Annotated in this window: 44 protein-coding genes, 1 riboswitch and 1 other annotated feature (1 of these 46 running past the window's edge); of the genes, 9 read left to right on the top strand and 35 right to left on the bottom strand. The window is 45.9% G+C overall.

Annotation, left to right across the window (positions count from 1 at the left end; genetic code table 11):
* From AC58QO_RS06255 to liaF, 5 genes are all read right to left on the bottom strand, one after another.
* On the bottom strand, positions 1–627 hold the start of the coding sequence (locus AC58QO_RS06255; protein WP_497264445.1) for a S1C family serine protease. Its footprint begins 966 nt before the window's first position; the window shows 627 of its 1,593 coding nt (coding positions 1–627); its start codon is at positions 625–627; the stop codon falls past the left edge of the window.
* 139 nt (positions 628–766) lie between these two features.
* Complete coding sequence (locus AC58QO_RS06250; protein WP_497264444.1) at positions 767–1,180, bottom strand: YugN family protein; 414 nt, start codon at positions 1,178–1,180, stop codon at positions 767–769.
* A 102-nt stretch (positions 1,181–1,282) separates the two neighbouring features.
* Positions 1,283–1,936 (bottom strand): response regulator transcription factor, encoded by a 654-nt coding sequence (locus AC58QO_RS06245; protein ID WP_497264443.1) that lies wholly within the window; start codon positions 1,934–1,936, stop codon positions 1,283–1,285.
* Entirely contained in the window at positions 1,933–2,973 is a 1,041-nt protein-coding gene (locus AC58QO_RS06240; RefSeq protein ID WP_497264442.1) for a HAMP domain-containing sensor histidine kinase, read from the bottom strand. Before AC58QO_RS06240 ends, AC58QO_RS06245 begins: the two co-directional genes overlap by 4 nt.
* Before the next feature lie 9 nt (positions 2,974–2,982).
* A complete protein-coding gene (liaF, locus tag AC58QO_RS06235; RefSeq protein WP_497264441.1) occupies positions 2,983–4,116 on the bottom strand; it encodes a cell wall-active antibiotics response protein LiaF in 1,134 nt (377 codons plus the stop codon).
* A gap of 272 nt (positions 4,117–4,388) precedes the next feature.
* Here liaF and AC58QO_RS06230 point away from each other — a divergent pair, with 272 nt between their 5' ends.
* On the top strand, positions 4,389–5,675 hold the full coding sequence (locus AC58QO_RS06230) for an ammonium transporter (RefSeq protein WP_497264440.1): 1,287 nt from the start codon (positions 4,389–4,391) through the stop codon (positions 5,673–5,675).
* A 49-nt stretch (positions 5,676–5,724) separates the two neighbouring features.
* Here the strand turns inward: AC58QO_RS06230 and AC58QO_RS06225 are convergent, their stop codons facing one another.
* From AC58QO_RS06225 to metA, 11 genes are all read right to left on the bottom strand, one after another.
* The gene (locus AC58QO_RS06225; protein ID WP_497264439.1) at positions 5,725–6,108 is read right to left on the bottom strand and encodes a hypothetical protein; all 384 of its coding nucleotides are present in this window, start codon (positions 6,106–6,108) and stop codon (positions 5,725–5,727) included.
* A 78-nt stretch (positions 6,109–6,186) separates the two neighbouring features.
* Positions 6,187–7,710: a methyl-accepting chemotaxis protein gene (locus tag AC58QO_RS06220; protein ID WP_497265431.1), complete on the bottom strand. Its 1,524-nt coding sequence runs from the start codon at positions 7,708–7,710 to the stop codon at positions 6,187–6,189.
* Between the two features lie 317 nt (positions 7,711–8,027).
* On the bottom strand, positions 8,028–8,678 hold the full coding sequence (locus tag AC58QO_RS06215; RefSeq protein WP_497264438.1) for a 3D domain-containing protein: 651 nt from the start codon (positions 8,676–8,678) through the stop codon (positions 8,028–8,030).
* A gap of 186 nt (positions 8,679–8,864) precedes the next feature.
* Positions 8,865–10,799 carry a threonine--tRNA ligase gene (gene thrS / locus AC58QO_RS06210; protein WP_497264437.1) on the bottom strand — a complete coding sequence of 645 codons (1,935 nt, stop codon included), beginning with the start codon at positions 10,797–10,799 and terminating at the stop codon, positions 8,865–8,867.
* A 384-nt stretch (positions 10,800–11,183) separates the two neighbouring features.
* Positions 11,184–12,131, bottom strand: coding sequence for a putative sporulation protein YtxC (locus AC58QO_RS06205; protein WP_497264436.1), 948 nt, complete (start codon positions 12,129–12,131; stop codon positions 11,184–11,186).
* Positions 12,132–12,480: 349 nt separating this feature from the next.
* A complete protein-coding gene (locus tag AC58QO_RS06200) occupies positions 12,481–13,371 on the bottom strand; it encodes a glycoside hydrolase family 18 protein (protein WP_497264435.1) in 891 nt (296 codons plus the stop codon).
* A gap of 26 nt (positions 13,372–13,397) precedes the next feature.
* The gene (locus AC58QO_RS06195) at positions 13,398–15,368 is read right to left on the bottom strand and encodes a fibronectin type III domain-containing protein (protein WP_497264434.1); all 1,971 of its coding nucleotides are present in this window, start codon (positions 15,366–15,368) and stop codon (positions 13,398–13,400) included.
* 293 nt (positions 15,369–15,661) lie between these two features.
* Entirely contained in the window at positions 15,662–16,798 is a 1,137-nt protein-coding gene (mqnC, locus tag AC58QO_RS06190) for a cyclic dehypoxanthinyl futalosine synthase (protein WP_497264433.1), read from the bottom strand.
* A 136-nt stretch (positions 16,799–16,934) separates the two neighbouring features.
* The gene (locus AC58QO_RS06185) at positions 16,935–18,113 is read right to left on the bottom strand and encodes a trans-sulfuration enzyme family protein (RefSeq protein WP_497264432.1); all 1,179 of its coding nucleotides are present in this window, start codon (positions 18,111–18,113) and stop codon (positions 16,935–16,937) included.
* The gene (locus tag AC58QO_RS06180) at positions 18,110–19,279 is read right to left on the bottom strand and encodes an aminotransferase class I/II-fold pyridoxal phosphate-dependent enzyme (RefSeq protein WP_497265430.1); all 1,170 of its coding nucleotides are present in this window, start codon (positions 19,277–19,279) and stop codon (positions 18,110–18,112) included. The genes AC58QO_RS06185 and AC58QO_RS06180 overlap by 4 nt, the downstream gene beginning before the upstream one ends.
* Positions 19,280–19,315: 36 nt before the next feature.
* Positions 19,316–20,260, bottom strand: a complete 945-nt coding sequence (gene metA, locus AC58QO_RS06175) for a homoserine O-acetyltransferase MetA (protein ID WP_497264431.1) — start codon at positions 20,258–20,260, stop codon at positions 19,316–19,318.
* Positions 20,261–20,371: 111 nt separating this feature from the next.
* Positions 20,372–20,501, bottom strand: a riboswitch (SAM riboswitch).
* A gap of 224 nt (positions 20,502–20,725) precedes the next feature.
* Between metA and AC58QO_RS06170 the strand changes: the two genes are divergently transcribed.
* Entirely contained in the window at positions 20,726–20,953 is a 228-nt protein-coding gene (locus AC58QO_RS06170; protein WP_497264430.1) for a hypothetical protein, read from the top strand.
* 304 nt (positions 20,954–21,257) lie between these two features.
* Entirely contained in the window at positions 21,258–22,193 is a 936-nt protein-coding gene (gene corA, locus AC58QO_RS06165) for a magnesium/cobalt transporter CorA (protein ID WP_497264429.1), read from the top strand.
* 72 nt (positions 22,194–22,265) lie between these two features.
* Here corA and tyrS read toward each other — a convergent pair whose 3' ends face one another.
* Positions 22,266–23,525 carry a tyrosine--tRNA ligase gene (gene tyrS, locus AC58QO_RS06160; RefSeq protein ID WP_497264428.1) on the bottom strand — a complete coding sequence of 420 codons (1,260 nt, stop codon included), beginning with the start codon at positions 23,523–23,525 and terminating at the stop codon, positions 22,266–22,268.
* Between the two features lie 58 nt (positions 23,526–23,583).
* Positions 23,584–23,845: a binding site (T-box leader), on the bottom strand.
* Between the two features lie 65 nt (positions 23,846–23,910).
* Positions 23,911–24,924, bottom strand: a complete 1,014-nt coding sequence (locus AC58QO_RS06155; RefSeq protein WP_497264427.1) for an HRDC domain-containing protein — start codon at positions 24,922–24,924, stop codon at positions 23,911–23,913.
* Between the two features lie 204 nt (positions 24,925–25,128).
* Here AC58QO_RS06155 and AC58QO_RS06150 point away from each other — a divergent pair, with 204 nt between their 5' ends.
* Positions 25,129–25,422: a DUF3055 domain-containing protein gene (locus AC58QO_RS06150; RefSeq protein ID WP_497264426.1), complete on the top strand. Its 294-nt coding sequence runs from the start codon at positions 25,129–25,131 to the stop codon at positions 25,420–25,422.
* Positions 25,423–25,474: 52 nt separating this feature from the next.
* Complete coding sequence (locus tag AC58QO_RS06145) at positions 25,475–25,786, top strand: hypothetical protein (protein ID WP_497264425.1); 312 nt, start codon at positions 25,475–25,477, stop codon at positions 25,784–25,786.
* A gap of 64 nt (positions 25,787–25,850) precedes the next feature.
* On the opposite strand, the gene AC58QO_RS06140 is transcribed toward AC58QO_RS06145, so the two are convergent.
* The gene (locus tag AC58QO_RS06140; protein ID WP_497264424.1) at positions 25,851–27,335 is read right to left on the bottom strand and encodes a tagaturonate epimerase family protein; all 1,485 of its coding nucleotides are present in this window, start codon (positions 27,333–27,335) and stop codon (positions 25,851–25,853) included.
* Between the two features lie 173 nt (positions 27,336–27,508).
* Between AC58QO_RS06140 and AC58QO_RS06135 the strand changes: the two genes are divergently transcribed.
* A complete protein-coding gene (locus AC58QO_RS06135) occupies positions 27,509–28,357 on the top strand; it encodes an AraC family transcriptional regulator (RefSeq protein ID WP_497264423.1) in 849 nt (282 codons plus the stop codon).
* Between the two features lie 38 nt (positions 28,358–28,395).
* Here the strand turns inward: AC58QO_RS06135 and AC58QO_RS06130 are convergent, their stop codons facing one another.
* The 9 genes from AC58QO_RS06130 to AC58QO_RS06090 all read right to left on the bottom strand — a co-directional run bounded on the left by AC58QO_RS06130 (position 28,396) and on the right by AC58QO_RS06090 (position 42,992).
* A complete protein-coding gene (locus AC58QO_RS06130) occupies positions 28,396–31,473 on the bottom strand; it encodes a discoidin domain-containing protein (protein WP_497264422.1) in 3,078 nt (1,025 codons plus the stop codon).
* A gap of 153 nt (positions 31,474–31,626) precedes the next feature.
* On the bottom strand, positions 31,627–33,738 hold the full coding sequence (locus AC58QO_RS06125; protein ID WP_497264421.1) for an alpha-galactosidase: 2,112 nt from the start codon (positions 33,736–33,738) through the stop codon (positions 31,627–31,629).
* Between the two features lie 31 nt (positions 33,739–33,769).
* Entirely contained in the window at positions 33,770–34,588 is an 819-nt protein-coding gene (locus tag AC58QO_RS06120) for a carbohydrate ABC transporter permease (RefSeq protein ID WP_497264420.1), read from the bottom strand.
* A complete protein-coding gene (locus tag AC58QO_RS06115) occupies positions 34,588–35,466 on the bottom strand; it encodes a carbohydrate ABC transporter permease (protein ID WP_497264419.1) in 879 nt (292 codons plus the stop codon). The genes AC58QO_RS06120 and AC58QO_RS06115 overlap by 1 nt, the downstream gene beginning before the upstream one ends.
* A gap of 65 nt (positions 35,467–35,531) precedes the next feature.
* Complete coding sequence (locus tag AC58QO_RS06110) at positions 35,532–36,866, bottom strand: ABC transporter substrate-binding protein (protein WP_497264418.1); 1,335 nt, start codon at positions 36,864–36,866, stop codon at positions 35,532–35,534.
* A 127-nt stretch (positions 36,867–36,993) separates the two neighbouring features.
* Entirely contained in the window at positions 36,994–38,601 is a 1,608-nt protein-coding gene (locus AC58QO_RS06105; RefSeq protein ID WP_497264417.1) for a response regulator transcription factor, read from the bottom strand.
* A complete protein-coding gene (locus AC58QO_RS06100) occupies positions 38,576–40,396 on the bottom strand; it encodes a sensor histidine kinase (RefSeq protein ID WP_497264416.1) in 1,821 nt (606 codons plus the stop codon). The genes AC58QO_RS06105 and AC58QO_RS06100 overlap by 26 nt, the downstream gene beginning before the upstream one ends.
* 205 nt (positions 40,397–40,601) lie before the next feature.
* Positions 40,602–41,942 carry an ABC transporter substrate-binding protein gene (locus AC58QO_RS06095; protein ID WP_497264415.1) on the bottom strand — a complete coding sequence of 447 codons (1,341 nt, stop codon included), beginning with the start codon at positions 41,940–41,942 and terminating at the stop codon, positions 40,602–40,604.
* A gap of 174 nt (positions 41,943–42,116) precedes the next feature.
* Entirely contained in the window at positions 42,117–42,992 is an 876-nt protein-coding gene (locus AC58QO_RS06090; protein WP_497264414.1) for a 5'-3' exonuclease, read from the bottom strand.
* A 201-nt stretch (positions 42,993–43,193) separates the two neighbouring features.
* On the opposite strand from AC58QO_RS06090, the gene AC58QO_RS06085 reads away from it, so the two are divergent.
* On the top strand, positions 43,194–43,790 hold the full coding sequence (locus tag AC58QO_RS06085; protein ID WP_497264413.1) for a Uma2 family endonuclease: 597 nt from the start codon (positions 43,194–43,196) through the stop codon (positions 43,788–43,790).
* Positions 43,791–43,810: 20 nt separating this feature from the next.
* On the opposite strand, the gene ssuE is transcribed toward AC58QO_RS06085, so the two are convergent.
* From ssuE to AC58QO_RS06070, 3 genes are all read right to left on the bottom strand, one after another.
* On the bottom strand, positions 43,811–44,353 hold the full coding sequence (gene ssuE, locus AC58QO_RS06080; protein WP_497264412.1) for an NADPH-dependent FMN reductase: 543 nt from the start codon (positions 44,351–44,353) through the stop codon (positions 43,811–43,813).
* A 163-nt stretch (positions 44,354–44,516) separates the two neighbouring features.
* The gene (locus AC58QO_RS06075; protein WP_497264411.1) at positions 44,517–47,762 is read right to left on the bottom strand and encodes a glycosyltransferase family 39 protein; all 3,246 of its coding nucleotides are present in this window, start codon (positions 47,760–47,762) and stop codon (positions 44,517–44,519) included.
* Between the two features lie 81 nt (positions 47,763–47,843).
* On the bottom strand, positions 47,844–48,071 hold the full coding sequence (locus tag AC58QO_RS06070; protein WP_497251909.1) for a DUF7667 family protein: 228 nt from the start codon (positions 48,069–48,071) through the stop codon (positions 47,844–47,846).
* Between the two features lie 347 nt (positions 48,072–48,418).
* On the opposite strand from AC58QO_RS06070, the gene AC58QO_RS06065 reads away from it, so the two are divergent.
* Entirely contained in the window at positions 48,419–50,173 is a 1,755-nt protein-coding gene (locus AC58QO_RS06065; protein WP_497265429.1) for an alpha-glycosidase, read from the top strand.
* 366 nt (positions 50,174–50,539) lie between these two features.
* On the opposite strand, the gene AC58QO_RS06060 is transcribed toward AC58QO_RS06065, so the two are convergent.
* From AC58QO_RS06060 to AC58QO_RS06045, 4 genes are all read right to left on the bottom strand, one after another.
* Positions 50,540–52,111, bottom strand: coding sequence for an alpha-amylase family glycosyl hydrolase (locus tag AC58QO_RS06060; RefSeq protein WP_497264410.1), 1,572 nt, complete (start codon positions 52,109–52,111; stop codon positions 50,540–50,542).
* On the bottom strand, positions 52,108–52,956 hold the full coding sequence (locus AC58QO_RS06055; protein ID WP_497264409.1) for a sugar ABC transporter permease: 849 nt from the start codon (positions 52,954–52,956) through the stop codon (positions 52,108–52,110). The genes AC58QO_RS06060 and AC58QO_RS06055 overlap by 4 nt, the downstream gene beginning before the upstream one ends.
* Positions 52,953–54,266, bottom strand: coding sequence for a carbohydrate ABC transporter permease (locus AC58QO_RS06050; protein ID WP_497264407.1), 1,314 nt, complete (start codon positions 54,264–54,266; stop codon positions 52,953–52,955). The genes AC58QO_RS06055 and AC58QO_RS06050 overlap by 4 nt, the downstream gene beginning before the upstream one ends.
* A 94-nt stretch (positions 54,267–54,360) precedes the next feature.
* The gene (locus AC58QO_RS06045) at positions 54,361–55,680 is read right to left on the bottom strand and encodes a sugar ABC transporter substrate-binding protein (protein ID WP_497264406.1); all 1,320 of its coding nucleotides are present in this window, start codon (positions 55,678–55,680) and stop codon (positions 54,361–54,363) included.
* A 636-nt stretch (positions 55,681–56,316) separates the two neighbouring features.
* Here AC58QO_RS06045 and AC58QO_RS06040 point away from each other — a divergent pair.
* A complete protein-coding gene (locus AC58QO_RS06040; protein WP_497264405.1) occupies positions 56,317–57,342 on the top strand; it encodes a LacI family DNA-binding transcriptional regulator in 1,026 nt (341 codons plus the stop codon).
* Positions 57,343–57,671 lie beyond the last annotated feature (329 nt).

The raw sequence follows: 57,671 nt of genomic DNA, 5'->3' as shown, positions 1-57,671 counted from the left end.
CAGTGAGTTCCCACCACTGCGACTGGATTGCTTCGGTTTAACTAGTGCTTCAACCTTTACAATCGCAGGTCCTGCATTTTGAGCAATCGCCGCGATATTACCAGGGCGAACAACGTCCAGAGCTGCATTTTTCACTTCGCCATTGTTGTTATTCGAACCATTTGCTAAGGTTGTCGCTGAACTTGAACCAGAGGCTAGCGGCTGGTTGCCTGAGAACATATTCGTTTTATCCGCTGTAAACATTAAAGCGCCGACAACTAGTGCACCTGCCATGAAGGCTGCAAAAACACTTTTGACCGAGGAACGCTTCTTCGCATTCGGATCCCAACCTGCTGGACCTTGTGCAGCATTGTCTGGTCCGAAGCTGAAAGGGCGCAGCGTCTTAGGCGGCGTCACTTCAACATTCGATGTGCCATCAGAAGCTGAGGAAGAAGTGGTTAAGGCTTGCCCTTCACTTTCTTCATTAAAAGCGGATTTGTAAGGCCCATAGGAATAGTAGTAGGAAGGTCTTTCTTTATTCGGGTCTTGCCCTTCATTGTTTCGAGCTTGATCCCTCGCAGTATCCTCGTTGTTATCATTATTCTGCGGCTTAAAAAAGTCGCTATAATCTTTTTTGTTATCTTCCATGGGTCTTACCTCCATTGATTAAAGTTATAAGTGCATGTTCTCTTGAAGGATCATGTTGTTCTCTATGTGTCTATCATGCACTCACAACCTTAAACGAATATTAAAAAACAATAAATAGGAGGTAAAAATAGGACATAAATTAATGAATCCAAGCTTGTTCAACTTTTTGGAGGACGTTTGCGGCTTCTTTCACCCATTTATCCTCGATCCCAGCATCAGAATCCAGCGGCGATTGGAACTGGTCAACCAACGCTCCGGCGGTCTCTATCTCAGCCTCAGGATCAAGTCCTTCATTATAGACATGCTTTAGCACAAAAGGGGTTCCTACCTCGACGACGGCATCCGTCGCCTCGACATCACCATCAATTCTGCCGGTGATCACTTGAACAGGAATTCGCAGCCAAACTTTATTCGCTTCATCTAGAGAACGATCAAAGTAGCCATGGTCGTAATCCCAGCCTCCGCCCAAATTAAAATCAAACTGTTCTAGTTGGGCACGCACCTTGTCAAATGATTCTTGAACCTGCTCCAATGAGGAAATTAGTGGTTTCATTGCAATTGGACACTCCTTAAGCGCTCATATTATTTTACTTACGCATAGAATGTGCCAAATTGTCGTTTTTATGTGTAAAAGTCCCTCTAATTGTTCGTTCTGTTAAACCCATCCTTTGCGATGCGCGAAAATAGCTAATTGCGTCCGATCATCAAGCTCACACTTCATTAGCAGATTGCTCACGTGTGTTTTCACCGTTTTGATACTAATAAAGAGTTCCTCCGAAATATCCTTGTTGCTTTTCCCTTCGGCAATTAACAAGAGCACCTCCCGCTCCCGCGCGGTTAATCCCTCTTGCTCAGGCAATTCACTTCGCTGCCGAATGCCTCTCGTTAATGCTTGTGACACTTCTGCATTCATGACAGGCATCCCGCGGTGAGCGCTCTGAATAGCGTGAATCAATTGATCGGATGAAACTGTCTTCAGCATATAACTGATGGCTCCCGATTCAACAGCTTCCAGAACTTTGGCTTCTTCCAGAAACGAAGTCAACATAATCACTTTAACCTGTGGAAACTTGTCACAAATCAGCTTCGTTGCGCCAATCCCATCCAACACGGGCATCGTCAAATCCATCAGAACAACATCAGGTAATGAGGTCTCTAAGTGTCCTTCATTTAACTGGTCGTAGGCATCTCTACCATTCGACGCCTCACCCACAACTTCTAACCCAGGCTCCAACGAAATGTAAGTACGCAGACCCACTCGCACCATATCGTGATCATCAACAATCATGACTTTAATGTTCGGATTCATTCTTGTTTTCCCCCTGAATGCCCAGTAAATCGCGGAATACGTACACGTACGCGAGTTCCAGAGCCTAATTTGCTATCAATCTCCACTTCCCCGCCTAGCTTCTGAGCTCGTTCTCTCATCGTTGACAAGCCATGGGAAGCAGAAGGAATATCACTTCGTTCAAAGCCTTGGCCATCATCCTGCAATTGCAGCACATATTGATGCTCTCTTTCGTAGATCGACAATCGAACTTGTTTGGCCGAGGCATGTTTGATGACATTCGCAAGTCCTTCTTGAATAATGAGAAAAAATTGATGCTCAATCGCCTCCGAAATGTTCTCGGGCAGTGAAACATCAAGTTGACCCTGAAGTTCATGGGTCCGGCAATATTCCGGAAACCATTTCTCCAGGGCTTCTTGTAAGCTCATATCTTTGAGTTCGATCGGTCTTAGCTGTGAAATGAGACCCCGCATCTGCTTCTGGGCATGATGGGACATCTCGATGAGCTGATTCATCAACGCAGGCGCAGCCGTTGGGTTTCTTTCTAATATTTTGGGAAGCGAGGAAGCTGACATATGGATAGCGAAAAGCTCCTGACTCACCGTATCATGGAGATCTCTCGCAAGTCGGCGTCTTTCCTCCATCACGGCATTTTCGGTCAGCTCCTGATCCCGGATAGCTTCTGCTTCTCCTAACTTTTGCGTAAGCTGCACACGTTCTTCAATCGATGTCGCCATGCTATTGAAAGCATCGTACAAATACAGGAAAGGCTCGACGGGCTCCATCTCGATACGAACTGAGAAATTCCCTTTCGACAATTCCAGCATCGCCACATGCAATTCATCTACTTTGCGCTGCCACCTTCTAGTTGCAATGTAACCTACAGTCAGGCACACCACTAGAATGGCAAGAGCAAACCACATCCGGAACTCCCATGAACCAAGTGCTTCCTCGTAATATTCAATGACGATATATATACCTGAAACCGTCAATACACTAGAAATCAGAAAGTAATTCAGCAGCTGCCACTTCATATTGAACATTCGCAATTTGTACATGCTCCATCCTTAACCTATCTTTTTAATCGTGATATCACCGATAAACATACTTGTCGTTACGACGATTTTATGTTCAGCTTCTTCATAGTGTGAGGTTTGTGTGCGAATATTGCGTAAAAACCCACTCTCAAAACGATCAAGAACCTTCATATCGCCAATAAAAGAGCTTGCCATAACACGAACCTCGACGTCCATGTCATTCGGAATGAAAATCTTCACATCGCCAATGAAAGCCGTAACATGAATCGTTGTCTCACCACGTGGAATTGAGGCACGCGTTAGATCGATAACGGAGTCGCCGATAAAATGAGAGATTTGTACCGGCTTTAATTCCCAAGCCTCTTGACCTAGATGCACATCCCCAATAAATCCATGACGGTGCAAAACATTACCTGAATCGAAATTCCGAACAAAACCATCATACTTGTTATGGTGGTGATCTTGATCCATGTTACTTGTCTTCGGCTGACTAGTCCGATTGGCACGCGCAGAAGCCTCTCTGCCTGCCTTTTCCTTATCGGCAAGTTCGTCCGAAACCTTCCATTGATCAAGCTGATCTTCCGCTGGATATACACCGTGAATATCCTTCAGTACTTCCTTCTCTTCGTCGGTTAGTCCAAATTTCACATCGTTCATTGGCGAGTGATTCGTGTGTTCATTGGATTTGCTTGTCGGTTCCCAATTCCCGGATTCCCATTGCTTCTTATACTGTTCATGGCGCAATCGATTCGCTTCTCGCCGAGCTCTTCTTTCTTCTTCTTTTGCTTGCTTAATTGAAGGCCAATCGGGTGATTCTTTTCGGCTCGGTTTAAATATCACATGTAATCCGAAAAATATTAAAGCTACTGGAATCAGAAACTTAAACATTTCACCTAGTGATAGATCGGTAAGATTTAAATTTTTCAATAGAAAAATGGTTCCGACACCGCACATCATCAAGCTTCCGATGGATCCACCCCAATGATACTTACGCTGCGAAACGAAACCAATGAGTCCATAAAAAATGAGTATGACAGGCCAATACGTGGAAAACATATAGGCGACATCCACTTGAATGATTCCCAATTGATTTAGTAAAAAGAGAGTGCCCGCGGATACGAGGACAAGCCCCCAGATCATTCTTTGAAACATATGCGGATTCATACGTTCTTCCTCCATTTGTGAGAAGCGTTGTTAAGATAACTCTAGTTTATAAGATACGAGATAGAATGAAAAGAGACGTTGGATTGAAGGCGTCCTCGGTCTCCAGACCGATATTTCAAAGGCTTCCACACTCAAACCTCACATGACTGTCGTATAAGACGAACATTTCGATGTTCATGTTATGTATTCTTACGTATTCCGTTGACATGCTTATCATCAGAACCGTATAATTGGTGCTGAGAATGCATGTTTTATAAGGGGAGATTACGGGAATGGATCAAATCCAACAGCTAACATCTGGCTTAGACACAATTTGGGTTGTTTTGACTGCTGCCATGATTTTATTAATGGAAGGCGGCTTCGCCTTACTTGAGGCAGGGTTTGTCAGACAAAAGAATGCCGTAAGCATTATCATGAAAGTATTTGTAGATATCTCATTTGGCGCGCTTATCTTTTACTTTTTTGGATTTGCACTGATGTACGGCAAGGACGTTGGGGGTGTCATAGGAACATCTGGTTTTTTCATTGGAGGAGATTTATCACACATCGCCTTAACCATCACACATGATACCTATTGGTTATTCCAGTGCGCCTTCGTTATCGCTGTTATCTCAATTGTATCCGGAGCTGTAGCAGAACGCATCAATTTTCGCGCTTATATTCTTTATACGATAGCCATGACCGGTTTAATCTATCCCATTGCTGGCCACTGGGTATGGGGCGTCAACGGATGGCTTGGCAAGCTTGGCATGGTTGACTTCGCTGGATCAGCCGTTATCCACGGACTTGGCGGTTTCTCCGCACTTGCCGCAGCGATGATCATTGGTCCGCGGATTGGCAAGTTTTCTGAAGACGGAACAGCGAATATCGTCCCTCCTTCTAACCTGCCACTTGCCTCAGTAGGCGCATTTATCCTTTGGTTTGGATGGTTTGGTTTCAATTCCGGGAGTACGTTAAGCGCTACCAATACGTCTATCGGGCACATCGCGGTCACCACAATGCTCTCCGCTGCAGCCGGCTGTGCGGCATGCATTCTGTTCACGATGATGCGCTATCGCAAGGCGGATCCACCTATGGTTATCAATGGTGCGCTTGCTGGTCTCGTCGGCATTACCGCAGGTTGTGCCTTCGTCAGTGACGCTGCAGCGATCTGCATTGGTGCGATCTGCGGGATCGCCGTGGTATATGCGACGGAAATATTAGAAGCCAAACAGATTGATGATCCCGTTGGCGCCTTCCCGGTGCACGGTATCAGCGGAAGCATCGGCACGCTCGCTGTCGGCTTATGTGCGAAGCCTGACGCGATTCGCGAAGGCACGGCTGGATTATTCTATGGCGGAGGCTTTCAACTTCTAGGTGTTCAAGCACTGGGTCTCGTAACCGTCTGTGCGTGGGGCTTCTTCATCACATTGGTTTTCTTAAAGTTGATTAAGCTAATCGTTCCGTTACGCGTAAGCCGCGATGAAGAATTAGTCGGACTCGACGTCGGTTCTCATGGGGTTCCTGCCTACAGTCAGGAATCAGGTTTCTTGGACTTACAGCAATTAAAGAATAAATAGATACATTAATGAAGAAGAGGACACTGCAAACGCAGTGTCCTCTTCTTCATTAGGTTGAAAATATATCTTCGAATTCTTCCGGGAACGTAATATCGTCACCAGGCTTAGAATCATTCATGATTTGTCTAGCTTGCTCAATTTCGGCACGAAGCTTTCTTACTTGCTCCATAGGTTTCTTCACATAATGGATATACTCAACAGCAAGATGATGATCAGGCTTCTTACCAGAGAGCATGCGCCGAAATGATGACATTGTTTGATAAGCCCGTTCTTCTTTCATTCTCTTGACTTCATAACGCTCAACAACCTGCTCAATTTCCCGAGCCTGCTGCTCCTTGCGTGTAATGAAAGCTTCCAAGAAGGGAAGTACCTCTGCAGCTTTCCTAGTTGTTGCTCTTAAGGGCTTTCCATCCGATCGTAATGCTTGTAGCATGATCCATCACCTATCTCTCCGTGTCAAGATTTATAACAGTAATCTTATTTTACACTAAAAAGAGCGGTTTGAGAACCATTAATTTAACACAAGGTCGATTCCAACGACACCAATTGGCGTTCCCATGTCATCTATTACCGATTTCGACAACGTGATGCATGGTTTTTTCGTAATAGCTGACACGTACTCTTCCGAAATGAAGAGCTCCCCCGCCATCGCACGCTTCCACCACTCTCTTCCTTTGGCATTGACCAAGCCTGCTTCAGGCTGCGAGAAGATAAAGGTTCCATCCCCGCGATTGGACCAAATTGCTTCAATTCCAGCTGTTTTCTTCAAAATTCCATTTAAATGCGAGGCATGCTTATCTTCCACCAAAGATTTGATGTCAGGTACTCGAACAAGCGCGTTCAACAATTGCTTCATTTCTTCAATATTCACATGAACAGTTCCACTTTTGCTCTTCATGCCTACCGCTTGAATAGCCTCGATGAGCTCTGCCGAAGAGCGATCTAAATTTTGATTAATATGCTGAAGTCGTGAAACCTCGTGCCGCTGCTTTTTCATTTGATCCAGGGTATGCTCAACACTCGACATCGTCTCATTCATTAGCTCCACAACTTCTCCTAGAGAAGTCCTTGTTCCCGTAACTAAGGAGGATTGATGTTTCGTTGAACTCGTAGTACTTGCCACTAGGCTGTTCACATGAAGGATCAAAGAGAAGATCGTATCAATCTTCCCTTTCATCACCTTCATCTCATCAATACCGTGCGTGACAGAAGCTTTCTCTTCTGCAACTGCCGCAACAACCTGCGATACGCCGCTCTCAATATCAGCTAGGAGCTCAGACGATTTCTGTACGGCTTCATGACTTTGCGCAGCTAGCTTCTTAATTTCCTGCGCAACGACGGAGAAGCCTCTTCCGTGCTCACCAGCTCGAGCTGCTTCAATCGATGCGTTCAAAGCAAGCAAAGACGTTTGTGCAACGACTTCGGTAATAAACATGTTGATTTCTTCAATTTTCGAGGTATGCTCTGTTAAATCTTGAATTTTCCTCTGCATCGTATCGTTGTTCACGTGTAAATCATTCATAACCTCATCTGTTGCATTCAAGGAGCGGCAGACATCAACTACAGTATCTTTGGTTTGTTCACTTTCGCGATGCATATGTAACGACGAATCCAATATCTGATCAGCTGCAGCAGCCACCTGTTGAATCGCAGCAAAAGCTTCCTGTAGCTGTCCTGCGGCATGCTGGCTTCGCCCCTTCAACTCTTCTTCCCCTTGAATAGAAGCATCAGCAATCTGGAGTAGATGCCCGATCGAGCGATTGACCTCTTCAACCGCCGCCGCTAGTCGATCCGCAACAACTTGTGATTCTTGTATAAATGTACGGAATTGTTCTTCTTGATCAAGTGATCCTTGCTCACGCGCATTAACGGATGCTCTTGAACTCAGTATTGCGCTTACACCCATAATGAGGAAAACTGCGACACTAACTACGGTAACCCATTTTGAAGCAGCAAATAAAGCGAATACATTTACACCCATACCAATAAGTACAAGACCAATGAACCAAGCACTCTGCTTTGAACCCGTCGACATCGACAACCGAAACTCCTCCCAAAAGGAACATATTGTTAGTTTTTGTTACATTATATCGCAGGAGGGCTTGAAAAGAAATGAGAAAAACGGAGATCCTCTCGGATCTCCGTCTTCTCATATTGACTATGTTTTATTTATTTTGGTTTTGTGTGTTGTTTTGTTGCTGCTTGTTAGGTACCGCTACTTCTGTAGCAAATTCCGTGTCTTGCGCTGCTTTCTTATTGTTCTTGTTCTTTGCCATGTCAATCACCTCCTGTAAGAGTATGATTTCCCAAAAAGAATTTTTTATGAATTTTCTTTTTATACAAAATTGAACATTACAATGCTTTGGCTGGAGCAAGTATTTCGTCCTTCAACTGCTTCCAGATCACTTCCGTCACTTTGCCATTTCCTTTTTTCACAACAAAGACTTTGACGGTTTTTTTACCCCATTCTTTATACACCTGATCCTTCGTGTCAAAATACAGGTCGATTTTCTTCCCTTTAATCGCACTTCCTGTATCTGCAACAACCCCGTAGCCGTAACCGGGAATGAACAACACTGTACCTAACGGGAACACCTTAGTATCTGCGGCGATCGTTGATAAAGCTTTATCATCACGCTTGACTTTGATACCTGAATACGTAATCCCATAGGTCGGATGGTCCGGATTCTTCCCTGTCGATTCCTTACCTGCAAAATACCCAGTCGCTGTCACTTCAACTGCCGTGTATTTAGATAAATCGGCATCTAAGTTCGGAACAAAGCGGTAACTAGCTTGCTGTTGATGCTCTTGCGCAACAGGCCATGCAGCAGGAATCACTGTTCCTGGCTGTTTGCCCCGCTGATCTCGTATATGGGTATCGGTGATTGCCGCCCTATTGTTACCTTGATTACTAGCCTCTGCTCCGAAAAACACGACCAAAACGGTGAGCACCATCCATGCTACTATCCATTTGGATTGCACCTGCGCATCGGTTATTCTCATTGTGTTAAGCCTCCCCCTACTAAAGTAGGCTGTCCATTTCCTTTCATCAATAAACCTCCACATACAGACTCACTGTATAACATGTCCTCCTTTATACTGCTTATGCACTGACATACCTATAATTTTGAACGCAAAAAAGCCGAGGAGTGACAGTCACTTCTCGGCTTTTTTCTTATTATGTGAGAGTTACAATTTTTTTCTGATCTCTTCGTTAATCATGCTGATAACTTGATCAATCGGCTGGGTACCAAGATCTCCTTGACCCCGCTTACGAATGGACAAGCTGTCATTCTTCACTTCGTTCTCGCCAACGACGAGCATGAAAGGTATTTTCTCCAGCTGTGCTTCTCTGATTTTGTAACCAAGTTTCTCATTGCGATTGTCTGCTTCTACACGAATACCAGCTTCTCTCAATCTCTCTGTTACTTGATTGGAGAACTCTTCAAACGCAGGTGATACTGGAATGACTTTGGCTTGTGTTGGCATTAACCAAGTTGGCAATGCGCCAGCGAAATTCTCAAGCAAGAAGGCCGTCATACGCTCCATAGTGGAGATAATCCCTCTATGAATGACGACTGGGCGGTGCTTCTGCCCGTCTTCCCCTGTGTATTCTAGCTGGAAGCGCTCAGGCAGCAAGAAATCGATTTGCGCAGTTGAAAGTGTTTCTTCCTTCTTCAACGCTGTCTTAATTTGAACATCCAATTTAGGACCATAGAATGCCGCTTCACCTTCGGCTTCATAGAACGGTAAGCCAAGCTCTTCTACAACCTCACGAAGCATGCGTTGGGAAGTTTCCCACATTTGATCATCCTGGAAGTACTTTTCAGCATCCTTCGGATCGCGGTAGGATAGACGGAAGCGATAGTCAGTAATGCCGAAATCAGCGTACACTTGACGAATCAAGTTCACAACGCGGGAGAATTCTTCTTTGATTTGATCCAAACGGCAGAAAATATGCGCGTCATTCAAAGTCATTGCACGCACACGGTGTAAGCCTGTCAAAGCGCCTGACATTTCATAACGGTGCATCGTTCCTAGCTCAGCGATACGAACCGGCAAATCACGGTAGCTGCGCATATCACTCTTATATACCATCATGTGGTGAGGACAATTCATTGGGCGCAGGACAAGCTCTTCATTATCCATGATCATCTTCGGGAACATATCTTCCTGGTAGTGCTCCCAGTGTCCTGAAGTTTTGTACAACTCTACGTTGGCAAGTACAGGTGTGTACACGTGTTGGTAGCCTAGACGCTCTTCCAAATCAACGATGTAACGCTCCATTGTACGTCTAAGCTTCGCGCCATTTGGCAGCCAAAGCGGCAAGCCTTGACCCACCTCGCGTGAAAAACCAAACATTTTAAGCTCGCGGCCTAATTTCCGGTGATCACGTTTCTTCGCTTCTTCCAATAGGTGCAAATGCTCATCCAATTGCGCTTTCTTAGGGAAAGCAGTTCCGTAAATGCGTTGCAGCATTTTGTTTTTGGCATCGCCGCGCCAGTAAGCACCAGCAACGCTCAATAATTTGAAAGCTTTGATACGGCCAGTTGAAGGCAAATGCGGTCCGCGGCACAGGTCGAAGAATTCACCTTGATCATAGATCGTGAGAACAGAATCCTCAGGCAGATCACGGATAAGCTCCAGCTTGAACGGATCTTCCATCTCTGTGAAAATACGAATCGCTTCATCACGGGAAACAACGCGGCGCGTAATCGCCAAATTTTCGTTAGAGATGCGCTCCATTTCCTTCTCGATTTTGACCAAATCTTCAGGGTTTAACGGAGTCTCCAAATCGATATCGTAGTAGAATCCGTCCTCAATCACAGGACCGATTCCTAGCTTAACCGCTTTGTTGCCATAAATGCGCTTGATCGCTTGTGCCATCAAATGCGCTGTGCTATGACGGTACATTTCTAGACCTGCTTCGCTATCCAGCGTTAAGATTTCAACATCAGCATCATTGTCCAAAGCAAAAGATAAATCAACGGATTTCCCGTTTACTTTACCGCCAACAGCATTTTTCTTTAGACCGGATGAAATGGATTCCGCCACTTGCTCAATGGTCGTCCCTACTGCATACTCTCTCACTGCGCCATCTGGTAATTTCACTTGTACAACCATCTTCAAGCCTCCTAGTAAGTTAATTTGAACGCAAAAAAGCACACTGCATCCCATAAAGGGACGAGTGCGCTCAGCTCGTGGTTCCACCCTAGTTCGATTCGCTCATACCTGAATCTGAGAGACTTTTAGTTCCGCTAAAAGATCCCTATATTAGGTAAGTCGAATCCTCATCAGCATTCGTTAACGGGAATGATTCCGGTACTGTATAGTATCGCGCCTGCAAGTCAGGACGAATTCCACAATACGGCTACAAAGGGGTAAACAATCCGATTCGCTGAAGGAGATTGCAGCCTGGTCTCCTCTCTCTGAGCAGTTCATACAGAAAGTTCTTGTCTTTGATACTAACGCCTTCGATCACTATTATAAATGCCGAGGAGTGCAAGGTCAAGGGGATAGTTGATCCTGCTTTTTGGCATCCCCCAGATAAAGATCACAAGTACGGCAATAACTGCATACGGATGTGCGGTCCTCGAAGATCTGCCCTATCGTTTTTATGATCGTCAATTCAGGATCCCGGGTATGAATGTAAATGTTGGCTGGCGAGACCGTAATCAGTGTACTCACGATCATATCCTCGAAATTGATATCCTTCTCCAGCATTTCCATTCGAAAACTTGCATCGAATTCATTTGCATCAATCGGTTCCATCCTGTCATTCAGAATGACAAACTCATGTCCGCCTTTGTGAATAAGATGTGCTGCGGGTATTTTGGCCTCTTGAATATAGACAAAATATTGCAGAAGCGAAATAAATTCCTGATACTGGCGGTCCATCATGAACTCGTCAATCGCATATTCAGCAATTTCTCTTAGTTCTTCCTTATACTCCTGAATTCGGAACTTGAGAAAACCATTCAAGCTGAACTGCGCATTCTCTTCAAGCAATGTTAGTATTTGTTCCTTCAGCATCTGAATCCGACGAAGCCGGCTTGGGCTGCTGTTCACTAGCGGCAAGCCTTCCAGCCCACTCTCTTGGACCAAAGATTGCTTACAATAGCCTTCAATGGCTTCTATGTCTGTCTGCTTCTCATATTTAAAATCCTTCGTGATCAGGTTACGCAAGATGCTGGATTCCTTGTCCGCTACAATGTGGCTCGCCAACACTTCTGCTAAGCAGCCTCTTACCTGAGCTTCATGAACCTGCGGATCGTGGTGTACACTCCCCGCTTCCGCTTCCACATAAATAAAAGCACGTGACTCACTCCAAGTGTAAGTAGCCGTTAAACCATTTTCTACGATATGTAAATGCTGCAGCGCTTGCTTCACCTGTGCGCTCAGCGAACGTACATAGGATTCCTCCACATCGATTAGGGCAATTGCAAACAGTTCCATGTGCTCACTCCTTCCATGTATGCATCCTCCTCTTAAGAGTATATGGTCGATAGCAAGGAGATATACAACGAACAATTTGCCATTTGCGGAAGAGTTGTGCATGCAAAAAAGGAGCAGCAAGTAGCTGCTCCTCATGAAAGTAACAGGGCTAGTTACAGTTGTTCAAGCAGAATTTTCACGAGTAAGAACGGGAGAGCACCAATGGAGACGAAAGCATAAAGGAATCCTTGCACAAAACTTTTGAGCAGTTTCACAAAAATCACTCCGATCTTCAATCTCAAATTTGTGGTGTTCCCCCATTGTACTCTTATTAACCAAGGGTTACCTGAAGATTAGATTAAAATTACGCTTATTGGGATAACGCATTGGAAAAAGCAGTTAATAATGTTTTGTTCTTATCGCCCGAGAATTCCCAGAACATACCGCCTCCAAGCCCCATGGACTTGATGTAGTCTGTTTTGTATTGGAACGATTGTAAATCATCATAAGTAATAAAAGTCCCCGTACTTGGATTAAACAACCATGGCGTCTTGGTTACATCATTCCAATAACGTGTATATCCGTTCTTGTTGATATAGTTGGCCTCCAGATCCCAGAAGTCAAAAGAGCCAGCTTCAACAGTTCCTTTGGCGGAGGCTTTCGCACATGGTTGGTATAGCCCATTATTCACATTGGCACAGCCGTCCCAGCCGCGTCCATAGAATGGAAGTCCCATGATAATTTTGTTAGTGGGGACGCCATGATTAATAAAGCCTTGAATCGAATTCGCAACGTTAAATCCTTGCGGGTCAACGCCGTTGTCAGCTGGATCGAAGTACAAGCGTGCGTTCTGTCCGGACTTAGCATCCCAGCCGCCATGGAAGTCATAGGTCATAATGTTGATCCAATCGCAGTATTGCGCGATTTTATCAAGCTCTGTGTTGTTTTGAAAAGCTGGCGATGCACCCGCTGCAATCGTCAATGTGTACTCTTTGCCATCTGCAATTTCAGCTGCATCCAGCTTGGTGCGAATTTCTTGCAGAAGAAGGGAGTAATTTTGCTTGTCAGATGGACGGTAGCTGTTACTAACAAGACCGCCGCCAACTGGGTATTCCCAATCAAGGTCTACGCCATCAAAGCTGTATTTGCGTAGGAAATTCACTGCAGAGTTACCGAAAGTTGAGCGCGTTGTTGGATCTGCCGCGACATCCGAGAAACGATTGGACCACGTCCAGCCACCAACGGAAATAATTGTTTTCACATGCGGATTGGCAGCTTTCAGTCTTTTTAATTCGCCAAAGCTCCCTTAATTGGTGTTTCCCACGTATCACCCGGGTAGGAAATGCCTGTATCTGCCCAAGGGTCGCCTTGCACAATGGTACCGTTAGGAGCGTTAATGGCTCCAGTCTCATCTTGGCAGCTCCAAGTTTGCATATTGGGACTATCTGAACCTGGATTACCGTGAATACCATTCCAGCAAATATCTGCGAAAGCATAGTTGATATGTGTAATTTTAGATGCATCAATATCTTTTACCTTGAAATTCCTACCGCTATAAACGCCCCAGGATGCGAAATAGAACACTTTTTTATAGCTAGTCGTCGTCTCATTAGTTGTCGTAATTGATATCGCGCTGCTTGCGGCAGATAGATTTCCTACAGCATCTTTGGCCTTAACTGTAAAACTGTAGGCTGTATTAGGTGTCAAACCAATCACATTCATCATCGTACCGGATGATGAGCCTTTCAGTGTGCCATTAGCATAAACATTGTAACCAGTAACCCCCACGTTATCTGTTGAAGCGGCCCAGGATAATGTCGTGGAAGTTGCTGATGTGCCTGCAGCTGCCAAGTTTGTTGGAGACGTTGGTGCTTGGTTATCAGGAGCAAGTGTTGTTGCATTTGCCGAATTGCTTACTGAGGATACATTGTTAGCTGCGTCTTTCGCTTTAACCGTGAATATGTACGAAGTAGACGCTGACAGACCTGTCACGTTAAAAGTGGTTGCTGTTAAGGAACCAATAAGTGAAGTACCTTGATACACATCGTAACCCGCTACACCGATATTGTCTGTGGATGCAACCCACATCAATGTTAAAGCATTCGTTGTGATGTTCGAAGCGGACAAACCCGTTGGTGCGGTTGGCGCTGTAGTGTCGGGTCCAGATGTGTCAACTTGCCACAAAGTAGGTGTATTGGATGGCTCCCAGCCTACTAAAGACGTATGTGCTTGAAGACATTTATAGATAGATCCACCATAGGAGACTCGCGCATTCACAGCATAAGCTGTGTTCAGAGCCCAAGGTGCTACAGACGATTGAGCGTCTGTTGTTACAGACACGGCGTTACTTGCTGCTGATTTATTACCCGCTGCATCTACGGCTTTTACAGTAAATGCATATACCGTACTCGCGGAAAGACCTGTTACGTTATGGGAGGTTCCCGTTACCGTTGTAAGCAATGTGCTTCCGTTGTACACCTCGTACCCGGTTACACCTATATTGTCAGTCGCAGCACTCCAAGATAGTGCTACAGAAGAGGACGTTTTTCCTGTAGAAGTCAAGTTCGTTGGTGCTGTTGGGGCTTCTGTGTCTATAGGAGCTTGGCTTGTTGTAACCGCTACAGCATTGCTATCTGCAGATTTGTTACCAGCAGCGTCTTTCGCTTTTACTGTAAAAGTATAGGCCGTGTTGGCAGTAAGTCCAGTAACATTATGGGAGGTTCCCGTTACCGTTGTAAGCAATGTGCTGCCACTATAAATCTCGTAGCCGCTAACGCCTACATTGTCTGTCGATGCAGTCCAAGAAAGTGCGACGGATGTTGCCGTTTTCCCAGAAGAAGTCAAATTAGCAGGGATGGAAGGAGCTTGCGTGTCACCGCCACCGCCGTTTATTACCGTGAAGGTTAGATTATTAGATGTTGTCGTTCCGAAAGAGTTGATCAGATCAACCTTGTAAACATATGTACCCGATGGCTTATTCGTAAAAGAAAATGAAGATGATTGCGCATTCGGAGAATTATCGGTTAATGCAGCTGTGTGAATGACAGTACCATTCTCGTATAGCTTCCAAGATGAACCATTATTTCCCCACCACATATCGAAACCAATCGTGTAGTTTGGACTGTTGTCCCATTTGTTCTGATTCAAGTTCGGGGTTCCAGGCGCTCCTGTCGCTGCTGCAAATAACACACTTGGCAGAATGGTAAACATAAGCGTCAGCAAAAGAACGATGTTGGTAATCATCTTTGTCATTTTCATTCTAATTTCCCTCCCAAATGGTTGAATGCGTATACTCTTCCTCCTTATTCAGTCTGTGAGTGAATCGAAGCATATCCAAGAATGTAAGCGCATTCCATAATTTGCTCCTACTTTGATTTTATTGCCCATTGGATAATTTTGATAGGAATCATTCCTCTATTTGAGGGATAAATTTGCGTAATTCTTGCATTTTAACGAAAGGTAAATGCGTATTTACGCAATGATATTTGTGTGAATATGCAAATTGCCGTAAAAAAAGAAGCAGCCGCAGCTGCTCCTTCAAAAATTCATATTTAGTTCTGCATCACAAAATCACGATCAATCTTCGCATTCACGTCATCAAACACACGCAGAATTTGATACTTCGTGTTCCGCTGCGCAGGGATTTTGCCTGCTTGACGGATGATGTCTAGTGTCGAGGACACGTTGACTTTGTGCGTAGTGCCCGCCGCTGATACGACGTTCTCTTCGATCATCGTGCTGCCGAAGTCGTTACAGCCGTAGCTAAGCGTCTGCTTGCCAACCTCTGGTCCCATTGTGACCCAGGAGGATTGGAAGTTCGGTACGTTGTCCAGCATAATGCGGCTGATCGCCAACGTTTTCAAGTATTCTTCAGGCGTCACTTTCTCCGCCTTCATATTCGTGTTGTCCGGTTGGAACGTCCACGGAATGAATGCCAGGAAGCCTGGTGTGTTCAGCTTCTGCAGCAGCACATCGTCTTGCGCATCACGGATACGCAACATATGCAGAGCACGCTCTTCCATGGATTCGCCGAAGCCGATAACCATCGTTCCAGTGGTGTGCATGCCGAGCTTGTGCGCCGTCTGCATGACATCCATCCAATCGCGCCATGAGCCTTTCAGCTTGGAGATCTTGCGACGCGTACGGTCATCAAGAATTTCCGCCCCGCCGCCTGGCAGGGAATCAAGGCCCGCTTCGTGCAATTGGCGAACGATTTCCTCTAGCGATAAGCCGCCGGAAACGTCCTTCATTTTCATAATTTCAGCAGGTGAAAAGGAATGCATCGTGATATTGAAGCGCTTCTTAATCTCACGCAAAATATTCGTATAGTAACTGAATGGCAGATTCGGGTTCGTACCGCCTTGCATCAGAATCTCGGTACCATCCACATCCAAGGTCTCTTGAATCTTCTGGAAGATCGTTTCATCCGGCAGCACATAGCCTTCCGCTGATCCCGGTGGACGGTAGAACGCACAGAAACGGCAATATACATCACAGATGTTCGTATAGTTGATATTGCGCCCAATGACGAAGGTCGTAATGGGATCCGGGTGCCACTTCTTCATAATCTGATTGGCGGTGTCGCCAATTTTCTCTATTTGATCGGACTCGAACAGCGTAATACATTCTTCTACATCAATTCGTCCGCCTGCTTGTGCTTTATTTAAAATGCGATCGATCGTTTTCATAACAACTCACTCCTTTACTTTCTGAAGGCTCGTATCCATCAATCGTACCATACTCATGCCAAAAAAGCAGCAAATCGCTGCTTTTTCCAAGTGTTATTGCTTTGTAAATATGGATAATTTCTGAATAACGTGGCACTTATCCTCGCAGGGCTTGTTCCAAATCTTCAATGATATCTTCAATATCTTCAAGCCCGACTGAATATCTCACGAGACCGTCCGTGATACCGCGCTGTAGGCGAACTTCCTTCGGCATCGCCGCGTGTGACATCATGGCCGGATACGACAAGATACTCTCTACCGCACCCAAGCTCACAGCTACAAGAGGAATCTTAACTTTGCTCAACAATTTCTTCGCTTTCTCACCTGAGCCAACATCAAATGAGACAACAGCTCCATAGCCTAGGGATTGCTTCTCGTGAATTTCTCTTCCTGGGTGATTAGGCAGCCCTGGATAGTAAACCACGTCAATATCTGGCTGCTCAGTCAGCCATTGTGCTAGTCTGCGAGCGCCCTTCTCGGACATTTCCATTCGTGCCTGCAGCGTCTTCATGCCGCGAATGAGCAGCCATGAATCTTGAATGCCGAGCACGTTCCCCATGCCATTCTGAATTTGCTTCATCCGACGGCCCAGGGTATCGTTCGCTACAACAGCTAAGCCGGCTAGCACATCGCTATGCCCGCCAAGGAATTTCGTCGCGCTGTGCAGCACGATGTCAATGCCAAGCTCAATCGGACGCTGATGATATGGCGTCATGAACGTATTATCCAGCATCGTGAGCAGATCATGCTCCTTCGCAAAAGCGGCAATCTCACCGATGTCCGTAATGCGCAGCGTAGGATTGGAAGGCGTCTCAATGAAGACAGCTCTTGTATTCGAACGAAGGGCCGCTCTCACCTGAGCGATATCGGTCATATCTACAAATGTGGATTCCACACCCATGCGATTCATAATTGTTGTAAGCAAGCGATACGTACCGCCGTAGACGTCTTCCGTACAGATCACATGATCTCCTTGCGACAAAAGCATTAACGCAGATGAAATAGCTGCCATCCCAGAAGCGAACGCAAATCCCCGCGTTCCGCCTTCTAGCAAAGCAATGTAATCTTCCAACGCCTGACGCGTCGGGTTACCAGATCGCGTGTAGTCGTACTCTTGGTTAGCTTCCAAATCAGCTTGATGAAAGGTTGAAGCCTGATACAACGGCACACTGGATGCCCCTGTCGCTTCATCGATTTCTGCGCCAAAATGAATCAGTCTTGTAGCAAATTTGCCATGTGCTTTGCGTTTCTCTTTGTCTGATGAGGAATGGCTCATGATTGTGGAGCTCCTTCCAACTCGGCTTGCGCGGACTCCAGGGCATTCGACAAATCTGCAATCAAATCATCGATATGCTCAATGCCAACGGAGAAGCGAAGCAGACGGTCATCGACACCAATTTGCTGTCTAATTTCAAGCGGGATGTCCGCATGCGTTTGTACAGCTGGGTACGTCATTAAGGATTCAACTCCGCCTAAGCTTTCCGCGAACGCAATCAGCTTGATATGACGAAGAATCGGTTCAACTAATCTTGCATCCTTTACCTTGAAGGAGAAAATCCCTGTGTTTCCACTGGATTGTTTGTTTTGAATCTCATGGCCTGGATGAGACTCCAATGCTGGATAGTACACGTCTGAAATCAGACGGTGCTCAAGCAAGAAGTTCGCGATGGCTGTTGCATTCTGCTCATGACGCTCCATGCGAAGCGCAAGAGTTTTCATCCCTCTCATGAGAAGCCAGCTATCCTGTGGTCCAAGCACAGCGCCAATGGAGTTGTGGAGGATGGCCATTTGCTCCGAGAGCTCTTTCCCTTTTGTCACAATCAAACCTGCTAGTACATCATTATGTCCACCCAAGTATTTCGTCGCGCTATGGATGACAATATCGGCTCCAAGCTCAATCGGGCGCTGAAGATACGGTGTAAGCAGCGTGTTATCGACAATAGATACGATGCCCTTTTTACGGGCCCATGTACATACGAGTTCAAGATCTGTAATCATCATTAACGGATTCGTCGGCGTTTCAATAACGAGACCCTTCGTATTCGATTGATATGCGCCTTCAAGAGCATCCAAATCATTCGTATCCACATACGTAGCGGTTACACCGAAACGGGACATGATTCTCTCTAGCAGACGGTATGTACCGCCATATAAATCCAAGGAAACAATCAAATGATCACCTTGGCTGAAATATGCGAAAATCGTTTGCAATGCCGCCATACCTGAAGAGCATGCAAAGCCTGCATCTCCGGATTCGAGTTGGGCAATAGCGTCTTCTAGCACTTTACGTGTTGGACTCTTCGTACGGGCATAATCAAATCCTGTGCTTTGCCCAAGCTTAGGATGGCGAAACGCAGTTGCTTGATAAACTGGAAAGCTAACAGCACCTGTAACAGGTTCTTCAATAGAGCCAATTTGAGCGAGACGACTTTCGATTTTCAACAAGGGAATTCCTCCTCAGGATGTGGGTTCGTTATTTTACAATTGCGAGCTTGCCCAGCTTTCATTAACGTTTACCGTCAACTCAAAAGGTGTTTCTTGATATACATAATAGTTCAGCCAGTTCGAGAACAGCAAGTTCGCATGTGCTCTCCAAGTGTTGTAAGGCTGTCTGCTTGGATCGTTATTCGGGTAGTAATTGTTCGGGATATCGATTGGCAGCCCTTTGGCCACATCGCGGTCATACTCCCATTTCAAAGAGCAAGCGTCATATTCCGAATGTCCTGTTACGAAAATATGCTTACCATCACGCGTTGCGACGATATAGACCCCTGATTCATCGGATTCCGAAAGAATTTCCAAATCCGGACATCGTTCAATATCTTCACGAATTATATCGGTGTGACGTGATTGCGGAACATTGAACACTTCATCGAAACCGCGCAGCAGCTTCGTGTTCGGAACACTCACCGTATGAGGGAATACACCGAACGTTTTCTTCTCCAGACCATATTTCCGTACGCCGAAATGATGGAATAAGCCTGCTTGAGCCGCCCAGCAAATGTGCAAAGTGGAAGTGACATTACGCTTGCTCCATTCGAGAATTTGCGTCAGCTCTTCCCAATAATTCACGTCTTCGAACTCCATTTGTTCAACTGGCGCTCCGGTAATAATCATACCATCTAGCTTGTCGTCTTTGATATCATCAAACGTTTTGTAAAACATATCTAAATGTTCGAGCGACGTATTTTTGGAAGTGTGGGTTTTGGGATGCAGCAGCACGAACTCCACTTGCAGCGGCGTGTTTCCGATCAGACGCAACAGCTGTGTCTCTGTCGTTTCTTTGGTCGGCATTAAGTTAAGCAAGGCAATCCGAAGTGGACGAATATCCTGATGATACGCGACAGATTCGTCCATGGTGAAGATGTTCTCTTGGTTTAAAATTTCTTTGGCAGGCAGGTTGTCAGGAATCTTGATCGGCATCCTGTTCACTCCTCTTCTTTAGTTTAAGTTAGGTACAAACGTGTATTAAAAGCAAAAATGACCTTCTCTGGAATCAGAGAAAGGCCATGGAAAGTCAAAGTCAATGTCCTTCTCTTATCTCCCAGATTCGCTGTAAACAGCGTTTCCGCAAGAATTAGCACCGTGCTCCCCTTTGGATTACAAAGGTTTGTCGGTTGCCGGGTGTCATAGGGCTAGTCCCTCCACCTACTCTTGATAAGAAAACGTAACGTATGCGATTAGCATTATCATACTATAAATTAATCGAAAGTCAAGATGGTTCGGCTTGTACCGTGGTCAGATATCGTAAGGTTTTGTAAAAGTAGCCATCCGTCTATTCCTTTGATACAATTCGTATCAGGTAGAACTGTTTAAGCATGGGTACTTCAGGTTAAACAAGTAGGACAAGCTTACGCTGTTAATGTGGACAAAGAAATGAGGGCTACTATGTCAACTCAAACATCGGATAATTTCTCAGTATTCGCCTCCCTTCATCGTTATTTCGCCTTAACTGAAAACATCAAACCCACGCTGGAGCAAGCACAAATGGCTGCCGCTCAGCTTCCTCACATCTATGGAGCTGAAAGTGAGGCCGATCTAATGAAGCGTGGTACCCCAGAGTTAATTCAGATGTACACGGACATCAAAAATAAGATTCTAAGTGCCGCCAAGTAAGTTTTGGCGGTTTATTTTTTTATCACAGACCTAGCCTTGCTGCCATACCTTATCTAAACGAGATTTCCCTTATTTCATCAAACTTTTTGGCTTGAAACGTGATATATGAACGGGTATACTAGACAAGTATTCGACACGGACGGAAAAGGAGGGCATACGCTTGGACGGAGAACCGAGGAGTAGTACCTGCAAGGTCATCAGTAAACAATTTCAAAGTGTAGGAATGAAGTCGGTTATTCCATCATCCTGAGCTATGCTCTTCTAGATGAACTAACCGGCTGATTCCATTCAAAGGGGTGGGCAGATGAAAACACGGTTGGTTCAAAATGGTATTTTCACGTTAATTGAAGATGTCACCGCTGCGCTTACACCTCCTAGTCAAGGCTTCTATTGGATTGATGCGGGGATCGAGGATCTGGAATTACTTCAGCCTCTGTTCCATTTGCATGATTTGGCCGTTGAAGATTGTCTTAGCGAGGAAGAACAGCGTCCTAAGATTGAATTTTATGATTCTCATTATTTTATTGTTATTAATAGCATTCGTTTTGATGATGAAGAAATTTTTCTACGCGCACTTAATTTATTTCTAAGTAAGCATGTGATAATTACCGTAACACGACAAAAAATTAATGAACTGCGCGCTTTAAAGCCCTTCCTTTGGGAAGAAGAAGTGAATAGCGCGGATCGTTTCTTATATCATTTGGTCGATCTTGTTGTCGATAACTATGTGGCGGTCGGTGACCGAATTGAAGCGAAGATTGAGAAGCTGGAAGAAGATATTCTCATGTCGACGAAGAAGTCGCATTTGAATGAGATTATCGGTCTTCGTTCTGAAATTTTATGGCTTAAAAAGGTGCTAGTCCCTCAGCGTGACGTCATCGGAACGCTTGGCAAGAAAGAACTGAGACTGATCGATCATCAGTTGCAAAAATATTTCGGCGACATTTATGAGAATGCCGTCAAAATTGTAGATACGTTCGATACGCTCCGCGATCTCATGGGGAACTTACGAGAAGCTTATCAATCCAGCGTTGCGAACCGAGCGAATGAAATCATGCGTGTTTTCACCGCACTTACGACGATATTCATGCCTCTGACATTCATTACAGGCGTGTTCGGAATGAATTTTGATAATGTTCTTGGGATGCAGGTTGCTCACGGCGATACCATTGTATTAGCTTTTATGGGTGCTCTAGGCATCGGTATGTATGTCTTATTTCGCAAAAAAGATTGGCTATGAGCCGATCAGATGGTATATGTTGAGGGTGACTCCAAGCAGAACGATGCTGAAGTCACCCTTTTTGCATGTATCCTACGATAGCTTAATTTTGACAAATTTCCGTTTACCCACTTGAAGGATATCGCCATCCTCCGGGGTGATTTGCGCATGAATATCGGTTAGCTTCTGTTCGTTGAGTTTCACTGCCCCTTGCTCTATGCTCCGCCTTGCCTCTCCATTCGACGCTTGCAGGGATAAATTGACCAATAGCTTGATGATCGAAATCCTTCCCTCATCCAATTGATTGCGGCTCAAACTAACTTCCTCAATCTCATCCGGTAACGAGCGCTTTTGAAAAACAGTAACAAAATGCTGTTCCGCGTCCTCGGCCGCTTGAACGCCGTGGTACATCTCCACATACCATTTGGCCAGCCTCAGCTTGGCGTCTCTAGGATGGATTGTCCCCGCTTCGAGTCCTTGCCGCAGCTCCTCGATTTCCGCATTCGACAGCGCTGTCGTCAGCTCGAAATATTTGAGCATGAGCGAATCCGGAATGGACATTGTTTTGCCGAATATGTCGTTCGGTTGCTCATCAATCCCGATGTAGTTGCGCAAGCTTTTACTCATCTTCTGAACGCCATCCAGCCCTTCAAGCAACGGCATGAGGATCGCCACTTGACCCTCTTTGATCTCGTAGGCACCTTGGAGCGTGCGCCCCATTAGGATATTAAAGGTCTGATCGGTTCCACCCAGCTCGATATCGCTTTCTAAGGAAACGGAGTCGTAGCCCTGCATAAGCGGGTAGAAAAACTCGTGCACATGAATCGGCTGGTTCGCCGCATACCGCTTGGCAAAGTCATCTCTTTCGAGCATGCGCGCGACAGTCACTTTACCAGCAAGTCTTAGGACATCATCAAAGCGCAGCTCACCTAGCCAAGAGGAGTTGTAGTAGAACGACGTCTTGTTCAGATCCAACACTTTGGCTAGCTGCGTCTGATAAGTTTGCGCGTTGCGATTCACATCCTCTTCCGACAGCTGTTTGCGCGTCTCGGATTTCCCTGTCGGATCGCCGATGCGGCCCGTGAAGTCACCAATAATGAGCTGAACCTCATGTCCCAAATCTTGGAATTGACGCAGCTTCTGCAGCACGACGGTATGACCGATGTGAATATCGGGTGCAGATGGATCTAAGCCTAGCTTTACTTTAAGCGGTGTCACTGTTACAACGGCTTTCATAATCTTCTGTTTAAGCGCTTCTTCCGGCACGATTTCTGCTGCCCCGCGCTTAAGGATACTCAGTTGATGCTCTACTTGTTGTTGCTGCTCTTCCGTAAGCTTATCCCATGAAAACATTTGCAATCCCTCCGTTCTACTGGTTAAAAGAAAACAAAAAAGACAACCTCAACGTCCACAAAGGGACGAGAGATTGTCTCGCGGTACCACCCTAATTAAAGAGATTGGTTACATGCCTGAAGACACGCAGCTTCTCTTTCACTTAGAAAATTAACGACAAATGAATTGCCGGGTGCAAGCTACTGATGCTCGAATGAGCACGTTCCCTCCACCAACTCAGAACTGTAATTCGGAAAACATGCTTGCATCGGTTTGCACCTTCCACCGACTCTCTGCAGCAGCGGCATTTTTCCTACTCTGGGCTTCGCCCATGTTCGTCATCGCATTGACGGTTATTAGATTATTGAACATTTAAACATATCCGTTCAACCTTTGTCAATACGCATTAACTTGCTGCTTGGATCGTATTTCTTTCCTTCTCCCTGCGAAAACGCAACCGAAGCAGGCGCAGCCACTCATACGCTCTGTCCAGCTCCTTGCCTTTCAGCTCCTCGATCCCTGTTAGGCTCTTGAGGACAGGCTTTAAGTAGCGGTCCCCTTCCGATTCGTACGCATTCCATGCCTTGATCTGCTCTTCCTCAGGTATCGAAGTAAGCTCCGCTTCCACAAGAGGATCCATATCGTAGCCTTCACGATCCAAATCCTCCACCCACAGCAGCAATTCTCTCCGCGGCATCGTCAGATTTGCTTGCAGATCGGCCAAGCTGCCACCGCCAGCAACGATTTCAAGCAGCTTGCGCTTGCTAACTTCACGATCAAGCTCAATCCGCAGCTTCTGCTCTTTCTGTGCAAGGAGCCAACCCTCGAATTTCGTCATATCGACGTAGTTAGCAACCCAGTCTAAGGGAAAACCATTCGTACGTGTGGACTGGCCGATCAGTCCAAGCAATTGCTCAGCGTACATCGCGGTTTTTTGTTCGCCAAAGCCAGGGATTTGCTGAAGCTCTTCCTTACTCTGAGGCAAGAAGACAGAAATCATCCGCAGGACACGGTTCGTAGCGAGGATATAAGGTGCCTTCTTCTCACGAGCAGCCTGCTCGCGGCGCCATGTGCGAAGAGACTCGTACATCTCTTCATTCGGATTTTCCTCACAGTAGTAGGTTAGCATCTGTGTCATTTTGGCTTTACCCGTCAAGCCTTGTGTAAGATCTAATTCCGTGTGTACCAATGGTCGGAAGCCGATTCGAATTTTCTCACGCAAGCCTTGACGGAAGGCATAGAGCATCTCATCCCAGCTTATGCCCTGGTACCATTCAGCTTGTCCAAGCTTCCCCTCGGAGTCGGGCTCACTCCAATAAACGCTCCAAATCCCCTGTTCTTCAGCAATAGAAACCTGCGCAGAGAGCACTTGCTGGTCCCCCGAATTTTTCTCCAACGTGTTCAGAAATACAATGTTCATCTCTTCAATTCCTCCAGACTTTTCATGAATTTTGTTTCAGAAAAACGAAAAAGCACCTCTTCCGCCCGTTAGGACAGAAAAGGTGCTTCCTTTTTCTAATATCCAAATCATACCATGTTTGGCAGTTAGGCGCAACAACTGTTTTGTTGACGAGCCCTTATCGGTTATAATAGATTCATACTAGAAAGAGAATGGAGGGCCCTTATGTCTGATTATGACTTTTTATATGATCATCAGGAAGAAACGACAACACGTTTTGTTTGTTTCGTAGGTAATGCATTACATCGATTTGACCTCGCAATCATGACCACTACCCGTTATTATGGCAAGAAACTGGTTATCGATTTGCAATCAGGACGCAGCGCAGTCATTGGGCCAGATGATTTGGACGAAGAAGGCTATCTGGAGCACGTGTTTAAGCTTAACGAAGAACAAGCCCAAGAGCTAACCGAATTTTTATCTCAAATTATCGGTTCGATACATTTTACGGATATTTAAGGGATTGTCGGGGGACACTGGAAAAAGCATAACCTGAAAAGGAGGCTTATCCATGCGTAAGAAGTCACCACATACTAACAATGTAGAGGGATTAGGCTTCCTCTCAGAAGACCGCCTTGCTGCGTACACGGACCTCAAGTCGGTAGAGTCCCAGCGTAATGACATGATCCCCGAGGAGTTTCCTGAAGGACCCTATGGCACATCGATGATGTCAGAGTCACTTGGAAAGAGCTCGCCTTGGCGAGAGGATCAACGCCCGACCAACCGATTTGCTTATGAGAACCGTGAGCTGCACGAAGGCATTTCTAGAGACTATCCTGGCGCAGATGATGAACTAGGAGAGTCTACTGAGGGCTTGTCCTAGGTAATTGAGAAACGCCACGAACACCCGTCAATTGGGATGCTCGTGGCGTTTTTTGTTCGATTGCTTATTTGCCCAGCAGCTCCAAGTGTCTGCCAATATGATGACGGAGTCCTTCTGCAAAAGTATCCTCTTGCTCAGCTAACGTTTGGAAAAACTCGTCTGCAAAGGTACGGCTACCATCCTCATTTTTCGCTTGAAGGAGCAAGCCATACGTGATGTGCAGCAGCTGACGCGCATTATTCTCTTCCATGTAATCAGGCAGTTGTGCATCTGATACATCGTTAAGCGGGACGATCGCGTTAATATCTGTCGTCACGTGGTAGTAAGCTGTTGCTTCAACGAAGTGATCAAGCGCATATTGGTGCATACGGCGATAAAGCGTAGGATTTACTTTCGCTACAACACGAACGGCTTCCAGCCAGTTTGTACCTGCTGTTTTGATATGGAACAAGCCGTTCGTATATTGCCCGATCAACGGGAACACACTGAATTTATCACTGCCGGAATGGATACTAAGCTTATATTCAAAATGTACAGCAATCGCAGCATGACTCGCTAACTCTCGCTCGAATTGCGCGATATCGCCAATGTAGTCGATTCCTTTTTGGAACTCGCCGCAGAAGCGTGGCGCCATGCTGAAAATCTTAACGCCGCGATCACGAAGCTCATTTGCAACTAAATAATGTGCCTCAGGGGAAGTCGGAGTTGCTGTTTCATCAATGGAAATTTCGAAATCAACCGCACGATCAAGTGTAACGATATACTTGCGGTAGATGGCTTCCATAAAATTAATCGCAGCATCATATATCAAGACATCTTTCTTCAAAGCTTCCGCTGTATAGGCAAGTGTTGCACCCGGTACATTCGGAGCTGTCTGCAGGTAGCGCTCTTCATAACGGTTGCGTAGGCTAGCAGGCAGCTGCTCGTATTTCGCAGCAATTTCCGCTTCGGACATGGACTCAATCGTATTGTCGATATTCTCGGAGCAATCGAGCGTCAGCATTGTAAAGCCAAGGCGCAGCGCGTACTCGATGTCTTCTTCTTTCTTCAAGTGGTCGCCGTCTGCGCCATACCCGTCCTTGTAGCCCTCTTGCAGAACCGCATAAGCCGCTGCATCCAAAACATCTTCATACGTGCGACCTGTCAATGCCAACTCACGAATACTTTGCTGTGCCAAAACAGGACGAATATCTTTGCCGCGGATCGTTTGAATATGGCCAGGACTTGCAATGCCAAGTCGATCGCCTAAACCCATTGTCGCTACTTGTGTACCGAAGGCTTGTGGAGCTGTGTATGGCAAAAATTGATTGATAATCAAACGATTTGCATGCGTTAACGGAGCCACTTTCCCGCCTTCTACAACATCACCTTGCAGCGCATCATACAATTCACCACTGCCTACAACTAATAGACGTTTACCTTCTGTAGTGCGTACCACTAAAAGCGTAGTGTCTCCCACTTGCGTTTGGGATGATGCATATACCTTTACCACTTCGGATGAGAACTCGCTTACTTTTCCTGCGCGTACTGCTTCTATAAGTGCGTTCATGTTAAATTTCCTCCTATTTTTGCAAACGTTTGCTAGGTTCTATACCTTCATTTTAGCGCAAGCAACGAGCGTTTTCTCTTCATCAATTCCTATTTTAAGTAAAAACTATTCATATTTTTCACTATGTTCATGATATACTTCAGATACATCATTTCAAATAAGGAGTCTCCCCTATGTCGCGTACCGTCACCTTCGGCAATGAAGATGAAGGCCCTTTCTACATCCAGCATATTCATCGCTCTGGCCCCTTCGAGAGGACTCAGCACATGCATGATATGTATGAGCTCTACTATTTGTACGAAGGAGAACGTATGTATTTTATTCGTGATCGATCGTATCTCATACTTCCAGGTGATTTGGTCCTCATCAATCGCCGCGAGCTTCATGCTACGTCCGATTCAGATAAATTAGGACATGCACGAGTCGTCATTAATTTCAGTGACAGCTTATTAGAAAGCATGAAGAACGAAGCTCCATACCTTCTCGACGCCTTCACGCATGCAACGCCCGTACTACGGCTGGATCTGCCTACTCGGAGACTCGTCGAAGACATTCTTGGCAAAATGATTCAAGAAGCGAAAGAGCATCATCTGGGACAAACCTTCGCCATAACGCATTTTCTAGTGGAACTGTTATTGTTCACGGCACGATTCGTACGTGTACATCCCGTCACTTCGCCAGAACATGTCTCTCCTCTGCACCGGAAAATATCTACCATCGTGCGATTTATCAACACCCATTACGCTGAGCCGATGCGACTGGAAGAGCTAGCTGAGCAGTTTGAAATCAGCCCGGCTTATTTAAGCCGAATGTTCAAGGAAATTACCGGTTTTTCGCTGGTTGAATATGTGAATCTCGTTCGTGTGCAAGAAGCTCAGCGACTGCTGGCAACGACGAGGCTAAAAGTCATCGTGATCGCCGAGCAGGTAGGCTTCGGCTCATTAGTCCAATTCGGCCGTGTTTTTCGGCAGATGACGAAAATGACGCCGTTGCGGTATCGGCAATCGGTGATTGTGAGATGAGAAAAAGAGGGAGAAAACTCCCTCTTTTTTCCGTTCTATTACTTATAGATGGTAAAAATCAAATCCCGATTACCACTGTTTTCCGTACTCCAGGTTGCTCCGCCATCTGTTGAAATACGTTCAAGTCCGCCTGCATATGAATTGCTGTCATTGTAAGCATATCCATATTTATTGTTCGTTGATCCATCATCTAGCGAGGCAGGTGAGCGTAAAATAATGCCATACTTCTGCGTCGTATCGAGGCCCGTCAATTTCGGATAAATCGCGTAAGGCGTCGCCACTCCAGGAATATTGTTCGACGGCAGCGATGCCGTGAACAACTTCTGCACCGGATAGTTATTCACATCCAACTTCACGATATCGATGTATACATTGTCCTCAGGCACTTTGTTAACGTAGCTCTCGTACAGATACATATCGATTCTCGGCAAGCTCGTGGACGTTAAGGAGAACGTCTGCATGCGTTGCAGATTAGCGCGAATATCCGAATAGGAGCTGTACGATGTGGCACTGTTGTCCTGCTCGATGATACTGCCCGTATTCCCCGTTATGTTATAAGCCTCAATCTCATTAATGGATGCTAAAAAGTTGGCTTTACCGATATAAACCCGAATCTTCGACGTCGAAACGGTCGGGAAATCAAAAACGCGGTTATCCCCGATCGTAAAGCCATTCTTGAGATTAACGAAGCTCGTTCCGTTCCAGTATTGCAAATTGTACGTATTGATTTGGAAATTCTGGTTGCCATAGCCGTATTCTTTGACGGCAATGCGGTTCACATTGGTTGCAGCGCCGAAATCAATCTGCACCCACTGATTATTATACTGACTATCTGCTGCGCTCCAACGCGTTGAGATATCTCCATCTGTGACTTTGGAAGCTTCGTAACCCGCCGAATAGAAGCTGGAAGCTGTTGCTGTTTTGCCAGCTGCCAGATTGGCTGAGGCAAGTGGCAGAGCTGAGCTGGTCGGGGAAATTCGCAAAATGACTGATTCTCCTGGCTGCTGGAGTCGCGTATAGCTCCCAGTGAAAGTGCCGACTTTCGTACTGCTGTAAAGCTCTGTGATTGTGTATGTCGTGCTAGCGCTAAGCCCTAAATCAGCGAAAGTTACTGTCGTTGAAGCTGTGCTGTTCATGTTCCAATTGGACAGACCGACAATCTTGTCACCATTCGTATCGGTAGAGTAAATGGCTGTCGGCGAATGTTCAAGCTTGTGATAAAAGTTCGTCATCTTAATCGGCTTAGCCGCTTTGCCTTGACCCGATAAAGCAATTAAAGACGGGTTCGTTAGAGTACTCATTCGATCCTCTGAAATAAACGGAACATTATCACCGATGATATTATGACCACCCTCAAGCATCGTTACCGTTGCGTACAGCTTGCTTTGATTCAACGTATTTTTGTAGAATCCATTGGCAATATTTTCGGGCAGTGCCATATCGGGGTCATTGTACGTATAAAGTGTGCCGTTCGTCCACCATGAGGCAGCGGAGTTGAAGGCTTGACGCTCGATGCCCGAATATAGGTTGCCTTGAAGTGGAATCGTCGTGTCGATGCCCGATCTTCTGCCGTGCGCATAGCCCGACGGGAGCAGCGGAGCGATCGATTCGTTAATATAAATAGGCTGAGCAGCAGTTAACAGCTCGTCACGCATGATTTGCATACCGATGCGATAGGCCTGCATCCCATTTTTGGAAGCATCATAATGATTGCCTTCATACATCCCCAGATCAAGGAAATCTAGCTTTGCATAGTCCATGCCCACATTGACAAAATCGACGTCCATTAGATTTCTCAAATAAGCCTGCGCTCCCGGATGCGTTGCGTCAATAATGTACGTACTTGCCCCGAGATATGTTGAAATTGGCGTACCGCTGCTATCTTTAAGCGCGATATCTTGGAAAGTGTACGTTGGAGCACCAGGAACGGTATCGGTGAGTTGCTGGTAAATAAAGAAAGGCGCTGTGTAATTGCCTGCTTTCAATCCCTTGCTGTGCACATAATCCGCATATGCTTGAAAATCAGTCGGGTACGCTTGACCTGACGTTCCTTTGTAGCAGCAGTCCAGGTTCATATAGGTGTAGCCCAACGGTTTCAGATTAGCAGCAAAATAATCAATCATGCCGTGCATCGCGTCTACTGTCGGCAGGCCGTAGAAGCTGTAATAGCTGTTATAGCCCATCGGCACGCCACCGGTCCATGCGAGTTTCGGCTCTCCCACTGCATATGTTTGGCCGAACTGCTCCAAGCCATCTTGGTAATTGCTGTAGTAGCCTAGGAAAAACTTATCCGATGATATCGAGGTTCCGCTTTGGGATCCGCCGGCGTTATATACGGAAAATCCCGTTAATGGACCATTAGCCGTTGCGGCTTGATGTAGGTACTGCATGCTTTTCCATTTAGGTGTCGTGGCAGCACCAGCAATAAATCCTTTCTTATTGGTATTGTCAAACATCGCAGCCACCCAATAACTCGTTCCGTCAAAAGCGCCCCATGTCGTCGTAGATGTGGCCGTACGATCAATTTGATTCTCGCCGTTACCAAAATCGTTCACAGGTGCGACACCATAATCGTAGTTGTTATTGTATGGCGTTGTGTAAATCCGTTTATCTGTGCCCGTGCCGATATCCAAATTGTTTGCAGCAATCGGCTCCATGAAGTTAATGCTTTGCGAAGTACTTTTATTCACCGTCATGCTTACTAAGGCAAAAGGTTTATTCTCATACAGGGTTACGTAGAGAATAATTGTCGAGCCCGATGTCAACGTATTGGTGATTGTCAGTTTTTTACCGTTAATGCCGTAGCTATCCGTGCCAATCGTCGTCCAGCTAGCTGATCTTGTTCCCGCATCGTACGAGCTAATCCGCGTTGAACTTCCCGTTACGCCGTAATCGGAATAAAAATTGCTGATGATGCTCGTAGAACCGGCATTGAAGTTACCTCTACCTGTCGACAAATTGTAGGTGATCGTCAGCGTTCCATTCGTTGCTGTTACGACATTACCAGCCTGTGAGATGGTAACCGTGGCAGCCAAGGCCGTTGTTGCGCCTGCTTGCAGCAATCCGGTCAGCATCACAGCGAAAAGCGCGATGAATACAAGCGATTTTTTAATCATGAATTCCCTCCTCATTTAGTTTATGATAGCGCTTACAATATTGATTATATCGTTCGTTTCCTATTGAATTGAATCCAATTTTTTGTGGATTCGATGTCTTAATTTTTGCAAACAAAAAAACGCAAGTCACCTTGCGTTTCATCCAAACGATCTCTATTTCATTCTCTTCACTCGAATCATCATACTTTTATAATCCCCTCGCAGCGTCAACGGAACGCCGAGGTTCAGAAGTGTCGAACCATGACGAACGAGAGCATCTCCATCGTCAATTTGTACCTCATAGGACGCCTGGGGCTCAAGCCCTTGCAGCCGCAAATTCCGGACTTCAGAGCCAAAATGCTGCGATTGCAAAAACGCAAACACGACAGCCTCACGTTCATCCGTACTTAGATATTGATATGCTGCCAAATTCGCATCCCTCAACGAGGAAAGCCGATAAAGGCTGCCGTTCATTATTATCGGCCTGATCTCTTTGTACAGCTCCACGTAACGCTTCGCTTCATCCAATTCCTCTACCGACCATTTGCTGATGTTCGCCCCTATACCCAAACCACCCATCATCGCGCTATGGAATCGGTACGATAGCGGGAGACTTCTGCCGTTAAAACCATGCGGAGATTCCGTTACCCAACACATCATGACAGCCGGACTGTAGGCGTAGGAAAACCCCTCTTGAATCGCTAAACGGTCACGTGCATCGGTATTATCACTAATCCAAGCTTGATCGGCATAGCGCAAAATGCCAAGATCGATCCGCGCGCCTCCGCCCGCGCATGTCTCAAACTCCACATGGGGGAATCGCTCCCTTAACTCGGACCAAATGGCGTACAAGTGATCGACATGTTTGATCCACAGGGAGTCACCAGCATCCTGCCCCGAGTTGATCGTACCGGGCTCTGTCACGGTTCGATTCATATCCCATTTGATAAATCGGATATCATACTTCGAAAGCAAGGTCGTCATGAAGTCGAGGACGAATTGCTTCACTTCAGGCAGCCCCACATTCAACAACAATTGATTGCGCAGCTGTGTGCCTACGCGCGTCGGGAATTGATACACCCATTCCGGATGCGCTCGGTACAAGTCACTGTCGGGGTTGACCGATTCTGGCTCTACCCATAGTCCGAATTCCATCCCTAGTCCCTTAACGTGATCGATTAGTTCCTCGAGACCTTTCGGGAATTTCTCCGGGTTGACATACCAGTCCCCAAGGCCCGCTCGATCGCTATGACGCTGGCCGAACCAACCGTCGTCAACAACGAAGCGCTCCACTCCAAGGCGAGCAGCTTGCCCAGCAAGCTCCTTCTGCCCTTCCACGGTTACGACGAATTCAGTCGCCTCCCAAGAATTGTACAGCACTTTGCGCAGCACACTTGTCGGCAATACGTAATCCCTCTGGTACTTGTGCAGATTGCGGCTCATCTGACCGAAACCATCCGATGTAAATCCGCCGACGAATACAGGCGAAGTATACACTTCACTAGGTGCGAGCACAAAGGCGCTGTCAAAATCATTCACTCCACCTACGATACGTACATGCCCGAACGTCGATTTCTCCGCAACGATTTTCCAGTTGCCGCTCCAGCCAAGTGCGCCAAACCACACATTCCCCGAGGTTTCGTCGGCTTTTCCATTTTCGATAGCGAACCATGGATTAGCGTGCGGACCCGTAAAACCTCTGCGTGATTCCAGCACCTTTTTCCCTTCAGACAAGACCGTTGATCTTAATTGATACTCGCCTGCCCAACGGCCTGTCACATGCGTCATTCGGTAATCAGGCAGACCCTGCACCGACCAAACTGCTGCCATAACCTGCTCAATACGAACGGACTCGTTCAACCCATTGTGCACCTGCACATATCGTTCAATCAGATCGTACTCAGGGATCGTTTTATAGTGAACTTCAATATTTAACGGGTAGCAAGCGTCCACCATCCGCAGTACGATTTTATTTTCGCCAACAACTCGATATCCTTCATACCTCAGCTTCAAGTCACGTACACCGTCTGCAAACGAGGCTTTCAGCGCTGGTTCGGCATAATTACAGCCCCCCCAGCCACCATACTCTTCTGTCTCCCGATCGATTTCCGCATCGAAGGAGCTATGCAGCCTGCTTTTCAATAAATACCCACAATCCGCAGCTTCAACGTGTGCGCCCCAATATAAGTGCTGAATGGTGCCTTTCTCATTGATCCCGAACACATATGAAGATTTATCAGTGCGAATTTCGAAGATGTTCGCTTGTTCCAAAACCGATATTGACACCTGTACAGTCCCCCTATATGTCTCCATGAATCTATCCCTTGATCGCTCCGGCGGCAATCCCTTTGATGATGAATCTCTGCATGAACAAGAAAAAGATGATAATCGGAATCATGCCCATAACCGCATAGGCGAAAGCAAGATTCAAGTCACTGCTGTATTGACCGAAGAAGAAGTACTGCTGCAGCGGGATCGTACGGTAATTTTTGTCCTGCAGGTAGAGCAGTGGAAGTAAGAAGTCGTTCCAAATGTACAACGCATTCAGTACGAGTACCGTCGCCGTAACCGGCTTAAGCAGAGGCATAACAACTCGGATAAAAATACCCGGTGTCGAACAGCCATCAATCCTAGCGGCTTCTTCAATTTCACGTGAAATGCCTTTCACGAAACCTGTGTAAAACAATACGCCCATCTGGACACCGAAACCGCCATAGATTAGCGCTAGTCCCCAATGTGAATTCACGAGATGGAACGATTTGCCGATCTGATACAAAGGCAGCATAATGACTTGAAAAGGGACCATCATACCCGAGAGGAACAAGATAAAAATGAAGTTGTAAAATGGCTTACTTCTGCGCGCAATTGCATACCCAGCCAGTGCAGAAGCGAAGATAATCAAAGCAACAGAGATGCCAGTTACAATCAAGCTGTTTATAAATGCTGCAGGATATTTGGACGTACTCCACGCATGCGTGTAATTCGTAAAATTTAAGCTCGTCGGCAGCGAATAGAAGGAATCGAAGGTTTGCTTCGCTGTTTTGAGTGACATCAGTAACGCGACATACATCGGAAACACAAACAGAATAGCTAGAATTGCAACCGCAGCGAACGTGCTGTATCGTGTAATTTTCATTACATTTCCACTTCCCGTCTTCTGAAAATGGATAATTGCACAATCGTCACGATGACCAGAATGACGAAGAAAATCATCGATAACGCCATGCCGTAACCTGCTTTGAAGGAATTGAAGGCTGTCTTGTAGATGAATGTTGTAATAACCTCTGTAGCGAAGCCCGGTCCTCCCTGCGTGGTTACCCAAACGAGATCAAACACTTTGAGCGAGCCCGTCAACACGAGCAAAAGGTTTATCGTAATGGAGGGTGCAAGCAATGGTAATGTCACATGCCAGAACGCTCGACCTGCTCCAGCTCCGTCCATTTTGGCACTCTCAACGAGCTCACTAGGAATCCCTTGTAAACCTGCGATATAGATAATCATAGGTGCACCTACGCCTTGCCACAGGGCAACTACAATCAATCCGAACAAAGCATAATCGGGATTACCAAGTGGACTTGTTACATCCAGACCGAATATTGTCAGCAGCTTGGGAAAGCCTGTGCTGAAATTATATTTCCAAATAAACCCAGATAATACAATGGAGAGAATGCTCGGCAGGAAGAAAATTGTCCGAAACAAGTTCTTAAACTTCAAATATGAATCCAGAAGCAAAGCCAGTAGAAGAGATAGCACATTCACAAGCACCATTAGAATAAAGGCATATTTAAACGTATTTCCAAGCGCGGCCCATACGTCCGAGTCTTGAAAAGCATGCACGTAGTTTTCCCACCCAATATACGTCAGCTTGCGTGATACACCATCCCAACTTGTGAAGGAATATCGGGTTCCTATCACAAATGGAATAAGGACTGCTAACGTAAATAACAGAATACCCGGAATAAGGAACAGCACATACCAGAACTCACTACGGATCATTCGTTTTATATTTCCCATAGGTTAAATTCCCCTTCTGATCAATAACGGCATAGGCAATAGCCTATGCCGTTATAAAGCTGTCGTTATTTGTGGTTTTTGGCAACCCAGTCATCGAGATCCTTAATGATTTGATCAGGTGTTGCTTTCTTGAAAAATACCTTTTGAACATATTGGGTAAATTGTGAGTTCCAATCAATTGTCGTGGTAATAAAGGATTGAGAATCATACGTTAGCCCTTTATCGAAATATGGCTTAAGATCATTGACCGCTGGCGCGATGTCTGTTGAGGCGCCTTTGACAAAGCTAAGCGAGTTAATATTTTTCACCCAAGCATCTCCGCCCTCTTTGCTGGCCATGAATGCAAGGAATTTCAACGCTGCAGCTTTATTCGCTGATTTGCTGTTCACGGCAAGAGAGGCATCAGGGTTGAATTCAAGCTTATTCAAGCTTTCATCATTGCTGAACGGATACGGGAAGTAGCCCATGCCTGTTTTGTACAATTCTGGATTTTTCTTCTGAATATCCGCCAAAGGCCAAGTTCCCATGTACATCATACCTACATCGCCTTTGGAGAAAAGGTCTACGACGCCATTGTAATCGACGCCAAGCTGATCCTTGTTACCGAGGTCAAACAAATCCTGTGCATGAGCGATAACCGTTTTGGAGGCAGGGTTGTCAGCAAATTTCGCTGTTCCCTTTTCAACTTTGGTGAAAAAGTCCGCTTGTTTCTCCACAAGTGCTGTGTTACTTGGCAGGTCTCGGCTTAACCACATGCCTAATGTCCAGTTGTCTTTCCAACCAAGGGCGAAAGGTGTTTTGCCCGCTTCTTTTATTTTTTTGGCAGCAGCAATCATCGCATCGTACGTTCTAGGAACCTGAAGGCCGAGATCGCTGAATATTTTTTTGTTATAAAATACGGCAATTGGTGTAGCATTAACTGGCATGATATAGTTCTTGCCGTCTGTTGCTTGCGCTTTCAGTACGCTTGGATCGAAGTTGGACATGAAATCTTTCCCCGTCAAATCTTCGAGATACCCGCCGTCATGCAGCAGCTTCGTATTACTGCCCGCATTTAACGTAAACACGTCCACGATGTCGCCGCTGGCCATTTTCGTTTTCAATAGGGTGTAATAATCATCATATTTAACAGGCTGTACCTCGACCTTGATGTTAGGGTTTTGCTTTTCGAACTGCTCGACGATTTTGGCTACGCCGTCCGTGACATCACTTTTGAAATGCATGAAGGAAATCGTTACTGGCTTCTCTACTTTTGCCGTTGCAGCCGCAGTAGCTGCTGGCTTACTCTCGCTGCTTGCAGCTGGTGCTGCCGTGCTTGCCGTATTGCTGTTGCTGCCGCACGCTGACAATAATAGAGCCACCATTGTTGCCGAAACACTTACACTTGCAAACTTGTTCATATCTATTACCCCTCTTCCTCGTTCTCGGTTTAGAACAGTGTACGCTCGTTCTGAATCCTATCTTACGCTCAGAAAGAAGGAATCGTAATAAAATAAATTGTCGTTCTGATGTTCAAAATTTTGGTATTTACGTCTTAGCCGCATACTTCTCTCGGTATTCCGAAGGCGTTTGTCCCGTGAACTTTTTGAACACTTGGCTAAAGTAACGTTGATTCTCATAACCTACAAGCTCGGATATCTCGCTAATTCTATATTCGGACATGTTCAGCAGCTCGCATGATTTTTCCATCCGTTTACGCGTCACATACTCGATAAAGTTCTCAGAGGTCACGGATTTAAACTGCTTGCTTAAGTAACTTGGGTCGAGATGAAAACGTGTGGCAATGTCGATCAGGCTGATGTCTTCAAAATAGTGTGCATCCAAGTAGGAAGCAATCTCATGCATGGAATGAACGGATTGGGATGTCCCCTTACTCGCATGATATTCCTCTATGGCTTCGGTGAACTGTTCGATGAAGTGGTTGAACAGACTGTAATCCACGATGCCTGAGATCGAACGTGCATCAAAAAGCTGCGGATAAGCAATCACCATGTCTGACAGCTCAGCGGCGGCCATTTCTGTTAGCTTTTTCAGCGTTCGCTGCCCCTCACGGATGGTCAGTCCACTCATTTTGTCCGCTTTGTGCAGGAAATTCCGCAGCAGCTCGCGGCTCTCGGCCCCATTCCCTGCGGCAAATGCTTGCTGCAAGGTTTTCAGCTCAAACACCGTTAACAACTCCCACGCGGCAGGAGCCGCTCCTGTGAATTGTTCCGGGGTGCTTAGCGAAAAATGGGTCGCATGCAGTACGTTATTTCTCAACTGGTCATTGGCAATGTCATAAGCCTCTGGCAGCCGTTCCAATGTTTTGAACACACTGCTTAAACCAGCTACCACATCAAGCTGAAGCATCTGGTTTATCACGTTGTGAAAGGACGTGAGTAACTGTCGGATACGTGTCTCATCGTAGGCGGACTCTGGTGCATATAGACAGAGACTCATCCTGTCGTCCGACTTATAAATAAGCGGTGCAACATCCTGTACGTCAGAGGAGAGCACCTCAGCCAAAATATTTTCGATACTATACATTAATAAATCTGCATTTCCATGGAATTTCTTGATGGATATGTCATGAAAGTTGCGGAACATACAGACAGCTAGCCGAAAGCTGCCTCTAGCGTTAGAGATTGCAAGTTCTTCCGCTTGCGTTTGAATATCTATGACATTCGTAATACGGCGGCTAGTGACATGCCCAAGAAACACCTCTCTGCGGAGCTGCCACATGTCTTGGCTGAATTTCTTTTGCTGTTGCAGCGTCAAATGGTTGTGACTTGCCTCCATAGCCTTCACTAACGCGCTTTTCAAATCCAGCAGAGAAATTGGCTTCAGCACGTACTCACAAGCCTGAAAAGTCACTGCTGCTTTCATATATTCAAATTGCGAGTAGCCGCTAATGACAATTACTTTGATCTCGGCATAATTGGTGTATAAGGCTTCTAGAAACTGTTGACCGTTCATGACCGGCATGTTCATGTCCGTCACAATAATATGAGGCTTGCTAATACGTATAAGCTCCAACGCTTCCTCACCATGTCGCGCTTCGGCAATAACTTCCACGTCCAGAGCAAGCTCACTAATCATTTTGCAGACGGATTTCCTTCCCAATGATTCGTCATCCACGACCATTACTTTGTACAAAGCTGTCACCCCCATTATAATTGTACGGAATGCGTATGCGAATCGTCGTTCCGATCCCTATCTCACTCTCCACATCTAGGCCATATGGCGCTCCATAAACCAGTCTTAATCGTTCATGCACATTTTTGAGCCCGATGGATACACCATAGAAGACGTCGGATGATTTGTTCTCGAACGATGCGCGCAGCGCAGCAAGCTTTTCTGTTTCGATACCAGGTCCATTATCATTCACCATCAGTACAACGGTATCCGATTCCCGCAGTACGCTCACGCCAATTCGAAGCGACTGCTCCTCTTCCCGCATGCTGAACGCGTGCACAATGACGTTCTCAATAATCGGCTGCATGACGAATCGAATGATCGCACAGTCCATCAGATCCGTAGCGACGTCGAACTCAATCTGCAACGTCTCCTCAAAACGGAGCTGTTGGATGTACAAGTAGTTATTCACGTGCGCAAGCTCCTGACCAATCGTCGAAGCGACATTGCCTTCATAGAAGCTGTATCGGAACATATCGCCTAAAGCACGGCACATCTCGTGAATTTCATAATCCCCGATTAGCACAGCTTTGCCGCCGATCGTCTGCAGCGTATTGTACAGAAAATGCGGATTGATCTGCATTTGCAGTGCAAGGATTTGCGCTTCTTTATTGAGAAGCTGCATTTCGTATTTGGATTCAATTAGCTCACGAATTTTATCTGTCATGAAATTAAAATTGCCCGTCAGCTCCGAGATATCATCACGATAATTGGTATTCTGCGGCAGACTAACATGAAAATTGCCTTTGCGAACAGTTTTCATCGCTTTTCCGAGCAGCTTGATGGGTCGGGTAATATAATGCTGCGCGAAAATCGAGAGCAGTGAAATGCTCAGCATCACGAAAATAAACGCCCCAACCGTCGTATGCAAAATATTCCTGCGGTTCTGTTCCAGTTCAGGGTTCGGATATACAATTGAAAGCGAAATATTACCATAATTGAGACGCGAGGTAGCGACAAATAAATCCTTCTTATTCAAAAATTGAATGTCCTTAGGATTATTTTGCGAGCTAATCTCTGGCTTTTCATATTTCGGTACGATATCCGCATATTTGCCATTCGTCTGATAAAAGGGCTCGCCGCTGGCGTTCTGCAATACGATTACGTTCGGCGAATGATTATTCGCTTCAATCATTTTCGATAATTCCTTGCTCTGGATGTAAAAAACGAGCGTACCGAACTTCGTTCTATAGAACGGATCATAAATCGGAATCGAATAAACAAAAAAGTCCTGTTGTAATGTGATGTCTTTATACGTAAACATAAGCGCTTGCTGAAATGGCAAATCGAGCATCTCCTTGTAATGAGGAATGCTCTCCTGATCCATTTTAACGGATTCGTAGCTAGCCGCTCTGGACCATGAATCTTCCAGCTTATTTTCTTTGCCGAAGATCATGATCTTAATAATGTCTTTGTTTTTATTCTGAATCAGCAAATCATAGTTTTTAATCGATTCCCTGAGCAAAATAATATCGGCATCATTATAATTAGCCCCATGCTCCATGAGATTCAGGATGCGTTCGAAACCATATATTTGCAGGGCAGACGAAGAAATATTGCTGAAATATTGATCTAAATACCCAGATAAATACTCGGCATTCTGATCCGAACTTCGGAACATCGAATTTTCCAAAGAGCGGGTACTCGACTTATAAAAAATCATGGAGAGTACAAGCATGGGGATCAAGGAGATCAGGACACTGCTCCAAACTATTTTTGTACGGATGCTCCTATTAATAAATAGCCACCTGATCATGCCATCCCAACTTCCCCTGTTGTTCAAATTAAAATTGGATCGATTATACCACATTGTAACATCTATCCTGCTGCTTACAAATTCAACTTTTTGTTAAGTTTATGTTCAAATTTTTGGCTCACGAATAACGCTAAACAGGTACCCACCGTCTAAACACTTGTTCAAAGTGTCCAACAATGGGTACCTGTTTTTTTAAAATCTCATGTTACTTTTTGTTTTTGTCCAAAATTGCTGTTGCATCCTTACGGAAGGAGACAGCCGCTTCTTGAACCGTTATTTTCTTGTACATTATTTTCTCAGCTGTATCTTTTAGCAGCTTCTCGATTTCGATGGAACCAACTGGGTTCGGAGGATCCATTGGCGCACTGTTTTTCTCAGCCCATGCGACATAGTCAAATACTTTTACTTCATTCGGGCTTAACAGCGGTTTCAAAGCTTCTTTCACTTTGGATGCTACTGGTACTCCGCGCTCGCCTTTAATGATTTTATTCGCTTCAATATCATTGATCCAGAAATCAATAAATTTAGCCGCTTCTTCTTGTACTTTGGAACTGCTTGATACGGACCAGTACATACTTGGTTTCAGGAATAACCCTTTGTTTGCATCAGGACCTGGCATTGGCTGCAGGACAAGCTCACGTTTCGATGCTGTAGCTAGACCAATAAATTGATTGGACCAACCATTGGAGGAAATGGAATTACCTAATGTCAACTCGTCATCTTCTGGTGTGCCTTTCTTTTGGGCAGCCTTATCAAGCGCTAGCACACTTCCAGCATCATAATACTTCTGGGAGCGAGTGAAATAATCAATAAACAGCTTATCGTCGGTATAACCAAGGGCTGTGCCTTCCGCGTTATACATTTTTTGACCAAGTGTACGCAGGTAATAAGGGAAGAAAACGTCATCTCGGAAACCGCCCGTGATTTTGCCCGCAGCTTTCGCTTTTGCAGTAATCGCATCCATATCATTCCATGTCCAGTTCTTTTCAGGAGGCGTTATATTGGCTTTTTTCAACATCTCGAAGTCCATGATGCTGGTCAAAGCATTAACCCCTAAGTTCATAGCTACGAGCTTCCCGCCTACTTGACCACCCGAAACAGCATTTGGACTTACGTCGTCTACGTTAAGAACTTTACTCTTCGTAAAAGGTGTCAAATCCGCCAATTGGTTTCTTCCACCGTATTGTGTTAAATACGAGATATCCATTTGTATAATATCTGGCAGTTGGTTAGCAGCAGCCTGAGGCGCAAGCTTTTTCCAATAATCATCAAAAGCGGCATATTCAGCTTCAATTTTAACGTTCGGATGTGATTTCTCATACATTTCGATAACTTTGAGCGTATAATCGTGGCGCGCTTGACCTCCCCACCAAGCCATACGAAGCTTAACTGGGTCCTTACTTGCACTAACTGTTGCACTAGGAGTCGTTGCTGTTGTTGGCGCTGTTGTGGCTCCACCACTTTGGTTACTAGAAGTACCTGAAGAACAAGCGGTTGCAGTGAAAATCATGGACAATGACATTAATGTGAATACTGCCTTTTTCATGTTTTTTCTCCCCTTTGTACGTACATTTCAGAAACCGTAATCGCTTACATTCCTATTATCTTCTATAAATTAACATTTGGTAATTTAAAATTCCGTCCTCTTTGTTCAAATTTCAGTCTTGTAAAAAGAAAAAAGACAATACCTCTGCGTAGGTATTGTCCCTTATTCGACGTACTATCCGATCAGTCTCATTAACCCTTTGTACGCTAGTTCCTCGAATTTACTAACGACCTTATCCCGCTCCATCGCCCACTCGCAATCCTCAAGTGCGCAAGCAACCGGTGCATCTAAGCGAATCGTCGCCAGATCAAGCGATAGATGAAGCATATCCAGCTCAGCCTCAATCTTCGTCCGCACACCCTTCGGAAGTGCAGCTAAGTTTTCTAAGATACCCGCGATATTCTGGTACTCATTCAGCAGCTTCGTTGCTGTTTTCTCGCCGATCCCTTTGACCCCAGGATAATTATCTGCCGTGTCTCCCGTTAATCCTTTCAGATCAATGATTTGAGCTGGAGTCAGGCTCTTCTCCTCCATAAGTGTATCTAGGGTATACACCATGTAGTTGGATTGCCCTTTTTTCATAATAATGACTTCCGTGTTCTCATTAACAAGCTGCAGCATATCATGATCCCCTGTAAGAATCTGCACTTTCGTATGTGGGCTGTATGTACGAGCCAAAGTGCCGATACAATCGTCGGCTTCATAACCAACTACGCCTACATTTGGAATGTTAAAGCTAGCTGTCACGTCTTTGACCAAATCAAATTGGGGGATTAACTCCTCGGGAGCAGGTCCGCGATTCGCCTTGTAGGCTTCAAATTTCTCTGTGCGGAAAGTCTTGCTTCCCATATCCCAACAACATACAACATGCGTAGGTTTGAAGGTTTCGATCGCATCTAGCAAATATTTCAGAAATCCGTACACGCCGTTAATCGGCACGCCATGGTCTGTTCTCATAATATAACCACTAGATGAAGTAGCGTAAAAACCGCGAAATAATAAGGCCATGCCGTCAACTAACAGCACGGATTCAGATGAATTGTGTGACATCAATAATCGCTCCCATTCGTATAATGCCTATGAAAAAATATGAACTTGTTACGAGTAGTATAGCACGGGACCTGTGTTCCCGACACGCAAAAACCCGCCATCAGCAAAAGTTACCAACGTCACCAACGATGATGATTGCAGACCAACAATGGGTCGGGTACAATGAAATTAATGCATATGCCATACTAGGAGCTGATGAATATGGTATCAATCAAATCCACAAAATCCGTAGACCATATCAAAGAACAGCAAGAATCTTATTCGGAGACAGCTCCAGAGTTCCTGGACATAGAGTACGAGCGTTATGAGATCATTGAAGGCATTCGTTATGATCTTTCCCCTTCGCCCACAGTAACCCATCAACGAATCTCTGCTGCCCTTCACATCATGTTACACCAAACCTGCCACCCAAATGCTACCATTCTTTACTCTCCTATCGTTGTGTATCTAGATGAGGAAAACCTGTTTCAACCTGATCTTGTCGTCATCCGGCACGAAAACGAATCGATCATTAAGGAGAAGCGCATCGAAGGAGCACCTGATTTTGTGTTGGAAATCCTTTCACCGAGAACGAGTCAGAATGACAAGATCCGCAAGAAACGCCAATATGAACGATTTGGTATAAGGGAGTACTGGATTGCAGACCCTGTGCACCGCACAATCGATCAATTCATTTTGACTAACGGGAAATTCCTGCTACAGGAAACCTACGGAATTGAGGATATGCTGACATCCCCTCTGATGACCTGTATCCAAATCGACGTCAGTCGTGTGTTCCCAGCCATAGTTGAAGCGTAGTTTTTTATCTAAATTCGCAACTAGCGGCTCGTATGCCAGTTAATTTCCTGAATGAATTCCGTTATTGATTCGTTCAAGCGTGTGGAGATTTCATCATCCAGAATCGCTTGCCCTTGGTCGCCCCATGTTACTTGTTTATCGAGGACATACACACCTTGCAGAATGTTCTGTGCGCCTAGAACGGATAATACTGGCTTAAGAGCATAATCGATCGCCAGCAAGTGGGCATAGGTTCCCCCAACCGCTAGTGGAAGTACGATTTTGCGCTCGAGTCCTTTTTGCGGCAAAAGATCCAGATATGCTTTCAACACGCCTGTGTAGGAAGCCTTGTAGACGGGTGTAGCTACGAAGACAGCGTCAGCCTCAGCTACCCGCTTATTCGCATTGATAATCGCCTCGCTGTCAAACTTAGCATACAACAAATCCTCTGCAGGAATGTCGCGAACCTTAATCCAGTCTACTTCAAGACCTGCTTGCTGAAGTGCGCTTTTGGCGACTTCAATCACACCATGTAAGCGGGAGGTTGGGGTTGGACTTCCTGAAATAATCACTACTTTAGCCATTCGATACACTCTCCATTTGCAATGTGATGAGAAAAAGAGACTCCGCTACCTTGTGTTCGATACAAAGTGGGAGTCTCCTGCTGTGAGGTCGACTTATTTAATTCACAGTATTTCACTTGGAATTATATTATCATGGCTTACTAGGGACGTCAATGCGTTCGGCTCAAAAGAAATTCCAGCCCGGCATCCACCGTAAAAAGAACGAGTATTTAGACGGTATGATCATACCCGATAGAATGGGGTAGAACAGTGCGAATAGCACGAATACGGCGGCCAGGTAACCGTACACCCATCTTCTTTTGTGCAAAGGACCCTGCTCCAGATAGTCTTTGATGTAATAAGTTAAGATCAGCACTAGGAACGGCACCATAGCAAAATAGTGGTAAATGAACGTCAATCTGGGTACCAGCATCCACGGCAAATACTGTGAGCAGTAGCCAATTAGCAGCATTCGCAGCAATTTATCTTTACGTACGATCGCGATATAGAAGGACATCAGCACCGCAATAAAGCCTGGCCACCAAACAAGCGGGTTACCGAATGAAACGATGCTCGAGAGCATGCCCGGCGGCATAAGCTTCGCTTGATAATACCAGATCGGACGCAGCATCATCGGCCATTCCCACCAAGGTGAGGAGAACGGATGCGTTGCGACTAAATCCTTGTGGTATTTGTACATATGAACCTGGTAGGTTACAACATCCTTCAAATTATGTCCTGGACCCGGAACCATCATGAAAGGGATATAAGATAGCGTATAGACACCCAGCGGCACGATGACAAACGTGAGTACACACCAGAGTAAGGTAAGCAGCGTATTTCGGACGAAAAGCTTTTGCACACGTTGGAGCTGTGTTGATTCGGCTTCGGTGAGATTAATACGTCCCTCTTCCTCGTCAACTACTCCTTCGCTTTCTGGCTCATCTCGCCTATTCAACAGTAATCGCTTGGCAAATTGGTACTCTCTGTATCTCTCCCATAACGAGATGAATAATAGCACCGCTAAACCAGCACCGCCATAAATCACAATCCATTTGGACGCAGCACCGATACCGAAGAACAAACCGGACAGCCCAAGCGGAATAAGTGTTGCCCAAAGCTTCCCTCGGTAGAAGCTCAACGTTGTGTAGCGATACATAAAATAGAACATCAGCATGATGAAAAACACGCCATACACATCAATCGTGGAAATTCTCGTCTGCGCAAAATGCATGAAATCAAAGCTAAGTAAGAAGGCAGCAATGAGTGCATATTCAGAACGCCCAAACATCCGCTTGGCGAACACATACATAATAGGAATCATACCGACGCCGAATAACGTACCGATAATTCGCCATCCAAATGGATTTAAACCGAACACATAAATCCCGATAGAAATCAGTATTTTGCCCAGTGGGGGATGCGTGCTTTCATACGGCTCTATCTTGTGTAGATGCTCATAAGCCGTTCTTGCATGATAAATCTCATCAAAATACGTACCATTCATATACGTAGGCGTATATGGAACGACACTTGCTTCATCAAATAAATGAGCGGTTTTCCCCTCATCGGAAGCATTGACGTCTTGTTCCTTCACACTGGCGATCGGTAATGGGGTCGTACCTCCATCTCCGAATATCCCGATCTCATGAAGATGCAGCTTGGCACTCTCTTGCGCGTCGATCACAATCTTCACATACCGTGCTTCTTTATTCGCTTCAACGGTGTGCCAAGTGAACACCTTCGTATGGTCAGATTTTACCGCCATGGCATCCTGCCACTGCTCACCATCTTTGGAAAACCAATACGAATAAGCACCTTCCCCAACACCAGCAAAGCTATTGATACGAGAAATCTGATGAGTGCCACCGAGATCAGCAATAACAGTCTCTCCTGCACCCGTTGGCTGCCAGAAAGTCGTCGGATCCTTATGCCCGCCTAAATGAAACAGTGCAATAATCGCATAGACTACCACGAGAGCGCCTAAGTACAAGACATCCTTTCGCGAGAAGAAGCGTCCGCGCTTACTTCGCTCTATATGATCCTCCGCAGGCAGGATAACCGCCTTCCACAGAGAGGTCTCTCTTACATCCGTTGTTTTCTCTTGAGGCTCCTCTTGCACTGGAAGCACTTCAACCTTGTCATTAACTGGAGGTATTGTCTCCTCCACAGTCCCATCTTGATCTGATTTCACGAAAAGCCTCCATCCCAATATACACGCATAGACAAACATCATAACATTGATCCCCGAAACCGTCAGCATCAATGGATTATATCGCGGAATGTGATAGTCTTGATGAAAGCTGCGCAAGAGCACATCGCCGATATTGATAAAATGCGTGATGCTGAAGCCTATAAAAAGCCATAAAATCCGGCGATCCTTCATATAAATGAAGCTCGTTAAAGCTAGCAATAAGCCATAGTGTAAATAGCGCTCGTGCATTTTGGTCATACATATAAATACGGCTGTGATAAATAAGAAGGAAATGTACAAGACAGCACCGCGTCGATGCCTCCCCATCACATACAGGAAGATGACATAGAGAATGGATAGCGCCATTAAGACAAGTCCCATCCATTTATAGGACAAGTGCCCAAAACCACTGTTCATATCCACGAAGTTTCCGCCGAGAAGTGAAAACAGATTAAACGCATTGAGTGACGCATACGGATAGGAAGCTAACGTGCCCGAATACAACTCGATCATCCATCCATAACCTCTACCCACTGAAAAAGGCAGTGAAAGAACAGCCATCGTAGCTATGCCAGTCAAAACACTCAACAGCCAAACCATCACGTTGCGTGCCCGTATGACATCGATTAATAGAAATACGCCAAACAGCAGCGCTTGAGGCTTAAGCAAGAGAGCAAGAGCAATAAAGAAGGCCGCTTGAGGCAGTTTGCCCTTCATTTGCATCAACAATGTGGCAACAACACAGAGCATGAAAAAAGAATCCACCTGTCCCCATACCGCTGAATTCGCCCAAATGGCGGGGTTAAAGGCAAATAAGGCCGCAATCCAGAGCGCCTGCTTCCAGGTACGTGCCCCCTCTTGCTTACTAATCGCTAGACGGAAAAGCAGATAGACAGTCCCTAGATCCGCAAGAATTGCGGGCAGCTTAAGGATGATTAAGGAGCTCCCACTCTCCCAAGGGATAGAGAACTTATGATGAAAGAAACCGACAACGTATAAGACGTACATGTAACCAGGGGGATAATCTAGGAAATAATCTTTGGCATTCGAGTATAAATCCTTTAAACCAACCGTATAGGCGCGATCCGCCCATGCCATGAACGTTCGCACGTCCGTATCATAACCTACCCACGTGGGGGCCAAAACTAGTCTAAGTATGAGGGCAATCAGAAGCATGAGTCCTAAGAGTAAGAATGAGTTGGGAGCGAATCCCCGTTGTTTGAACCAACTTACCATGCGACATCTCCTTAGCATTAAACTCTCCCTATTATACCTGTCCACACGCATCCAGAAAAGGAAAAAAGCACCGACGCTAAGTCAGTGCTTGGGTTCAATCTTTTCTATGCGCTCACAAATGTCATGCAACCAGTCATAGTCCCCTGTCATGGAGGCGCATAGCGATAAATTTTCTAGTTTTAATCGGTTCCATACATAAGTCGCGTTCGCTTCCATGCACAGCATTAATTCCTCTTGTTCGCCTCGAGTTAACTCTCGGGCTCTGCGTAGTGTCCATAATTCCGCCATACGTTGATGAACGGCTAACATGGTTCTTAGCCCCCTGCTCCGTGGAGTCGCTTTCATTATGTAGTATGGACAAAGTGAAGAGAGTCGAAACAACGAAAAAGTTCTAGACCCCGTGCGTTTATTTTCTTATAATTAAACTAATATAAAGGCAATGCTACCTAACAGGTACAACCTCGGATTCGAAACTTTCGAATGCAGGTTAGTACCTGTTTTTTGCGTTTTACCACATAAGAAAGAATAAGTTTTCGGTTCCCGAAAACGTCTTTCTTATTGGCGATAAAACCTACATCTAAACGCGGTCGCTCATCATTGAATGGCCTCGATAGAGGTTTTCTCACAATTACCCAGAGGGGGCTTATTGGATGTCGATGGTCATTGAAGCGGTCTATCACCGCCCTAAATTAAACTGGTCTTATGCCTATGATGAAAAAACCGTACATATCCGAATTCGCACGAAGCGCGATGATGTGAAAAAGGTTTATGTGTACGCCGGGGATAAATATGCTTGGGAACGTACCTCCGATTATATCGAAATGCGTATTTTAACAAGTGATGCGTTATTTGACTATTGGGAAGCTGCGATTCAGCCGCCTTATCGGCGCTTGCGATATGGTTTTAAATTGCAAAATGGGAAAGAAAAGCTCTGGTTAACGGAGCAAGGCTTTTTCCCTAAGGAACCGAAGGATTCCAACGGCATGTTTGAGTATCCTTTCCTTAACCCTGCAGACATCCTCAAGCCCCCAGCTTGGGTGAAGGATGCTGTGTTTTATCAGATTTTCCCTGAACGTTTTGCAAATGGTGATCCCAGCCTAGATCCTTCCGATGTTGAGCCTTGGGGCGGCAAGCCCACCCCTACGAATTTTTTTGGCGGGGATTTGTTAGGTGTACAGCAGCACCTAGATCACTTATCTGAGCTGGGTATTACTGCGATTTATTTCACACCCGTGTTCGAAGCGACCACCAATCATAAGTATGATACTAGGGATTATAAGAAAGTAGATCCGCAATTCGGAACCAACGAGACTTTAAAAGCGTTAATCGAAGCTTGCCATAGTCGCGGAATCCGTGTCTTGCTTGATGCGGTATTCAATCATTGCGGGCTTACCTTCCCACCATTCGTCGATGTTATGGAGAAAGGAGCTGACTCTGCCTATGCAGACTGGTTCCATGTCAGAGAGTGGCCGCTTCGTGTAGATGACGATGGCATCCCAACATATGAGACTTTTGCCTTCGAGCCCATCATGCCTAAGCTTAATACAGAGAACGAAGAGGTCAAAGCCTACTTGCTGGAGGTCGCTGAATTCTGGGTAAAAGAAATCGGCATCGACGGCTGGCGCCTGGACGTTGCCAATGAAGTCGACCATCATTTCTGGCGTCAATTCCATGATAAGGTGAAACGCATCAATCCGGATGCTTATATCCTCGGTGAAATTTGGCACGATTCCATGATGTGGCTGCAAGGCGATCAGTTCGACGCTGTCATGAACTATCCTTTTACGACGGCGGTTCTAGACTTCGTAACCACAGGTAAGCTCGACGGCTATGGCTTCGCCAATGCCATTGGTGCCCAGCTGGCCAGTTATCCGCAGCAAGCTAATGAAGCTGCGTTCAATCTGCTGGACAGCCACGACACGCCTCGCCTGCTCACGCAGTGCGGCGAGGATAAGCGCCGGATGAAGCTGGCCGCGCTGCTTCAGTTCACGTTCCCTGGGACGCCGTGTATTTACTACGGCGACGAGATAGGGCTTAGCGGCGGCGGCGACCCCGATTGCCGCCGCTGCATGGAATGGGACGCGTCCTTGCAGGACCGCGACCTGTTCGAGTTCTACCGCAGGCTCATCGCCCTGCGGCGCAATACCGAAGCGCTGCGCACCGGCGCATTGCGCTTCCTGCACGCCAAGCCGGGCGATGCGCGGCTTGTGCTCGAGCGCGTTAACGAAGATGGTGAGCATCTGCTCATCTTCGTTAACGCAGGCAGACGCTCTGCGCAGCTGAGCGTCAAGGTCTCTGGCGAGCGCCGCTGGCGCGATGCGCTCGAAGGCGGCGCCGCGGCCGAGCCGGTCGGCGGCAAGCTGCGGCTGCAGCTGCCGGCGTACGGCTACGCCGTGCTGCGCGCGGAGTAGCGTATGCTGCTAAGGTACCTTCGGAGATTTACTGAATTCGCACCTCTCCCTCATCTGTAAACTGAGGGTGCGATAGAGATGCCCCATGTTCGACAGTTAGAAAATGTGAACACTCTAATGGACAGTAAGGTCGTTATTTGATCAGATACCTCACCATGCAAATACTATCGGACACAGCTGCCGTTATTTTGACCTTTAACGATGATTTCCGCCTGATTATCGCTTAATAGCGTATTTGGTGTTCGATAAATAATCAGGATTATTGATTTCAGCTATTTAACGTCGTCTATGTCCGTTAGGCACCACCGCAACACAAAAGCCCCCTTCGCCACACTGTAAAGTGCCGACGAAGGGGGTACCTATATCCTACTTCTTTAAAATCACACTCGAATAAGCAGGCACAACCAGCTTCTTCCCATCAAGCTTCCAACCCTTAACCGTGAACCGTTTCACCTTCGTGAAGCCGGTATTCACTTGCTCCTCACTCAGGTCCAGCACTTGCTCCTGCCCCGAGAGATTGTGAACAACAAGGAGCGCCTCCTTGGCTTCGCCTCTCACATAAGCTGCGATGTGCTCATTACTGGCCTTAAATTCAGCAATCTTCCCACCCTGCAGAGCGGGCTCCTCGTTTCGCCATTGAATCAGCTTCTTATACTGATTCAGCAACGAACTCGAATCCTTCAGCTGATCAGCCACATTCGGTGCTCCTTCTTTGTTGTAGCGCGGAGCCTCCCAAGTGGTCTGCCCAGCAACGCCCGCAGCAGTCCAATGCATCGGCTCACGCAAGTACTCGTCCGGTTTCATGCCCAACATGCCAATTTCCTCGCCATAATAAAGGAACGGGTTGCCTGGCATGGTGAGCAGCAGGGCTGCAGCCATTTTAGCATGGTCCACATTGCCCTGTAACGCACTCATCACCCGCGTCTGGTCATGGTTGGACAGGAATGGCGCATCAATGAATTTGCCGCCAGAGGTTTTGTCATATAAGCCATATGCCCTTTCAAGTGTAAACGCAATGTTTCCTGCGGTCTCGGAATTCGCCGAGCTAATCAGCGTTTTCGCCAAATCGAAGTTAAACCCAGAATCGAGAGCATTGTCTAAGTAAGGCGCAATAACGGCAATACTATCCCAAATTTCTCCGACTACATAAGCATGCTCATTCACATCCCGCAGACCCGCACGGAATTCTTTCCACCAAGCTACATTTTTCAGCGAGGTTTGAGGATCTTTTTTGGAATCCGTGAGATCTTCATAGACATGCTTGGCCGCGTCTAAACGAAAGCCATCGGCACCTTGCCCCAGCCAGAATTGGCCGACCTTGATCATTTCCTTGCGAACATCCGAATTGTCAAAATTCAAGTCTGGCATGCCTTCCCAGAAAATACCGAGGTAATGGCTGCCATTCTTAAGATGCCACGCCTTGTCTCCAGCGGCACTTTGCCCAGTAGCAGGTTTGCCTTGATCCTCAGCCCAAGTATACCAATCGCGATACGGACTGTTTTTATCTTTGGCAGCTTCGATGAACCAAGGATTCTCGGAACTGGTATGGTTGACGACCAAGTCCATAATGACCTGAATCCCGCGTTTATGCGCCTCTTTGGTTAATGCCTGAAAATCAGCCATCGTACCAAACTCAGAATTAATCTGATAATAATTCGTCACGTCATAGCCGTGATAGCTAGGTGAAGTCATGATCGGCGTTAGCCAAATCCCTTTGATCCCCAGATCCTTTAAGTAGTCGAGCTTGGCCGTAACCCCGTTCAGGTCACCGATCCCATCACCATTCGAATCTTGAAAAGAACGAACGAAAATCTCATAGAACACGCCGTGATTACGGCTGCTCGCCTCGTTCCCCAAGTCTTTCGAGCATCCTGTAACCATCAGCACAAAAGCCATCCCGAGCATCCAGATCAGATTCAGCCTGCGAAATCTACTCATCCTTTGGAAGCTCCTGCCGTTAAGCCATCAACGAGGAAGCGTTGCAAGAAAACGAATAGTATTGTAATCGGCAGGGCAATTAGCACCGACCCTGTCGCAAATAGCGCAAAGTTACTGCTTTGTTCCTTATCCACTAAGTCGAACAAGCCAACAGCAACGGACCAGTGATCTTTGGAACGCAACACCACTTTGGCCAAAATAAAATCGACCCACGCACCTGTAAAGGACATTAATGCGACATAGGTTAGCATTGGCCGAGACAGCGGCAGCATGATTCTTGTGAAAATTTGCAGATTCGATGCACCATCAATGCGTGCCGACTCCTCCAAACTCCGTGGAATGGTGTCAAAAAATCCTTTCACTACAAACGCTTGCAGCAAACCTGCTGCCGAATAAATCGCTACTAGCGCATAAATGTTATCAAATAATTTGAGCTGAAGCAGTAAGACATAGAAAGCGGTTAAGCTCATGAACGTTGGGAACATGCTCAAAATGAGTACACCCGTCATGATCGTTTTTCTGCTTTTGAACCGGAATCTAGACAAGGAATAACCACTGATCGTCGTTAAAATCGTCGAGAAGATCATCGTCAATGTGGCGATTTTCAGCGTATTCCAATACCAGGTTGTAAATTTAAAACGCGTCGAAGTTAATAGCTCGTGATAATGGTCTAAGGTTAAACTTTTCGGAATCAATGTCGGGCTATACAGCGCGGCACCTGGCCGGAATGAGGCTAATACAACCCAAAGCGCAGGATAGATGCAACAGATCGCGATAATAACCAGCACAATATAGCTTAGAAGCAGGCCGAAGGTGAATTTGGATTTTTTACGAGTTGTACTCATTGGATCATATCCTCCTCTTTGAATGAGCGCGTCTTCCGATAGCTCCAGATGGAAAGCGAAGCAATCATAAAGAAGATGATAATCCCGACCGCTGCCGCGATATTGTACTTCTGTTGATCCAACGTCAGCTTATACAGCCAAGTCACTAGCAAATCTGTACTTCCGCCATATTGGTATTTTCCGTTAACCGGATCACCTTTGGTCAATAAGAAAATAACGTTAAAGTTATTGATATTACCTGCAAATTGAATAATCAGTAACGGCGCTGTTGTAAATAAAATGAACGGCATCGTGATGAGACGGAATTTCAGGAATGCGGATGCCCCATCCACTTCAGCGGCTTCATATAGATCTTTGGGTATCGCGGTTAATACCCCCATAATAAGGATCATGGAAACCGGAATACCAACCCACATATTGACGATAATGACGGTAATCTTCGCCATCGTAGGATCTGTCAGCCAAGGAAGCTTACCTAACCCGAAGTAGCCCAAGTATTGATTAATCGGGCCAAACTGTCCGTTGAACATGTTTTTCATGACCAACAAGGAAACCAACTGCGGAATCGCATATGGAATGATGAAAATCGTTCTCCACATGCCTTTTAGGCGAATGCCTTTTTGATTCACAAGTAAAGCTACCAGAACCCCACCCATGTAAGTAGTAAAAGTAGCCACTACCGCCCAAATAATGGTCCATCCTAAGATGTGGAAAAAGGAATAGCTCCAAGTTTTGAACATAATCAAATCATGAAACGTTCGGAAGCCAACCCATTTCAGCACCTTCGCTGGCGGCAGATTATCGGGACCTGAGTAATTTGTAAAGGCAATCAGTATCGTAAAAATAATCGGCAAAATCGTTACGAACAACACACCGATGATAGGAATCGAAAGGAAAATCTCTGGAAAACGCTTATCTAGTACATGTCGCACCGATTGCGCAAAGTTCGCGGGCTGCTTACCCTCTTCCCGCTTCTTCCCTGTTAGGTAAGCGTCTTTAATATTCATCACATATATGACAGCGAAGAGGAAAAGCAGCAGCAATGTAATTAATCCACCCAACATCAGGAAGATGGAATGATCCCCTTTCACTGTCTTGGCAACACCATTTATCGTTTCAAAATGGGTTGGGGTTTTCCCCAGTGTAAACAGTCCCCAGATCGCGTGACTCAAGTTTTTGATAAAATAATTGAGTCCTACAACTTCGATCAGAAGCAGGAGGAGCCCTTTCATATACTGGCGATTATACAATTGTCCAAGGCCAAGACTAATTACAGATAAAGCAGCCGCCATGCGACGATGAGTTCCCATTTTCTTCAGCCAGCTCCTTCCCTATCCTAGAATGGAATCACCCGCCGATTCCTCGACGGGTGTCCGCAACCTATACAAGTGGTTTGATATAATCTTATTTTGTTGCTGCGTTCGTATCTTTAATTTGTTTAACCGCGTTGTCTAGTGTTGCTTTAGGATCTTTGCCATCGTTCCAGATATCGCCTAGTGCTGCGCCCATTGGTGTCCAGATGTTGCCCATTTCTGGAATGGAAGGCATCGCTTGGGACGTTTTCAACTGTTGCAGGAAGCCGTTAGCAAGCTCATCGTTTTTCACACTAGCATCATCCGCTGCCGCTTTATTAGAAGGAAGCTGACCGGAAATTTTGAAGTTTTCCAATTGCGCCGCTTGGGAAGTCGCAAAGTGAGCAAATAGTTTAGCTGCGTTCGGGTATTTCGTATAAGCGTTAACACCTAGAATTTTGATACCTGCAAAGGAAACAGCTGGCTTACCATTAATTGTAGGGATAGGTACTACACCAATGTTAATTTTCGCTTTTTTGTAATCAAGAATAGTCCATGGTCCGTTCAGATCCATTGCAAGCGTACCGCTTGTGAAGAGACCTTTTTTGATGTCATACGTCACATCACCGGATTTCACAGGAAGTACATCCTTTTTCAAAGAAGCAAAGAATTTCGCTCCAGCAACAGCGCCTTCATTGTTTAGACCGATGTCTGTTTTATCTGTACCATTTTTACCAAATACGTAACCACCAGGACCTGCTAGGAACGCATAGTCAAAATAGAAATTGCCGATATCAAACATGAAAGCAAATTTGTTTTTACCAGGATCATTGTACGTTTTAGCAAAAGCTACAACGTCATCGAATGATTTTGGAGGTGTCTTCACCAAGTCTTTGTTATAAATCAGAGCGTAAGTTTCGACGGATTTCGGGTAACCGAACAGTGTATTATTGAAGGTCGCGCCTTGAACAGCAGCTTCCGCGTTGTCTTTTTTCGTTTGATCTGCGAACACATCATTCGGCAGATACAAGCCAGCAGATACCATTTTCCCTAAGTTATCATGCGGGATTACAGTTACGTCAGCTGCTACACCAGCTGGGCCGTCTGCTGTCAATTTAGCCGGTTGATCCGGCGGGTTAACTTCTTCGAATTTAACAGGTACTTTATATTTTGCTTCGAATTGCTTTGCAACGGATTCAATGAATGCCTTTTGATCTGGTGCATCCCATACAACTAGTTTCGCTCCAGCTTCTGGTTTAAGTCCCATATCGTTATCAGTTGTTGTTGCTGTTGTTGCCGCTGCAGTAGCTTTCGGCGCTTCTGTTGCAGCTGCTGCTGAAGGCTTCGCTGTTTCCTCTGGTGCGGAAGAACATGCCGTTACGGATAAGGCAACAACGGATACAGCTGCGATCATGGATAGTGATTTTTTCATTTTTGTAAAACCCCTCTCATATTAGGTAAATAATCAATCTTAGCGTAGTATTGCTGGCATGCTGAACAAATGTAAGCGACTTCATTAATTTGTGCAAACGTTTGCTCATTTTCGTCTAGGAGCAGCTTGCGATTTGTATTCCGTCGAATAAATAGGCTTGATAAGCGTAAGACAATTCTTGCAAGCGCTTTATTCATGTGTAATCATACAACAGGACTATTCATTTGTAAAAACGTTTGCACATATTAAAATAAGCCGTTTACCCAAGAAAATAGACTATTATCTTCTGTTTACTCTCATTTACAAAGTATCTCAAAATATTATTACATGATAAATATCAACTTTTTGCACAAATCGCCATGCAAATTGCACACATGTTAGACGAAGCTAGCAGAACCAGCCTTTTTCTGAGATATCTACAATACACACCCCCTCCCGGTATCTTACAAAGTAATTACCGTTAATTTCAGAGAGTATGCTCACTTTGTGAAGTAGAATTGCGATCTCACATCGGCGAATGTCTTAGCTACAAGCTATTCTCATACAAATGATTTACTTTTGCTTTAGAAATAGCTAACATAGAAAATAACGCATCACGATCCGTGAGCACAATCGTTTGCACTGGAGGTTCGGACCATGTCCGTTACGATTATCGATGTCGCCAAGAAAGCAGGAGTATCTCCTTCTACCGTATCCCGTGTAATATCCGGACATTCTCGTATTAGTTCAGCAACGATCCGCAAAGTGAAAGAAATTATGGACGAATTAGGATATCACCCGAATGTGATGGCTAAGAGTCTTGTATCCAAAACGACACAAACCATTGGTATTCTCCTGCCTCGTTCGGCAGAAGAACTATTCTTAAATCTCTTTTTCTCTGAAATTATTCGCGGCGTCGTGACACAATCTACCCGCAGCGGCTATGACCTCATGATGACCACAGGCACATCAGAGCGTGAAGAGGTCGAAGCGATTACGAGACTTGTCAAAGGACGCAGAGTCGACGGCGTCATTCTGCTCTATTCTCGTAAATCCGACCCTGTGATCTCCTTTTTGCAAGAGATGAAATTCCCTTTTGTCCTTGTGGGTAGAAGCGAAGATTTCCCCGAGGTATTATCAGTTGATAATAATAACGTACTAGCTGCCTACGATGCGACGCGGCATCTGATCGCCCAAGGGCATAAGCGCATCGGCTTCGTGAGCGGTCCTCCTAACCTCATTGTTTCACGTGATCGGATGGATGGCTATGTACAAGCCATGCGTGAAGCCAAGCTGGAGATTCAATCCGAGTGGATTGTTGAGGGCGAATTCCTCCAAGAGAGCGGCTATCGCGCTATGTCTTTTTTCATGAATCTGCCTGAGCGCCCGACTGCGCTTGTCGTCATTGATGATATCGTTGCCTTCGGCGTGCTTCGAGGGGTAACCGAGCTTGGCTATAAAGTACCATCTGACTTAAGCTTGGTCGGTTTTAATAATATTCCTATGTCTGAGCTATCCTCTCCACCGATCAGCTCTATCGATATCGGCATCTATCAGCTCGGATATACAGCTTCACAAACCTTGATTAAAGCCGTCAAGGGAGAACCGATTCATCACAATCACATCATCATTCCACATCGTTTGATGATAAGGGAATCGTCTCTTCATCCTATTCATTCTTGAACTATCGTTACTCTGCGTTGAGAGAAAGGTTTTATCGCAAAATTTTGTGCGCTTGCGGGCGACGGCCGACGGGTTCGCCTTCCATGCGCACTATTTTTGTGCGCTAGCGTGCGACAGCCGGCGGAATCGCCTTCCTTGCGCACTATTTTTGTGCGCTAGCGGGCTACGACCGGCGGAATCGCCTTCCTTGCGCACTATTTTTGTGCGCTAGTGGGCGACGGCCGGCGGATTCGCCTTCCTTGCGCACTATTTTTGTGCGCTAGCGGGCTACGACCGGCGGAATCGCCTCCTCGCGCACAAAAATTGTGCGCTAGCGGGCGACGGCCGAC

This window comes from Paenibacillus sp. J31R30 (genome assembly GCF_059692115.1).
This window is presented reverse-complemented; position numbering and strand designations above follow the sequence as displayed.

Excerpts from the sequence above, each read along its gene's own strand:
- AC58QO_RS06120 (WP_497264420.1), bottom strand. The coding sequence starts at position 34,588 with ATGAAAATTACACGATACAGCACGTTCGCTGCGGTTGCAATTCTAGCT.
- AC58QO_RS06050 (WP_497264407.1), bottom strand. The coding sequence starts at position 54,266 with ATGGGAACTCATCGTCGCATGGCGGCTGCTTTATCTGTAATTAGTCTT.
- tyrS (WP_497264428.1), bottom strand. The coding sequence starts at position 23,525 with ATGTTTTCATGGGATAAGCTTACGGAAGAGCAGCAACAACAAGTAGAG.
- AC58QO_RS06140 (WP_497264424.1), bottom strand. The coding sequence starts at position 27,335 with ATGAACGCACTTATAGAAGCAGTACGCGCAGGAAAAGTAAGCGAGTTC.
- metA (WP_497264431.1), bottom strand. The coding sequence starts at position 20,260 with ATGCCGATCAAGATTCCTGACAACCTGCCTGCCAAAGAAATTTTAAAC.
- AC58QO_RS06045 (WP_497264406.1), bottom strand. The coding sequence starts at position 55,680 with ATGAAAAAATCACTATCCATGATCGCAGCTGTATCCGTTGTTGCCTTA.
- AC58QO_RS06250 (WP_497264444.1), bottom strand. The coding sequence starts at position 1,180 with ATGAAACCACTAATTTCCTCATTGGAGCAGGTTCAAGAATCATTTGAC.
- AC58QO_RS06085 (WP_497264413.1), top strand. The coding sequence starts at position 43,194 with ATGGTATCAATCAAATCCACAAAATCCGTAGACCATATCAAAGAACAG.
- AC58QO_RS06220 (WP_497265431.1), bottom strand. The coding sequence starts at position 7,710 with ATGTCGACGGGTTCAAAGCAGAGTGCTTGGTTCATTGGTCTTGTACTT.
- AC58QO_RS06185 (WP_497264432.1), bottom strand. The coding sequence starts at position 18,113 with ATGAGCCATTCCTCATCAGACAAAGAGAAACGCAAAGCACATGGCAAA.
- AC58QO_RS06245 (WP_497264443.1), bottom strand. The coding sequence starts at position 1,936 with ATGAATCCGAACATTAAAGTCATGATTGTTGATGATCACGATATGGTG.
- mqnC (WP_497264433.1), bottom strand. The coding sequence starts at position 16,798 with ATGAAAACGATCGATCGCATTTTAAATAAAGCACAAGCAGGCGGACGA.
- AC58QO_RS06100 (WP_497264416.1), bottom strand. The coding sequence starts at position 40,396 with ATGATCAGGTGGCTATTTATTAATAGGAGCATCCGTACAAAAATAGTT.
- AC58QO_RS06075 (WP_497264411.1), bottom strand. The coding sequence starts at position 47,762 with ATGGTAAGTTGGTTCAAACAACGGGGATTCGCTCCCAACTCATTCTTA.
- AC58QO_RS06040 (WP_497264405.1), top strand. The coding sequence starts at position 56,317 with ATGTCCGTTACGATTATCGATGTCGCCAAGAAAGCAGGAGTATCTCCT.
- AC58QO_RS06060 (WP_497264410.1), bottom strand. The coding sequence starts at position 52,111 with ATGAGTAGATTTCGCAGGCTGAATCTGATCTGGATGCTCGGGATGGCT.
- AC58QO_RS06240 (WP_497264442.1), bottom strand. The coding sequence starts at position 2,973 with ATGTACAAATTGCGAATGTTCAATATGAAGTGGCAGCTGCTGAATTAC.
- liaF (WP_497264441.1), bottom strand. The coding sequence starts at position 4,116 with ATGAATCCGCATATGTTTCAAAGAATGATCTGGGGGCTTGTCCTCGTA.
- AC58QO_RS06155 (WP_497264427.1), bottom strand. The coding sequence starts at position 24,924 with ATGAACATTGTATTTCTGAACACGTTGGAGAAAAATTCGGGGGACCAG.
- corA (WP_497264429.1), top strand. The coding sequence starts at position 21,258 with ATGAAAACACGGTTGGTTCAAAATGGTATTTTCACGTTAATTGAAGAT.
- AC58QO_RS06090 (WP_497264414.1), bottom strand. The coding sequence starts at position 42,992 with ATGTCACACAATTCATCTGAATCCGTGCTGTTAGTTGACGGCATGGCC.
- AC58QO_RS06095 (WP_497264415.1), bottom strand. The coding sequence starts at position 41,942 with ATGAAAAAGGCAGTATTCACATTAATGTCATTGTCCATGATTTTCACT.
- AC58QO_RS06150 (WP_497264426.1), top strand. The coding sequence starts at position 25,129 with ATGTCTGATTATGACTTTTTATATGATCATCAGGAAGAAACGACAACA.
- AC58QO_RS06195 (WP_497264434.1), bottom strand. The coding sequence starts at position 15,368 with ATGAAAATGACAAAGATGATTACCAACATCGTTCTTTTGCTGACGCTT.
- AC58QO_RS06055 (WP_497264409.1), bottom strand. The coding sequence starts at position 52,956 with ATGAGTACAACTCGTAAAAAATCCAAATTCACCTTCGGCCTGCTTCTA.
- thrS (WP_497264437.1), bottom strand. The coding sequence starts at position 10,799 with ATGGTTGTACAAGTGAAATTACCAGATGGCGCAGTGAGAGAGTATGCA.
- AC58QO_RS06230 (WP_497264440.1), top strand. The coding sequence starts at position 4,389 with ATGGATCAAATCCAACAGCTAACATCTGGCTTAGACACAATTTGGGTT.
- ssuE (WP_497264412.1), bottom strand. The coding sequence starts at position 44,353 with ATGGCTAAAGTAGTGATTATTTCAGGAAGTCCAACCCCAACCTCCCGC.
- AC58QO_RS06110 (WP_497264418.1), bottom strand. The coding sequence starts at position 36,866 with ATGAACAAGTTTGCAAGTGTAAGTGTTTCGGCAACAATGGTGGCTCTA.
- AC58QO_RS06170 (WP_497264430.1), top strand. The coding sequence starts at position 20,726 with ATGTCAACTCAAACATCGGATAATTTCTCAGTATTCGCCTCCCTTCAT.
- AC58QO_RS06215 (WP_497264438.1), bottom strand. The coding sequence starts at position 8,678 with ATGAGAATAACCGATGCGCAGGTGCAATCCAAATGGATAGTAGCATGG.
- AC58QO_RS06070 (WP_497251909.1), bottom strand. The coding sequence starts at position 48,071 with ATGTTAGCCGTTCATCAACGTATGGCGGAATTATGGACACTACGCAGA.
- AC58QO_RS06130 (WP_497264422.1), bottom strand. The coding sequence starts at position 31,473 with ATGATTAAAAAATCGCTTGTATTCATCGCGCTTTTCGCTGTGATGCTG.
- AC58QO_RS06145 (WP_497264425.1), top strand. The coding sequence starts at position 25,475 with ATGCGTAAGAAGTCACCACATACTAACAATGTAGAGGGATTAGGCTTC.
- AC58QO_RS06205 (WP_497264436.1), bottom strand. The coding sequence starts at position 12,131 with ATGGAACTGTTTGCAATTGCCCTAATCGATGTGGAGGAATCCTATGTA.
- AC58QO_RS06135 (WP_497264423.1), top strand. The coding sequence starts at position 27,509 with ATGTCGCGTACCGTCACCTTCGGCAATGAAGATGAAGGCCCTTTCTAC.
- AC58QO_RS06065 (WP_497265429.1), top strand. The coding sequence starts at position 48,419 with ATGGTCATTGAAGCGGTCTATCACCGCCCTAAATTAAACTGGTCTTAT.
- AC58QO_RS06115 (WP_497264419.1), bottom strand. The coding sequence starts at position 35,466 with ATGGGAAATATAAAACGAATGATCCGTAGTGAGTTCTGGTATGTGCTG.
- AC58QO_RS06225 (WP_497264439.1), bottom strand. The coding sequence starts at position 6,108 with ATGCTACAAGCATTACGATCGGATGGAAAGCCCTTAAGAGCAACAACT.